The 55,189-nt window shown below is 66.0% G+C and carries 55 protein-coding genes and 1 tRNA gene (1 of these 56 cut by a window edge); 25 read left to right on the top strand and 31 right to left on the bottom strand.

All coding sequences use genetic code 11. From position 1 onward, the window contains the following. Positions 1-387, bottom strand: the 5' portion of a protein-coding gene (gene scpC / locus HMPREF0298_RS07970; protein ID WP_006840643.1) for a succinyl-CoA:acetate CoA-transferase ScpC. It extends 1,122 nt beyond the left edge of the window; the window shows 387 of its 1,509 coding nt (coding positions 1-387); the start codon lies at positions 385-387; the stop codon falls past the left edge of the window. A gap of 182 nt (positions 388-569) precedes the next feature. Between scpC and dusB the strand changes: the two genes are divergently transcribed. Further along, positions 570-1,739 (top strand): tRNA dihydrouridine synthase DusB, encoded by a 1,170-nt coding sequence (gene dusB, locus HMPREF0298_RS07965; RefSeq protein ID WP_040422849.1) that lies wholly within the window; start codon positions 570-572, stop codon positions 1,737-1,739. Between the two features lie 36 nt (positions 1,740-1,775). Next, positions 1,776-2,504, top strand: a complete 729-nt coding sequence (locus HMPREF0298_RS07960; RefSeq protein WP_006840641.1) for a phosphate signaling complex PhoU family protein — start codon at positions 1,776-1,778, stop codon at positions 2,502-2,504. Between the two features lie 77 nt (positions 2,505-2,581). Here the strand turns inward: HMPREF0298_RS07960 and pstB are convergent, their stop codons facing one another. The 5 genes from pstB to mshD all read right to left on the bottom strand — a co-directional run bounded on the left by pstB (position 2,582) and on the right by mshD (position 7,905). After that, positions 2,582-3,355, bottom strand: coding sequence for a phosphate ABC transporter ATP-binding protein PstB (gene pstB, locus HMPREF0298_RS07955; RefSeq protein ID WP_006840640.1), 774 nt, complete (start codon positions 3,353-3,355; stop codon positions 2,582-2,584). A gap of 41 nt (positions 3,356-3,396) precedes the next feature. Further along, positions 3,397-4,407, bottom strand: coding sequence for a phosphate ABC transporter permease PstA (gene pstA / locus HMPREF0298_RS07950; protein WP_040422847.1), 1,011 nt, complete (start codon positions 4,405-4,407; stop codon positions 3,397-3,399). Between the two features lie 15 nt (positions 4,408-4,422). Continuing rightward, on the bottom strand, positions 4,423-5,499 hold the full coding sequence (gene pstC, locus HMPREF0298_RS07945) for a phosphate ABC transporter permease subunit PstC (RefSeq protein ID WP_006840638.1): 1,077 nt from the start codon (positions 5,497-5,499) through the stop codon (positions 4,423-4,425). A gap of 173 nt (positions 5,500-5,672) precedes the next feature. Then, positions 5,673-6,812: a phosphate ABC transporter substrate-binding protein PstS gene (gene pstS / locus HMPREF0298_RS07940; RefSeq protein WP_006840637.1), complete on the bottom strand. Its 1,140-nt coding sequence runs from the start codon at positions 6,810-6,812 to the stop codon at positions 5,673-5,675. A 202-nt stretch (positions 6,813-7,014) separates the two neighbouring features. Next, positions 7,015-7,905 carry a mycothiol synthase gene (mshD, locus tag HMPREF0298_RS07935; protein WP_006840636.1) on the bottom strand — a complete coding sequence of 297 codons (891 nt, stop codon included), beginning with the start codon at positions 7,903-7,905 and terminating at the stop codon, positions 7,015-7,017. Between the two features lie 28 nt (positions 7,906-7,933). On the opposite strand from mshD, the gene HMPREF0298_RS07930 reads away from it, so the two are divergent. Both HMPREF0298_RS07930 and HMPREF0298_RS07925 read left to right on the top strand, forming a co-directional pair. Further along, a complete protein-coding gene (locus HMPREF0298_RS07930; protein ID WP_006840635.1) occupies positions 7,934-8,701 on the top strand; it encodes an LmeA family phospholipid-binding protein in 768 nt (255 codons plus the stop codon). 21 nt (positions 8,702-8,722) lie between these two features. Continuing rightward, positions 8,723-9,370 (top strand): heme-binding beta-barrel domain-containing protein, encoded by a 648-nt coding sequence (locus HMPREF0298_RS07925; protein ID WP_006840634.1) that lies wholly within the window; start codon positions 8,723-8,725, stop codon positions 9,368-9,370. Here the strand turns inward: HMPREF0298_RS07925 and HMPREF0298_RS07920 are convergent. Next, complete coding sequence (locus tag HMPREF0298_RS07920; protein ID WP_040422845.1) at positions 9,367-10,281, bottom strand: aminodeoxychorismate lyase; 915 nt, start codon at positions 10,279-10,281, stop codon at positions 9,367-9,369. The genes HMPREF0298_RS07925 and HMPREF0298_RS07920 overlap by 4 nt on opposite strands. Before the next feature lie 22 nt (positions 10,282-10,303). Between HMPREF0298_RS07920 and ygfZ the strand changes: the two genes are divergently transcribed. Both ygfZ and HMPREF0298_RS07910 read left to right on the top strand, forming a co-directional pair. Beyond that, positions 10,304-11,398, top strand: a complete 1,095-nt coding sequence (gene ygfZ / locus HMPREF0298_RS07915; protein ID WP_040422843.1) for a CAF17-like 4Fe-4S cluster assembly/insertion protein YgfZ — start codon at positions 10,304-10,306, stop codon at positions 11,396-11,398. 147 nt (positions 11,399-11,545) lie between these two features. Then, a complete protein-coding gene (locus HMPREF0298_RS07910; protein ID WP_006840631.1) occupies positions 11,546-11,743 on the top strand; it encodes a DUF3073 domain-containing protein in 198 nt (65 codons plus the stop codon). Between the two features lie 67 nt (positions 11,744-11,810). On the opposite strand, the gene purM is transcribed toward HMPREF0298_RS07910, so the two are convergent. Genes purM through HMPREF0298_RS07895 form a run of 3 tightly spaced genes read right to left on the bottom strand, consistent with a single transcriptional unit; the run spans position 11,811 to position 14,794 of the window. Then, entirely contained in the window at positions 11,811-12,890 is a 1,080-nt protein-coding gene (gene purM, locus HMPREF0298_RS07905) for a phosphoribosylformylglycinamidine cyclo-ligase (RefSeq protein ID WP_006840630.1), read from the bottom strand. Between the two features lie 2 nt (positions 12,891-12,892). Further along, complete coding sequence (gene purF, locus HMPREF0298_RS07900; RefSeq protein WP_006840629.1) at positions 12,893-14,383, bottom strand: amidophosphoribosyltransferase; 1,491 nt, start codon at positions 14,381-14,383, stop codon at positions 12,893-12,895. Positions 14,384-14,401: 18 nt separating this feature from the next. Beyond that, the gene (locus tag HMPREF0298_RS07895; RefSeq protein ID WP_040422916.1) at positions 14,402-14,794 is read right to left on the bottom strand and encodes a sterol carrier family protein; all 393 of its coding nucleotides are present in this window, start codon (positions 14,792-14,794) and stop codon (positions 14,402-14,404) included. 25 nt (positions 14,795-14,819) lie between these two features. Between HMPREF0298_RS07895 and HMPREF0298_RS07890 the strand changes: the two genes are divergently transcribed. After that, positions 14,820-15,824 (top strand): acyl-CoA thioesterase, encoded by a 1,005-nt coding sequence (locus HMPREF0298_RS07890; RefSeq protein ID WP_006840627.1) that lies wholly within the window; start codon positions 14,820-14,822, stop codon positions 15,822-15,824. A gap of 23 nt (positions 15,825-15,847) precedes the next feature. Here HMPREF0298_RS07890 and purL read toward each other — a convergent pair whose 3' ends face one another. Genes purL through purS form a run of 3 tightly spaced genes read right to left on the bottom strand, consistent with a single transcriptional unit; the run spans position 15,848 to position 19,044 of the window. Next, positions 15,848-18,139 (bottom strand): phosphoribosylformylglycinamidine synthase subunit PurL, encoded by a 2,292-nt coding sequence (gene purL, locus HMPREF0298_RS07885; RefSeq protein WP_006840626.1) that lies wholly within the window; start codon positions 18,137-18,139, stop codon positions 15,848-15,850. Positions 18,140-18,145: 6 nt separating this feature from the next. Continuing rightward, the gene (purQ, locus tag HMPREF0298_RS07880; protein WP_006840625.1) at positions 18,146-18,817 is read right to left on the bottom strand and encodes a phosphoribosylformylglycinamidine synthase subunit PurQ; all 672 of its coding nucleotides are present in this window, start codon (positions 18,815-18,817) and stop codon (positions 18,146-18,148) included. Further along, entirely contained in the window at positions 18,814-19,044 is a 231-nt protein-coding gene (gene purS / locus HMPREF0298_RS07875) for a phosphoribosylformylglycinamidine synthase subunit PurS (protein ID WP_040422841.1), read from the bottom strand. Before purS ends, purQ begins: the two co-directional genes overlap by 4 nt. Before the next feature lie 234 nt (positions 19,045-19,278). Here purS and HMPREF0298_RS07870 point away from each other — a divergent pair, with 234 nt between their 5' ends. Then, positions 19,279-22,413, top strand: coding sequence for an ExeM/NucH family extracellular endonuclease (locus HMPREF0298_RS07870; protein ID WP_006840623.1), 3,135 nt, complete (start codon positions 19,279-19,281; stop codon positions 22,411-22,413). Between the two features lie 34 nt (positions 22,414-22,447). Here HMPREF0298_RS07870 and HMPREF0298_RS07865 read toward each other — a convergent pair whose 3' ends face one another. From HMPREF0298_RS07865 to HMPREF0298_RS07855, 3 genes are read right to left on the bottom strand one after another with little or no spacing between them, the layout of a single operon-like run. Beyond that, positions 22,448-23,128, bottom strand: coding sequence for a DUF2334 domain-containing protein (locus HMPREF0298_RS07865; RefSeq protein WP_006840622.1), 681 nt, complete (start codon positions 23,126-23,128; stop codon positions 22,448-22,450). A gap of 27 nt (positions 23,129-23,155) precedes the next feature. Beyond that, positions 23,156-25,270 carry a S9 family peptidase gene (locus HMPREF0298_RS07860; protein WP_006840621.1) on the bottom strand — a complete coding sequence of 705 codons (2,115 nt, stop codon included), beginning with the start codon at positions 25,268-25,270 and terminating at the stop codon, positions 23,156-23,158. Positions 25,271-25,296: 26 nt separating this feature from the next. Then, entirely contained in the window at positions 25,297-26,202 is a 906-nt protein-coding gene (locus HMPREF0298_RS07855) for a phosphoribosylaminoimidazolesuccinocarboxamide synthase (protein WP_006840620.1), read from the bottom strand. An 89-nt stretch (positions 26,203-26,291) separates the two neighbouring features. On the opposite strand from HMPREF0298_RS07855, the gene HMPREF0298_RS07850 reads away from it, so the two are divergent. Further along, positions 26,292-27,011, top strand: coding sequence for a hypothetical protein (locus tag HMPREF0298_RS07850; RefSeq protein WP_006840619.1), 720 nt, complete (start codon positions 26,292-26,294; stop codon positions 27,009-27,011). A 10-nt stretch (positions 27,012-27,021) separates the two neighbouring features. Here HMPREF0298_RS07850 and purB read toward each other — a convergent pair whose 3' ends face one another. Further along, the gene (gene purB / locus HMPREF0298_RS07845; protein WP_006840618.1) at positions 27,022-28,437 is read right to left on the bottom strand and encodes an adenylosuccinate lyase; all 1,416 of its coding nucleotides are present in this window, start codon (positions 28,435-28,437) and stop codon (positions 27,022-27,024) included. Between the two features lie 147 nt (positions 28,438-28,584). Here purB and HMPREF0298_RS07840 point away from each other — a divergent pair, with 147 nt between their 5' ends. Beyond that, positions 28,585-30,042, top strand: coding sequence for an HNH endonuclease signature motif containing protein (locus HMPREF0298_RS07840; protein WP_006840617.1), 1,458 nt, complete (start codon positions 28,585-28,587; stop codon positions 30,040-30,042). A 10-nt stretch (positions 30,043-30,052) separates the two neighbouring features. Here HMPREF0298_RS07840 and purD read toward each other — a convergent pair whose 3' ends face one another. Continuing rightward, entirely contained in the window at positions 30,053-31,300 is a 1,248-nt protein-coding gene (gene purD / locus HMPREF0298_RS07835; RefSeq protein WP_040422838.1) for a phosphoribosylamine--glycine ligase, read from the bottom strand. Positions 31,301-31,331: 31 nt separating this feature from the next. Between purD and HMPREF0298_RS07830 the strand changes: the two genes are divergently transcribed. After that, positions 31,332-31,757 carry an HIT family protein gene (locus HMPREF0298_RS07830; RefSeq protein ID WP_006840615.1) on the top strand — a complete coding sequence of 142 codons (426 nt, stop codon included), beginning with the start codon at positions 31,332-31,334 and terminating at the stop codon, positions 31,755-31,757. Positions 31,758-31,767: 10 nt separating this feature from the next. On the opposite strand, the gene HMPREF0298_RS07825 is transcribed toward HMPREF0298_RS07830, so the two are convergent. Genes HMPREF0298_RS07825 through HMPREF0298_RS07815 form a run of 3 tightly spaced genes read right to left on the bottom strand, consistent with a single transcriptional unit; the run spans position 31,768 to position 34,640 of the window. Beyond that, positions 31,768-32,511 (bottom strand): MerR family transcriptional regulator, encoded by a 744-nt coding sequence (locus HMPREF0298_RS07825; protein WP_006840614.1) that lies wholly within the window; start codon positions 32,509-32,511, stop codon positions 31,768-31,770. A 34-nt stretch (positions 32,512-32,545) separates the two neighbouring features. Then, complete coding sequence (locus tag HMPREF0298_RS07820) at positions 32,546-33,928, bottom strand: ATP-binding protein (protein WP_006840613.1); 1,383 nt, start codon at positions 33,926-33,928, stop codon at positions 32,546-32,548. Between the two features lie 4 nt (positions 33,929-33,932). Continuing rightward, on the bottom strand, positions 33,933-34,640 hold the full coding sequence (locus HMPREF0298_RS07815; RefSeq protein ID WP_006840612.1) for a response regulator transcription factor: 708 nt from the start codon (positions 34,638-34,640) through the stop codon (positions 33,933-33,935). A gap of 114 nt (positions 34,641-34,754) precedes the next feature. On the opposite strand from HMPREF0298_RS07815, the gene HMPREF0298_RS07810 reads away from it, so the two are divergent. Then, on the top strand, positions 34,755-36,116 hold the full coding sequence (locus HMPREF0298_RS07810) for an MFS transporter (protein ID WP_006840611.1): 1,362 nt from the start codon (positions 34,755-34,757) through the stop codon (positions 36,114-36,116). Positions 36,117-36,134: 18 nt separating this feature from the next. Here the strand turns inward: HMPREF0298_RS07810 and HMPREF0298_RS07805 are convergent. Further along, positions 36,135-36,207 (bottom strand) — tRNA-Thr (locus tag HMPREF0298_RS07805). Between the two features lie 114 nt (positions 36,208-36,321). Here HMPREF0298_RS07805 and thrE point away from each other — a divergent pair. The 5 genes from thrE to otsB all read left to right on the top strand — a co-directional run bounded on the left by thrE (position 36,322) and on the right by otsB (position 40,766). Then, the gene (thrE, locus tag HMPREF0298_RS07800; RefSeq protein WP_245527473.1) at positions 36,322-37,803 is read left to right on the top strand and encodes a threonine/serine exporter ThrE; all 1,482 of its coding nucleotides are present in this window, start codon (positions 36,322-36,324) and stop codon (positions 37,801-37,803) included. Positions 37,804-37,864: 61 nt separating this feature from the next. Next, positions 37,865-38,272, top strand: a complete 408-nt coding sequence (locus HMPREF0298_RS07795) for a hypothetical protein (RefSeq protein WP_040422830.1) — start codon at positions 37,865-37,867, stop codon at positions 38,270-38,272. A gap of 9 nt (positions 38,273-38,281) precedes the next feature. Beyond that, complete coding sequence (locus HMPREF0298_RS07790; RefSeq protein ID WP_006840608.1) at positions 38,282-39,568, top strand: alpha,alpha-trehalose-phosphate synthase (UDP-forming); 1,287 nt, start codon at positions 38,282-38,284, stop codon at positions 39,566-39,568. Next, positions 39,565-40,008: a hypothetical protein gene (locus HMPREF0298_RS07785; protein WP_006840607.1), complete on the top strand. Its 444-nt coding sequence runs from the start codon at positions 39,565-39,567 to the stop codon at positions 40,006-40,008. Before HMPREF0298_RS07790 ends, HMPREF0298_RS07785 begins: the two co-directional genes overlap by 4 nt. Continuing rightward, positions 40,005-40,766: a trehalose-phosphatase gene (gene otsB, locus HMPREF0298_RS07780; protein WP_006840606.1), complete on the top strand. Its 762-nt coding sequence runs from the start codon at positions 40,005-40,007 to the stop codon at positions 40,764-40,766. Before HMPREF0298_RS07785 ends, otsB begins: the two co-directional genes overlap by 4 nt. Here otsB and HMPREF0298_RS07775 read toward each other — a convergent pair. Continuing rightward, positions 40,723-41,796: a LacI family DNA-binding transcriptional regulator gene (locus HMPREF0298_RS07775; RefSeq protein WP_040422828.1), complete on the bottom strand. Its 1,074-nt coding sequence runs from the start codon at positions 41,794-41,796 to the stop codon at positions 40,723-40,725. The genes otsB and HMPREF0298_RS07775 overlap by 44 nt on opposite strands. An 88-nt stretch (positions 41,797-41,884) precedes the next feature. Between HMPREF0298_RS07775 and HMPREF0298_RS07770 the strand changes: the two genes are divergently transcribed. Genes HMPREF0298_RS07770 through HMPREF0298_RS07755 form a run of 4 tightly spaced genes read left to right on the top strand, consistent with a single transcriptional unit; the run spans position 41,885 to position 45,195 of the window. After that, on the top strand, positions 41,885-42,841 hold the full coding sequence (locus HMPREF0298_RS07770; protein WP_245527472.1) for a metal ABC transporter solute-binding protein, Zn/Mn family: 957 nt from the start codon (positions 41,885-41,887) through the stop codon (positions 42,839-42,841). Between the two features lie 14 nt (positions 42,842-42,855). Further along, complete coding sequence (locus HMPREF0298_RS07765) at positions 42,856-43,545, top strand: metal ABC transporter ATP-binding protein (RefSeq protein ID WP_006840603.1); 690 nt, start codon at positions 42,856-42,858, stop codon at positions 43,543-43,545. Next, on the top strand, positions 43,545-44,387 hold the full coding sequence (locus tag HMPREF0298_RS07760) for a metal ABC transporter permease (protein ID WP_006840602.1): 843 nt from the start codon (positions 43,545-43,547) through the stop codon (positions 44,385-44,387). Before HMPREF0298_RS07765 ends, HMPREF0298_RS07760 begins: the two co-directional genes overlap by 1 nt. Positions 44,388-44,391: 4 nt before the next feature. Beyond that, positions 44,392-45,195: a CE1 family esterase gene (locus HMPREF0298_RS07755; protein WP_006840601.1), complete on the top strand. Its 804-nt coding sequence runs from the start codon at positions 44,392-44,394 to the stop codon at positions 45,193-45,195. Here HMPREF0298_RS07755 and rlmB read toward each other — a convergent pair. The 5 genes from rlmB to HMPREF0298_RS07730 are packed head-to-tail and all read right to left on the bottom strand — an operon-like array spanning position 45,192 to position 49,432. Further along, a complete protein-coding gene (gene rlmB / locus HMPREF0298_RS07750; protein WP_006840600.1) occupies positions 45,192-46,136 on the bottom strand; it encodes a 23S rRNA (guanosine(2251)-2'-O)-methyltransferase RlmB in 945 nt (314 codons plus the stop codon). The two genes, HMPREF0298_RS07755 and rlmB, sit on opposite strands and share 4 nt — an antisense overlap. A gap of 16 nt (positions 46,137-46,152) precedes the next feature. Then, positions 46,153-47,568, bottom strand: coding sequence for a cysteine--tRNA ligase (gene cysS, locus HMPREF0298_RS07745; RefSeq protein ID WP_245527471.1), 1,416 nt, complete (start codon positions 47,566-47,568; stop codon positions 46,153-46,155). A gap of 10 nt (positions 47,569-47,578) precedes the next feature. Beyond that, positions 47,579-48,076, bottom strand: coding sequence for a 2-C-methyl-D-erythritol 2,4-cyclodiphosphate synthase (ispF, locus tag HMPREF0298_RS07740; protein WP_006840598.1), 498 nt, complete (start codon positions 48,074-48,076; stop codon positions 47,579-47,581). Between the two features lie 3 nt (positions 48,077-48,079). Next, complete coding sequence (gene ispD, locus HMPREF0298_RS07735; RefSeq protein WP_006840597.1) at positions 48,080-48,817, bottom strand: 2-C-methyl-D-erythritol 4-phosphate cytidylyltransferase; 738 nt, start codon at positions 48,815-48,817, stop codon at positions 48,080-48,082. After that, positions 48,818-49,432 (bottom strand): CarD family transcriptional regulator, encoded by a 615-nt coding sequence (locus HMPREF0298_RS07730; RefSeq protein WP_006840596.1) that lies wholly within the window; start codon positions 49,430-49,432, stop codon positions 48,818-48,820. It lies immediately after the preceding gene. Between the two features lie 195 nt (positions 49,433-49,627). Between HMPREF0298_RS07730 and HMPREF0298_RS07725 the strand changes: the two genes are divergently transcribed. The 3 genes from HMPREF0298_RS07725 (at position 49,628) to disA (ending at position 52,757) form a co-directional block, all read left to right on the top strand. Further along, the gene (locus HMPREF0298_RS07725) at positions 49,628-50,194 is read left to right on the top strand and encodes a hypothetical protein (protein ID WP_006840595.1); all 567 of its coding nucleotides are present in this window, start codon (positions 49,628-49,630) and stop codon (positions 50,192-50,194) included. A gap of 110 nt (positions 50,195-50,304) precedes the next feature. Continuing rightward, positions 50,305-51,684 carry a DNA repair protein RadA gene (radA, locus tag HMPREF0298_RS07720; protein ID WP_006840594.1) on the top strand — a complete coding sequence of 460 codons (1,380 nt, stop codon included), beginning with the start codon at positions 50,305-50,307 and terminating at the stop codon, positions 51,682-51,684. An 11-nt stretch (positions 51,685-51,695) separates the two neighbouring features. Next, entirely contained in the window at positions 51,696-52,757 is a 1,062-nt protein-coding gene (gene disA, locus HMPREF0298_RS07715) for a DNA integrity scanning diadenylate cyclase DisA (protein ID WP_006840593.1), read from the top strand. On the opposite strand, the gene HMPREF0298_RS07710 is transcribed toward disA, so the two are convergent. Both HMPREF0298_RS07710 and HMPREF0298_RS07705 read right to left on the bottom strand, forming a co-directional pair. Next, on the bottom strand, positions 52,754-53,461 hold the full coding sequence (locus tag HMPREF0298_RS07710; protein WP_006840592.1) for a hypothetical protein: 708 nt from the start codon (positions 53,459-53,461) through the stop codon (positions 52,754-52,756). The genes disA and HMPREF0298_RS07710 overlap by 4 nt on opposite strands. 11 nt (positions 53,462-53,472) lie before the next feature. Next, positions 53,473-54,093 carry a carbonic anhydrase gene (locus tag HMPREF0298_RS07705; RefSeq protein ID WP_006840591.1) on the bottom strand — a complete coding sequence of 207 codons (621 nt, stop codon included), beginning with the start codon at positions 54,091-54,093 and terminating at the stop codon, positions 53,473-53,475. Between HMPREF0298_RS07705 and HMPREF0298_RS07700 the strand changes: the two genes are divergently transcribed. Continuing rightward, complete coding sequence (locus HMPREF0298_RS07700) at positions 54,092-54,979, top strand: HhH-GPD family protein (protein WP_006840590.1); 888 nt, start codon at positions 54,092-54,094, stop codon at positions 54,977-54,979. The two genes, HMPREF0298_RS07705 and HMPREF0298_RS07700, sit on opposite strands and share 2 nt — an antisense overlap. Positions 54,980-54,992: 13 nt before the next feature. Here HMPREF0298_RS07700 and HMPREF0298_RS11835 read toward each other — a convergent pair whose 3' ends face one another. Further along, positions 54,993-55,163 (bottom strand): DUF4236 domain-containing protein, encoded by a 171-nt coding sequence (locus HMPREF0298_RS11835; RefSeq protein ID WP_006840589.1) that lies wholly within the window; start codon positions 55,161-55,163, stop codon positions 54,993-54,995. Positions 55,164-55,189 lie beyond the last annotated feature (26 nt).

Genomic DNA, 55,189 nt, shown 5'->3' with positions numbered 1-55,189 from the left:
GAGATCGCCGAAGAAGCCCTGCTCCACCATCATCCCCGAGTGGGAGAGGTGGATGTCCTGGAACTTGATTTCGCCCTGGTTGATCTTGTTGCGCATCTGCGGATCGGACTGGTAAGGCATGCGGTAGCGCAGCGCGTTCGCCTCTGCGAGGACGCCGTCGCACTCCGGTGCCGTCGATGCGCCGGTGAACAGGTCGATGGCGTAGCTCTGGCCCTTGTCGTGGGCATCCTTCGCCTTCTGCGCGATCGCGCCCGGCATGGCCTTGGGGTAGCCCGCTCCGGTAAACCCGGACATTCCCACCGTGTCGCCGTGGTTGACAAACTGCACGGCCTCCTCGGCGGACATCACCTTGTCGCGCAGCGCGGCGTTTGCAATACGTTCAGTCATGGATCAATCCCTCGTTCGGTTATCGTTGGACTCATTAATCCTCCACCTTATGGGGAGTGCGGAGACAATGCCAGGAACAATTTTTGGCCTGCAAAATTTCAGTGCAATAGGCAACGTCAAACGCTTTTCAGGGGTGCCAGAATTGGACTGTCGAGCCGCCCGCGTGGACAATGGAGCGTATTATGACTCAGGCACTGTCGGCACCTCTCGCGCTGCGTATCGGGGACTTCACCCTCAACTCCCCCGTCATCCTCGCGCCCATGGCGGGAGTGACAAACATGCCGTTTCGCGTGCTCTGCCGGGAAATCGAGGAGGAACTGACCGGCACCTCGTCTGGGCTGTACGTGTGCGAGATGATCACCGCCCGAGCACTGGTCGCGCGCAACCAGAAGACGCTGCACATGACCACGTTCGCGGATGTCGAAACCCCGCGTTCCCTGCAGCTCTACACCGTGGATCCGAAATTCACCTACGACGCCGTGCGGATGATCGTCGAGGAAGACATCGCCGACCACGTCGACATGAACTTCGGCTGCCCCGTGCCCAAGGTCACCCGCAAAGGCGGGGGTTCGGCGATTCCGTTCAAGCGGCGCCTCTACGCCAACATTGTCTCCGCGGCTGTGCGCGCCGCCGAGGGCTCCGGGATCCCGATTACGGTGAAGTTCCGCATTGGCATTGACGACGCCCACCACACGCACCTGGATGCCGGCCGCATCGCCGCCGAGGAGGGCGCGGCCGCGGTCGCGCTGCACGCCCGGACCGCCGACCAGCGTTACTCTGGCCAGGCCCACTGGTCCGAGATCCGCCGGCTTGTCGAGCACATGGATGGCTCCGGCGTGCCTGTCATCGGCAACGGCGACATCTTCGCCGCCGACGACGCCGAGAAGATGCTGGAGACCACCAACTGCCACGGCGTCGAAGTCGGCCGCGGCTGTCTCGGCCGGCCATGGCTGTTCGCGCAGATCGGCGCCCAGCTGCGTGGCGAGGAAATCCCGCCGGAACCCACCCTCGGCGAGGTCGCGCGCATAATCTACCGCCACGCTGAATTGCTTGCGCTTCACGACGGCGAGGAGCACGCGTGCCGGGACATTCGCAAGCACACCGGCTGGTACCTGCGCGGTTTTCCCGTCGGCGGCGAGTTCCGCAAGGACCTTGCCCGCGTTAACTCACTTGCTGAGCTCTCCGCCCTCCTTGACACCATCGCGGACTCCACCGAGCGCGCCGAGCACGCCGAGGACGCGCGCGGGCGCCAAGGCTCGTCGTCGAAAGTGGCGCTGCCCGACGGTTGGCTCGACGACCCGGAGGACGACACTGTCCCGGAAGGCGCGGAGATGGACAGCAACGGCGGATAGCCCCGCGCGGTGGGTGGTGCTTGTAAGGTGAGCGATATGCGGACCAACTACAGGGAGCACCTGGACGCGTTCTCGCGCGACCTCATTGAGATGTGTCAGAGCGTCCGCGCGCTGATGGATAACGCCACCATCGCGCTGCTGACACAAAGCCTTGATCACGCCGAGGACGCGCTGTCGTTTTCCGACGGCCTCGACGTGATCCGCCAGCGCTGCGAAACCCGCAGCATGCAGCTCCTCGCCCTCGAAAGCCCTGTTGCCTCCGACCTGCGGCAAGTTGTTTCGTCGATCTACATCGTCGAGGACTTTGAGCGCATGGGCGCGCTGGCGACCCACATTGCCAGGCTCGCCAGGTTGCGCCACCCCCACCCCGTTCTACCTGAGCCCATGGTGGTTCTCGTCGAGGAGCTTGTCCGTCTCGCTCACGAACTGGGGTCGCAGACTGAGGACTTGCTCTACGCCCCCGACGCCGATGCTGCGGTGGGGCTGCGCAACGCCGATGACGAGGTGGACACCATGACCAGCTACATCCTCAACGTTGTCACCAACCGACACTGGGAACACTCCACTCGTGAGGCCGTCGACCTCGCGCTTTTGTGCCGCTACTTTGAGCGCTACTCGGATCACTGCGTCAACGTTGCGGCGAGGACGGTTTTCTTGATTACTGGAATGAAGCCGGAGGCCTACTTAGAGCATCGGCGTTCCGGTGACGGCTTCGACATGAACGAACGTTTCGCGGTGATTGAGCAGCGCTTCGACCGCACCTAGAGACGACCGCACCCCGGGTGCCGCCCACCCGTGTACTGGGTGGACGGCAACCGGGGTGTTCGAGGTTGCTTAAGCGTTTAGCCGAAGCGGCCTGCGATGTAGTCTTCGGTTTCCTTGCGCTCGGGGTTTTCGAAGATGGTGGTGGTGTCGTTGAACTCAATGAGCTGGCCTGGCTTACCGGTTGCCTCGAGGGAGTAGAACGCGGTCTTGTCGGACACACGGGCAGCCTGCTGCATGTTGTGGGTCACGATGACGATGGTGTACTGGTTCTTCAGCTCGTGGATCAGATCCTCGACCGCCAAGGTCGAGATCGGGTCGAGAGCGGAGCAGGGCTCGTCCATGAGGAGAACCTCGGGGCGCACCGCGATCGCGCGGGCGATGCAGAGGCGCTGCTGCTGCCCACCCGAGAGGCCGCCGCCCGGCTTGTCGAGGCGGTCCTTGACCTCCTCCCACAGGTTGGCGCCGCGCAGGGACTCCTCCGCGACCTCCTTGAGCTTCTTGCGGTCACGCTCACCGGAGAGCTTCAGGCCGGCAACGACGTTGTCCTCGATGGACATGGTCGGGAACGGGTTGGCCTTCTGGAACACCATGCCGACCGTGTTACGCACCGACACCGGGTCGATGTTCTTGCCGTAGATGTCGTTGCCATCGAGCAGGATCTCACCCTTGACGGATGCGCCAGGAATGACCTCGTGCATGCGGTTGAGGGTGCGCAGCACGGTGGACTTGCCGCAGCCGGACGGGCCGATGAAGGCGGTGACTGCCTGGGCAGGGATGTTCAGGTTGACGTTCTGCACGGCGTGGAAGTCGCCGTAGTAGATGTTGACGTCGTTGAGTACGAGCTTGGACATCAGTTTCCTCCTGGGAATGTTGGATTCGTGGGTGCGACGATTTACTTTTTGACCGAGAACTTCGAGGCGATGAGGCGCGCGATGATGTTGAGGGAGACGACCATAATCACGAGCGTCAGGGCGGCGCCCCAGAGGCGGTCGTTGGCCGCACCCGTCGCGCCGGACTTCCACATGTCGAGCATGAACAGCGGCAGCGAGGACTGCGGCTGGTCGAACATGCCGAACCAGTTGGTCACCGGCGTGGAGCCGACGAGGATCAGCACCGGGGCGGACTCGCCCATGACGCGGGCCACGGCGAGCATGACGCCGGTGACAATGCCGGACAGGGCGGTCGGCAAAACGATGCGCGCGATGGTCTTCCACTTCGGAACACCCAGGGCGTACGAGGCTTCACGTAGATCCATGGGCACGACGCGAAGCATCTCCTCGGTGTTGCGCACCACGATCGGAACCATCAGCAGAATGAGCGAAAGCGACACGGCGAAACCGGAACGCTGCTGGCCGAGGACCGTGATCCACAGTGCGTAGATGAACAGTGCGGCGACGATCGATGGGACACCGGAGAGGATGTCCACCATGAAGGTGGTGAGCTTGCCCAGGCGGTTACCGTTGGAGTACTCCACCAGGTAGATCGCGGTGAAAATACCGATCGGAATGGAGAAGACCGAGGCGACCAAGGTTTGCATGATGGTGCCGGCAATGGCGTGGAGCGCTCCGCCGCCCTCGGCGCTGTTGCGCACGCCCAGCATGTCCTGGGTCCACCAGTCCACGCTGAAGACGGCGCCAGCGCCACGGGAGATAACCGTGAACAGCAGCCACATCAGTGGGATCAGTGCGATGATCATGCAGGCCCACATGAGCAAGCCCATGATCGAGTTCGTGGTCTTGCGGCCCGAGGAGATTTCAGTAAACGGGGTGCCGTCGCCGGACTCGCCGCGAGCAGGGGTGGTGGTAGCGGTAGCGACGGTCGAAGAACCCGTCGTGGTGCTACGGACAGTCGAGGCATCCGCGGACGCGGAGTGGGAGCCGTTGTTTGGTACTGCGGTACTCATTGTGGCCTCTACCTCCTATTTCTTGTTGACGATCGCGCGGGCGATCGAGTTGACGACGAAGGTCAGGATGAACAGCACCAAACCGGCGGCGATGTAGGCGCCAGCACTGGTCGGGTTGTTGAACTCGGCAGACGCGTTAGCAATGTGGGTTGCGAACGTCGAACCGCCATCGAACAGGGAAGCTCGGAAGACCGGCGACGGCGACACGACCATGTAAAGAGCCATGGTCTCACCGAGGGCGCGGCCCAAGCCGAGCATCGAGCCCGCGATGTAACCGGAGATACCGAACGGGATGACCGTCATGCGGATAACTTCCCAGCGAGTTGCACCCAGGGCCAGAGCAGCCTCGATTTGGCCGGGAGGTGTTTGCACGAAGACTTCGCGCGCGGTGGCGGCGATGATCGGGAGGATCATGATCGCGAGCACGATACCACCGGTGAGCATGTTGCGGCCGGTGTAGTACGAGGGGGTGTTCGGGTACACCGCGAAGAGGAAGAACCCTCCAGCCCAGGAGTGGAGCCAGTTGTAGAACTGCCCGAGGAAGGGGCCGAGCACCTGCGCGCCCCAGAGGCCATAGACGATGGACGGCACCGCGGCAAGCATGTCCACGAGCGTGCCCAGCGGACGCACCAGATTCTTCGGCGCGTAGTTGGACAGGAACAGCGCGATACCAAGCGCGATCGGCATCGCGATGATCAGGGCGATAAGGGAGATCGTCACCGTGGCGAAGAACAGGTTCGGGATACCGAACTTCATCGCGTCCAGGTTCGACGTCTGCCACGGGCCGGAGTAGGTGAAGAAGCCCCAGAGCCCACCCTCGTTGCGAGTAAGCGGGGGGATAGCCTGCAGGAGCAGGAAGAGACCGATCGCGGCGATGATGACCGTGATCAGGGTCGCGGAAGCGGTGGAGAGTATTTGGAAAACTCGGTCGCCGGGACGGATCACACCCGCGCCACGTGCGGGTTCACCAGTGGTCGGGGTGCCCTCCAAGGCGGGGTCTTGGCCCTTCTTAATGGGCGTGCCGGTAGAGCTCGGGATCACGGGATCTACCCTTGTCGCGTGGCCGTTACCAGGCAGTTCATTGTCAGCCATGTTCACGAATCCTTTTAATTGAATTGCAGCAGCAAAGTTATAGCGTGTTTCTATGACATCTGTTAGTCATTGAATGCACATGTCTCGTTAACCGAGCCCATACATGGGTCTGCCCCCACCCGGCGGGTGCCGCGAGGGGGCAGACATTTCCCTGCGAAAGGGAAGGCAGCTTATTAGCTGATGGCGTTGACTGCCTCGCGCAGGCGGTCAGCGTGAGCACCGGTAACCGGGATGAAGCCCTCGGAAGCGAGCTCCTCATCCTGGGAATCAAGGGCGACGTTCAGGAAGTCTTTGACCATGTCGCGGGTCTGATCGTCGTAGCCATCGGAGCAAACGATCTCGTAGGTGGTCAGGATCAGCGGGTACGTGTCAGCACCGTCGGAAGCGAAGAGCTTCTCAGCGTCGACAACCATGTTGTGGCCCTCGGTCTTGAACTCCATGGAATCGAGAGCGTTGCCGACGGTCTCGTCGGAGAGCTCCACCGGGCCGTTGCCGAAGTCGATGTTGGCAGCCTGCTCAGCGAAGCCAGCCTCGACGTAGGTGATGGCGCCCGGGATAGCCTTGACCTGTTCAGCAACACCGGTGGAGCCGTTGGCACCAGCGCCCACGGCCTGCGGGAACGCCTTGCCGGAACCCTCCCACTTGCCGTCGGAAGCGGCAGCGAGGAACTTCTGGAAGTTGTCGGAGGTGCCAGACTCGTCGGAGCGGTAGATAACGGAGATGTCCTGGTCCGGGAGCTCAGCGTCCGGGTTGGACTCGGCGATGGCCGGGTCGTTCCAGTTGGTGATGTTGCCCTGGAAGATGTCAACAATGTTGTCGACGGTCAGATTCAGGCCGTCCACGCCGTCAAGGTTGTAAGCAAGGGCAACCGGGCCGATAACCATCGGGAGGTGCCAAGCTTCGTTGCCGCCGCAGCGGTCAGCTGCCGGCTGGACCTCGTCGTCCTTCAGCGGGGAGTCAGAACCTGCGAAAGCAGCCTGGTTGCCGATGAAGTTCTTGACGCCGGCGCCGGAACCGGTGGCGTTGTACGCCAGGTTTGCGCCCGGGACGGCCTCGGAGTAGCGAGCGCCGAAGTAATCCATGGCGTTCTGCTGCGAGGTGGCGCCCTCCGCGACGAGCTGGCCGGTGGTGCCGGTCAGCTCAGCACCGGAAGCAGACTCGGAAGCCGTAGCGGTGTTGGTCTCGGTGGAGGTCTCAGCGACAGTGGTGCCGTTGGAAGCAGAGTCGTTGGAGTCACCGCAAGCGACGAGGGTTGCGGAGGATGCTGCGACGACACCGACGATGGCGGCGGTGCGCTTAAAGTTGCGAATCACGGGGTACCTTTCCGGTGCGAATTCAGATGAAGAGTTCGAGCATCGGATCCTGGTGGAAAGAGAAGCCCAACTGGATTTTCATGGTCCAGACAGACTTCATCCGATTACTCACACTTGGATAAGGTACGTGTCAACGGTTAACCGTTGGTGTCTAGCGCAATGAACAGTAGGTTAACTTTTGCGGATATTCACATCTTCGCAGCTAGGAGGCGTTTTGTTGGTACACAATATGCTTTTGCACTGTCAGGAACCCGAGATTTTCATACCGCGCCACCGCGGCGTGGTTATCACCCTCGACATAGAGCTTGACCTCGGTAGATCCCTCATCCACAAGGTGACGCAACCCGATCCGCAGCAGCGGATCACCCAGCCCCTTTCGGCGGTAACTGGAGTCTAGCCCCACCACATAAACCTCACCTGTTTCGTCCGGGTGCATTTTCGTCCAGTGGAAGCCCGCAAGGGAGTCACCCTCGTAGAGAAACCTCACCCCTTGCGGGTCAAACCACTTCGCCTCCATCCCGCGGTGCAGCCTGTCCAGATCCCAACCGCCCTGCTCTGGGTGCCATTCGAACGCGTGATTGTTGGCGTCCAACCACGCCTGCTCAACCGTTTCTGTACCCCAGCGCTCTACCGCCTCGGAGTAGCCCAGATCACTTAACCCCTCAGGCAGCTCCACCTTCGCGGCCTCGCGCAGCTCATCGCCGTTAATCGCCATCACCAGCAGCTCACGGGTGACGCCAAGCCCACGGCTCTTCGCCAAGGCGCGAGCGGCCGGCAAGTCCCCGTGTGCCCACAGCCCGGCCTTCGGATTGCGCTCAAGGAGGACGTCGACAAGCTGCGTGCCGATGCCGCGGCCCCGGTGTTCAGGGTCAACGGCGAGCTCTGCGGAGTCGTCCGGGGCGAGCGCTGCGATGGCCACGAGGTCACCGTCGGGGCCCGTGCAGGCGAGGTGGGTGTGCTCCAGGCGGGCGTCGTCAAGCCCTGCGAGAAACTGCTCGGAAAACGCCGCGACCTTATCGTGAGCCTCGACCGTGGTCAGGAGGCTGCGGGCAGAGTCGCCGGGCAATGTCACTTCAGCAATCTTGTTCGTCATAACTTCAGGCTACGGTAGAAATAAAGGCATGAGTGTACTCTCGCGCGTCCGCGGGATCAAAGTGGCCGCCACGATCATCGTCGTGGTGCTGGTCGTGGCTGCCGTGGCGCTGCTCGTGGACACGGCGGCTGCTTCGCGAGTCGAGCGAACCCTCGCCCTTCGCGCCAGCGCCGACGAAAGGCTCTCCGCCACCCCCGACGCTTACGTCGCGGGGTTCCCGTTTTCCCAGGTCGCGGTCACCAGTACGATCCCCCGGGTGTCCGTCTCCGCGCTCGACGCGACGGTTGAGGGCCTCGGCACGGTCAACACCACGGCGGAGGCCTTCGATGTCGATATCGATGCTGAGGCCGCGTTCGCCGGAGAGTTCGCGGGCGCGCACGCCACCATGGTGCGGCGCAAAGTGCGCCTCGACGGTGTCGCGTTCGGCGAGCTGCTCGGCATGACCGACCTCGACATCGCCAACCCCTACAACATCTCTCCCTCGGGCGGCACGGCATCCGAAGCCCAACTCACCGGCACCGTCCCCGGCACGGACGCGCCCAGCACCGTGGTGGTCACCCTTCGCCTCGACGGTTCCACCTTCCAGATGCGGCCGAGCCTGCTTCTCGACGCCCCGCCCGGCGCCGAGGACAAGATCCTCGACGCCTACACCCTCGACCGCGACACCCGCGATCTGCCGCTGGGCGGGCCAGCGGACGCGGTCCTGCTCTCGGGGGGTTCGATCGAGTTTTTCCGCCAGCGCCTCAACGTCACCTTGAGCGATTCCGACCTCGCCCCGCTGCCGCCGGTGAGCTAGCCAGAGGGTAGCGTGGGGGCCATGAGCGAGACGCCGACATCGGATAACACTGCCCGCCTCGACGGCAGCGAGGCCGTCAACTTGGCCGCGGAGCAGTCGAAAAACACCGCCCACCGCAACATCCCCGGCTTCGGGTTCGAGGACTTCCCCCTGGCCGATGACACCGCCAACCTGCGCCAAGGCCCGTCGCTTCACGACGGCCTGCTCGCGCTACTGCCACTGGTCGGCGTGTGGTCGGGCCGCGGCCAGGCCAACGACGGCGGCGAACAGTACGCCTTCGGCCAGCAGCTCGTGGTTTCCCACGACGGGGAGAACTACCTGCGCTTTGAGTCGCGCATCTGGCGCCTTACTGACGACGGTGAACCACAGGGCGCCGACCAGCGGGAAGTCGGCTTCTGGCGGATCTCCCCGTCGGACGAAATGGAGGTCACGCTGACTAACTCGCGCGGCCTCGTGGAAATCCTCTACGGCGAGCCGCTCAACGAGCGTGCCTGGCAGGTCACCAGCGCCTCGACCATCGTTACCGCAACGGGGCCCGCCAAGCACGGGCCCGGCAAGCGGCTCTACGGGTTGATGCCGAACAACAACCTCGGCTGGGTCGACGAGCGCGCCCTCGACGGGGAGCTCGTGCCCTACATGTCGGCCGAGCTCACCCGCGTCGCCGGCTAGTCCAGCGCGGCGCACACGAGAGCGCGGAACTCGCGCTCGCCCTCGGGCGTCGCCGCAAGCGGGCGCCCGTCAAGCTCGGTAACCCGAACTGCTTGGCGCACCGCGCTGACCAGCCACACCGACTCGGCCGCGAAGAGGTCCTCGAGGTACAGGTCCTTCGCCTTGCACCTGTACCCCAACGCGTCGGCGTGCTCGAAGATTGCCCGCTGGGTGGTGCCGGCCACGATGTCGGGCCCTGGCGCTGGCGTGCGCAGCTTTTTGTCCTTGCGGACGACGATCACGCTCGAGGTCGTCGCCTCCAGGACCCGGCCGTCGGCGGAGTCGACGTAAATCACCTCGTCGGCGCCGCGCGACTTGGCCCAGCGCAAGGCCGCCATTGACGCGGTGTAGTTCAGCGATTTCGCGCCCACGTTGAGCCACGGAACCTCGTTCTCGCCGTGGGCGATGGTGTAGCCGCGTGGGGAGCTTAGCGCCTTTACCCCGGTTTCGCGTTGGCGGACAATCGTCTCGTCGATCGGGCGCACCGTCAGCCAGGCCGTGGGCACGCCCGTGCTTTCGCGCCCGCGCGTCATGGTCCAGACGCACTTCGCCTCGGAGCGCTCCCCTTCGGCTTCGCCGCGCTCGCGGTAGTAGTCCTCCACCGCCTGGCGCGTCGCCCTGATCCAGTGATCCACGCCCGGATCAGGCAGATCGAGCGCCTCGGCCGAGCGGCGGAACCGGGCTACGTGCTTGTCCAGGTTCATGGGTTCACCGCTGCGGATCAGAAGAGTTTCGAAGATCCCATCGCCCCGGGTCACCCCCGCGTCGTCCCAGAACACGTGTGCCATGTTGGCGTTTTGTCTGCGCACGGAGCCTCCAAACGGTTCCACGAGGTAGATCACCGGCTGCGGAGGAATGAGCGAGGAAGCCATGATGCCCCATTATGCACGTAGGATGGGGCCCGTGGAAACTCCTAGCCAGTACCGTTCAGTCCTCCTTGACACCCCCGGAGCGGCCGAGCTGCCCGAGGCGGAGACCTCGCTTATCGACGCCAGGGGCGTCGCGTGGCACTACGGCGACCCTCTCGGGGAGCAGCGCGCCCTGTCGCGCGGCCCAATCGTGATCGACCGCTCGCACCGCAAGGTCATCGCCGTGAGCGGCCCGGACGCCCCCACCTTCCTCAACAACCTTTTGTCGCAGAAGCTTGTCGACGCCCCCGAGGGGTTCGCGGCCTCCGCACTCGACCTCGACATCCAGGGCCACATCCTGCACCACGCCGACGTCTCCTACGCCAACGGCGTGTACTACCTCGACACGCCCGCCCACCAGCACGAAACGTTGATCGCCTTTTTGACCAAGATGGTGTTCTGGTCGCAGGTAAGCATCAACGACACCGAGCTCGGCGTCCTCACCGTGGTGGGTGACGCACCCGCCGTGGCGGAGGCGGCCGTGACCAGGACGCGCCCGTGGGGCGAGACACAGCGCACCGATGTGCTCGTTGAGCGCGGACGCGTTGGGGAGGTCGTCGACAAGCTGCGCGATCAAGGGGTGAGGCTGGCCGGCTTGATGGCCTTCACCGCGCTGCGCGTACGCGCCGGTGAGCCCGAGCTGCGCGCGGACCTCGACGAGAAGTCCATCCCCCACGAAGCGCCCTCGCTGATCAACCGCGGCCCGTACGTAGGCGCCGTTCACCTGGCAAAGGGCTGCTACCGCGGCCAGGAAACGGTCGCGCGCGTGGAAAACCTCGGCCGCTCACCACGGCTTTTGGTCATGCTCCACCTCGACGGCTCCGCCCCCGTCGACCCGGTGCCGGGCGCGGCAATCACGCTCGCGGGCCGCGGCGTCGGTCGCCTCGGCACGGTCGCCCACGACGCGGACTACGGCCCCATCGCACTGGCTCTGGTCAAACGCTCCGCGCTCAACTCCGCCGACCTGAGCATCAGCGGCGAGGTGGATGTCTCGGCGGCCATCGACCCGGATTCCCTGCCGCTCGACGAGGGTGAGAAAGCGGGGCGCGAGGCAGTCGAAAGGTTGAGGTCCAACCAGTAGATCCGCCTATATCCCCAGGTTAAAGGGCGGTTAAGATTTTTCTCACGCGACAGGCTATAGTGTCCCACAGGACTATATTGATACGAAGATGAGTGGCCACCCGTGATGAGCGGGTCGCCCAATGAACCACCTCAAGGGGGTCACGCCATGGGTCGCGGACGCGCCAAAGCAAAGCAGACCAAGGTCGCTCGCCAGCTCAAGTACCAAACGCCTGAAATGGATCTCGATTCGCTCCAGCGCGAACTCGCAGGCCAGTCCCCGGCCCGCGGCTACGGCGACACCGAAGAAGAGGTAGATGACCGCTTCGCTGATTACTCCGAATGGGACACGGACGGCCGTAGCTAGCCATGTAGCGCTTACCCGCTCGCACCCGCCCCCGAAAACAATTGGGGGCGGGTGCGGGCGCTTCCGGCTAGAACTGTGGGTGGTTGCCGGACAAGACCGCGCGGGCGGTTTCACCCTCGCCGCTGGCACGCACCTCGCCGAGAACCCAGCTGTCAATGTGGCGGGCCGCCAGGATCGCCAGCGCGCGGTCCCGATCCTCCGGGGCAACGACGGCGACCATACCCACACCCATGTTGAACGTCTTCTCCATCTCCTCCCGAGCAACGTCGCCCACGGACTGGATGAAGGTAAAGATCGGTGCCGGCGTCCAGGTCGCGCGGTTCATCTCGGCAACCTTGCCCTCGGGGATAATGCGCTCCATGTTGCCCACGAGCCCGCCGCCGGTGACGTGGCAGAAAGTCCGCACCAAGCACTCCGCGGCCAGCGCCAGGCAGTCCAAGGCGTAGATCCTCGTCGGCTCCAGCATCTCCTCGCCGAGCGTTCGGCCCAACTCCTCGACGTGGCCGTCGAGCGGAAGCCCGGCGCGCTCCAGGAGCACGTGGCGGGCCAGGGAGTAACCGTTGGAGTGCAAACCCGACGACGCCATGGCGATGACGACATCACCCTCGTGAACCCGATCCGGGCCCAACAGCTCGTCGGCCTCGACCACGCCGACAGCAGTGGCGGAGACATCGTAGTCCTCCGGATTCATCACACCCGGGTGCTCTGCAGTCTCCCCGCCGAGCAGGGCGCAGCCCGCCTGAACGCAGCCCTCGGCGATCCCCTCCACGATCTGGGCCACCTTTTCCGGCACGACCTTGCCAATGGCGATGTAGTCCTGCAGGAACAGGGGCTCGGCGCCGCACACAACGAGGTCGTCGACGCACATCGCGACCAGGTCAATCCCGATGGTGTCGTGCTTATCCATCGCCTGGGCGACGGCGAGCTTGGTGCCCACCCCGTCCGAACCTGCGGCCAACAGCGGCTCCCGGTACTTCCCCAGCGCGAACAGCCCGGCGAAGCCGCCCAGCCCGCCGCGCACCTCGGGGCGCGAGGCCCGCTTTGCTAACGGCGCGAACAGCTCGACCGCCTTGTCGCCGGCCTCAATGGACACGCCCGCGGACTCGTAGGAGACTGGGCCGCCCTCGGCGCTGTGGTTGGTCGTCATGGCTAGTGTTCACCTTTCTGCATGCGGCGGACGAGCTCGGCGTTGGGGTTGCCCTCCGGCAACCCCAGCGGGTAACTGCCCGTGAAGCAGGCGGTACAGAGATTGTCCGCAGGCTGCCTCGTGGACGCGATCATGTCGTCGGTGGACACAAACGCCAATGAATCTGCCCCGATCATAGTGCGGATCGAATCGCGCGCTGCCTCGTCGTCGAATCCGCTGCCGTTGTTGGCGATCAGCTCGCCCGGGCTGGCGAAGTCAATGCCATAGAAGCACGGCCACTTCACCGGCGGCGACGCGATGCGCACATGCACCTCGGCTGCGCCCGCCTCGCGCAGCATCTTGATCAGCTTGCGCTGCGTGTTGCCCCGCACGATCGAATCGTCGACCACGATGAGGCGCTTGCCCTCAATGATCTCGCGCACCGGGTTGAGCTTCAGGCGCAGGCCGAGCTGACGCAACGTATCGGAGGGTTGGATAAAGGTACGGCCCACGTAGGCGTTCTTCATCAACCCCTGCTTGAACGGGATACCCGACTCCTCCGCGTATCCGATCGCCGCAGGAGTGCCCGATTCCGGAACCGGCATCACCAGCTCACCCTCGACCGGGTCGACGTGGGAGAGGCGCTTTCCAATCTCAATGCGCGTTGCGTGCACCGAGCGCGACGCAATCACGGAGTCCGGGCGCGCGAGGTAGACGTACTCGAACACGCAGTGCGCCTTCGGCGTCTCGGCGAAGCGCTCGATGTGCACGCCGGTCTCGTCGATAGCAATCAGCTCGCCGGGTTCGACGTCGCGCACGTACGTTGCGCCGACGATGTCCAGGGCGCACGTCTCGGAGGCAATGACCCAGCCTCGTTCGAGCCGGCCCAACGACAACGGGCGCACGCCGTGCGGGTCGCGGGCGGCGTAGAGCGTGTGCCCGTCTGTAAACATGAAGCAGAAGGCACCCTCGATGGTGGGCAGGAGGGTGCGGGCGGCGTCGAGAAGCGAGCTGTCGTCGCGGATCGCGTCGGTGAGCAGCGCGGAAACGACCGCGGTGTCCGAGGATGAGCCCTGGCCCTCCACACCCTGCGGCGGAATCAGCTTGCGTTCAATCGCCCTGGCCTGCAGGTCCTGGTAGTTGGTCAGGTTGCCGTTGTGCGCCAGCGCCACATCCGTGCCGTTCGGCGAGGTCCGAAACATCGGCTGGACGTTTTCCCAGCTATCGCCACCGGTTGTGGAGTAGCGGGTATGGCCGACCGCGACGTCGCCCTGCAGGGCGTCCAAGATGGATTCATCAAACACCTGGGAGACAAGTCCCGTGTCCTTGAACACCACGATCTTCTCGTGGTCGCCCACTGCGATGCCCGCGCCCTCCTGGCCGCGGTGCTGCAGGGCGAAGAGCCCGAAATAGGCGAGTTTGGACACGTCCTCCCCGGGAGCCCACACGCCGAAAACGCCACATTCGTCGTGGGGAATGTCCTCGTGAGTTTCCTGAGTACTCAAGGTTTGCACGTGCCCTACCTTAACGGATTACCCCACCTGTAGAGCAATCACGGGAAGCGCGCTCGCGATCTCCCCCGCGCGGGAACCCGAAGCCTCAATGCGGCCATCCGCGAGCGCCTCGGCGAAGGACTCAAGCCCGGTCGCTACCTTCAGCCACGTCTCCGGGTTCATCTCCACCACGTTCGGCGGTGTGCCGCGGGTGTGCCGCGGGCCGGAGACGCACTGCACCGCCACGAACGGCGGGACCCGAAGTTCGACCGCGTGGCCAGGTAGTTCGTCGGCAAGCGTGCGGGCCGTCGTGCGGCAGGCGTCGGCAAGCAGCGGGCGCTTTGGCGTTGCTGTGACCTCGCCGCGCAGCCACTCGGCCACCGCCTCGACCGCCAGCCGCGTGGTGTGGGGATCGCTCTTACGCGCACTCATACGCGACATACTAATGTGTTCAATCATGGAATCCCCCGTTGCTACGACGAAATCCCCCTTTGTCACCCTGCGCTTTATGGCCGCGCCTGACGACGTCATCCTTGCCGGCGCCCAGGGCGTATCCGGCGGGCGAGTCCTCGAATGGATCGACAAGGCCGCCTACGCCTGCGCCGTTCAATGGTCGGGAACCTACTGCGTTACCGCATACGTCGGGCACATCCACTTCACACGCCCCATCCCCTCCGGGCACCTTGTCGAGGTGCGCTCGCGCATCGCCATGACGGGGCGCACCTCCATGCACATTGTCAACGAGGTGCTCTCCGCCGACCCGCGTGAGGGCGTGTTTACCCGCGCCTGCGACTGCCTAGTCATCTTCGTGGCCAAAGACCCGAAGACGAACGAAACCATGCAAGTTCCCACCTTCGTGCCCTCGACGGACGAGGAAGAGCGAGTGCTCGACGCCGCCCTGTCCCGTATCGAGCTGCGCAATGCGATCGAAGCGGAGATGAAGGGGCAGACCTACACCGATGACTCGACCGCGCCACGCCTGATCCACCGCTTCTTGGCCAAACCGACAGACATCAACTGGGGAGGCAAGGTTCACGGCGGCAGCGCCATGGAGTGGATCGATGAAGCGGGCGTGGCGTGCACGATGGAGTGGTCCGGCGAGCGCACCGTGGCCGTGTACGCGGGGGGCATCCGCTTCAAAAAGCCGATTTCCATCGGCGACTTGGTGGAGGTTGATGCCCGGATCACGCGCACCGAAGCCCGCTCGATGCAGCTAGTCATCCAGGTACGCTCCGGCAACCCGCGCGGCGGCCGCGAAGCCCTCACCCCCGCAATCCACGCGACCTTCACCTACGTCGGCGTCGACATTGACGGACAGCCTCTGGCTGCACGCCAGTACACCCCGGTTACCGACGAGGACAAGCGGCTCTGGGAGCACACGCAAAAGCTCAAAGACCTGCGCCAGGAGTACGCCCCGATGCCGCTGGTGCGCCCGTCGGACGCCCAGCAGCGGCTGGACTAGGCGGGGTCGAGCTCGACCCGGATTTAAACCGGGGAGTTCGGCGCAAGGGCGTGGTCGAACAGCCCCGGCAGGGTTGCACTCCACGCCTCGGCGAGCTGCGCGATCGACACTGTTTCGCCGGCCACGGTGATCTCCCCGGTTTCGTTCGTCGAGCCGAGGACGGCCACCGGAATTCCCGCCGCGGTGGCGCTGTGCACCGCGATGTCGACTCGGTCGGCGGTGACGGCGACGAGGACACGCGACGCGGACTCGGAAAACAGCGCGGTGAACGCGTCTTCGTGCACCCCGGTCACGTCCAGCTCGGCACCCTTGCCGGAGCCGAGCAGCATCTCAAACACCGCCTGAGCCAGCCCGCCCTCCGAGAGGTCGTGCGCTGCGGAAATCCCCTCGCTGTCCGCGAAGAACTGGGCGAGGCGCTGCTCGTTGGCAAGGTCGACCTGCGGCGGCAGACCGCTCAGCCCCCGGCCGGAGACCTCCTGCCACACGGAACCGCCGAACTCGTCGTGGGTGTGCCCCAGCAACAGAAGCTTGAAGTCCGACTGCGCGGTGCTGTCCGGGGGCTGTGGCAGGGCGTGCCCGATGGTCTGCTCGACGTTGTCGATAACGCCCAGCACACCCACAACGGGCGTCGGCAGGATCGGGGTGTCGCCCGTTTGGTTGTAGAATGACACGTTGCCGCCGGAGACCGGAATCCCCAGTTCGACGGCGCCGTCAGCGAGCCCGTGAACAGCCTCACGGAACTGCCACATCACGTCCGGGTTCTCCGGGGATCCGAAGTTCAGGCAGTTCGTGATGGCCACGGGGCGCGCCCCGGTCACCGCGACGTTGCGGTACGCCTCCGCGAGCGCGAGGCGCGCGCCCATGTTCGGGTCGAGGAAGGTGTAGCGTCCCGAGGCGTCCGCGGACACGGCCACGCCGCGGTTGCTCTCCTCGTTGATGCGCAACACGCCGGAGTTGGCGTGCTGTGCCTGCACGGTGTTGCCGCGCACGTAGCGGTCGTACTGCTGGGTGATGAAGTCGCGCGAGCACAGGGCAGGCGAGGCCACCATGCGCAGCCACGCGTCGACGAGCGCAACGGATTTGTCTACCTCGGCGGGCTGTTGCACGTCGTCCTGCCACGCGGGGCGGGCCCACGGGCGGTCGTAGACGGGGGCCTCGTCGGCGATCGTCGACGGCGGAGCGTCCACCACGACCTCACCCTGGTGCGACACGATCAGGCGGTCCGCCTCACCGGTGACCTCGCCGATCACGGCGGCGTTGACGTCCCACTTCGCACAGATAGCCATGAAGCGCTCGACATTGTCGGGCTCGACCACCGCGCACATGCGCTCCTGCGATTCGGAGGCAAGGATCTCCGCCGCGGTCATGTTTTCGGCACGCAGCGGTACGGCATCGAGATCTACGCGCATCCCGCCGTCACCCGAAGCGGCCAGCTCGGAAGTGGCGCACGCCAGGCCGGCGCCGCCGAGGTCCTGAATGCCCACGACCACACCAGAGTGGTAGAGCTCGAGGCAGCATTCAATGAGGACCTTCTCCGCGAACGGGTCGCCGACCTGGACGGCCGGCAACTTGCGCTCCGCGCCGTCTTCAAAGGACTCCGACGCGAGCACGGACACGCCGCCAATGCCGTCAAGGCCGGTGCGCGAGCCGAAGAGAATCACCTTGTTGCCGGCTCCCGAGGCAAACGCGAGCTTGAGGTCCTCGACCTTGAGCGTTCCCACGCACAGGGCGTTGACCAGCGGGTTGGACGCGTAGGTTTCATCGAAAACCGTTTCGCCGCCGATGTTGGGAAGCCCCAAGCTGTTGCCGTAGCCGCCGATACCCGCAACCACGCCCGGCAAGACGCGCTTGGTGTCTTGCGCATCGGCGGGGCCGAAGCGCAGCTGATCCATCACGGCAATCGGGCGCGCGCCCATCGCCATGATGTCGCGGACGATGCCGCCCACGCCCGTCGCCGCTCCCTGGTAGGGCTCGATGAAGGAGGGGTGGTTGTGCGATTCGACGCGGAAGGTCACCGCGTCCCCACCCCCGATGTCCACCACGCCAGCGTTTTCACCGATCCCGGCGAGGAGCTTGGAGCCCATTTCCTCTGTCATGGTCTCGCCGAAGTAGCGCAGGTGCACCTTCGAGGACTTGTACGAGCAGTGCTCTGACCACATAACGGAGTACACCGTCAGCTCCGCATCGGTGGGGCGACGCCCGAGGATTTCGACGATGCGCTGGTACTCGTCGTCTTTCAGCCCCAGTTCGCGGAACGGCTGGGCGTGGTCAGGCGTCGCCTTCGCGTTGTCGACGGTGTCGTTGTGCACGGTCATCCTTACTTACGCTCCGATCGAAGAGATGGCGGACAAAAACAGGCCCAGGCCGTCGGTGGACGGGCCGGTGAGCGTCTCGATGGCATGTTCCGGGTGGGGCATGAGCCCGACAATGCGCCCGGTGTCGTTGGTCACGCCCGCGATGGAGTTGATCGAACCGTTGAAGTTGTCGGTGTAGCGGAAGACAACCCGGCCCTCCCCTTCCAAGCGCTCAATGGTTTCGGGGTCAGCCTGGAAGCGCCCCTCGCCGTGCTTGGCGGGGACCAAAATTTTGGAGCCCGATTCAAAAGCTGAGGTCCACGCCGTGGTGTTGCTCTCCACCGTCAGGTACGTATCGATGCAGTGAAACAGCAGGTTCTGGTTGCGGGTCAGTGCGCCCGGCAGCAAGCCTGCCTCGGTGAGGATTTGGAAGCCGTTGCAAATCCCGAGCACGGGCATGCCCTTTTTCGCCGCCTCAATGACGGCGCCCATCATCGGAGCCTGCGCGGCAATTGCGCCGGAGCGCAGGTAATCGCCGTAGGAGAAGCCACCGGGGACAACGACTGCATCCACGCCGGTGAGGTCGCTGTCGGCGTGCCACAGCTCGATAGGTTCCGCCCCCGCGAGGCGTACGGCGCGCAGCGCGTCGACGTCGTCAAGCGTGCCCGGAAAAGTGATGACCCCGATAGAAGCCGTCATCGGACTACCTCGAAGTCCTCGATAACGGTGTTGGCGAGCAGGGTCTGCGCGACGCGCTCGAGTTCGGCGTCAGAGACGGAATCGTCGACCTCGATTTCGAAGCGCTTGCCCTGGCGAACATCGGCGACGCCACTCACCCCAATCCGGCCGAGTGCGCGCAGGACGGCTTGGCCCTGGGGATCAAGAATCTCTGCCTTCGGCATGACATTTACAACGACACGTGCCATGGGGGGTCCTTCGCTCTAGGGGAGGTCATTCGACCCGCTCAGTATAACGAACGCGCGGACACGCCTGAATTCCCCGTTTTGCGCGGCCACCCAAATGGTTGCGCCGCGCTTTATTACACCCAGGTAAACGCCCGGAGAACTCTTATTTTTCACCCAGCGAACCCATAAGTACCCGGCTACTTTTACCGAGGAATTGTTATTCGCCTCCCCCGACTCACAAGCCAAGGACAACCGATGTCATTTAAACGCGTTCTCAGCACTGCTGTCTCCATTGCCATCGCCGCAGGCACCGTCTCTGTCATCGCCCCGGGCGCGAGTGCCGCGCCCGACGGCTCCGGAATTGTCATCAACGAGGTCTACGGAGGGGGTGGCAACAAAAGCTCTGTTTTCAACAACGATTTCGTCGAGCTATACAACCCGACAAACTCTCCTTTCGACGTCACGGGGTGGACCATCGAGCAGCGCTCTGCCAGCAACCGCCTCGGCGGTACCGCCACGCTCAGCGGCATTATCCCGGCCGGTGGCTACTTCCTGGTCCAAGGCGCGGCGGGCAGCAACCAACCCGGCGTCCTGCCAACCCCGGACAACACCTCTACGTTGGGATTTTCCGGCTCCACCGCAGTCGCGGTGCTTTTCGACGCCTCCCGCACCACGGTCGACCTCGTTGGCTGGGGCGATGCCACCGCGTTCGAGGGCAACCCGGCGGGCGCGACCACAAACGCCACCTCCATTCAGCGCGTGAGCGCCGGGGTAGATACGGATAACAACGCCGCCGATTTCACGGTGGGCGCTCCGACACCGATGAACTCCAGCGCGACTGGCCCCGTGGATCCTGAGGATCCGCTCGATCCTGTCGACCCCGTCGAGCCCGGCACGGTAACCCCGATCGCCCAGATCCAGGGCACCGGCGACGTCTCCCCGCTTGACAAGCAAAACGTGGTTACCGAAGGCGTCGTCACGGCGGTGTACGACGAGGGCGGCAAGAACGGCTTCTACCTGCAGACCGCAGCTTCCGGCACCGAGGAGAAAAAGCCGGGTGACGCCTCCGACGGCATCTTCGTCTACATGGGCTCGCGCTCCGACTACCCCGCAATGGGCGCATCCGTGCGCGTTGCGGGTGCGGTCAGCGAGTTCTACGGGGTTACGCAAATCACCGCATCTTCGGTGACCGTGCTTGATGCTCCGCTGGTTGCTCCGGCGGCGATCGAAATCCCCACCCTGCCGGCCGGCAACGAGGCCCGCGAGCCCTACGAGGGCATGCTCGTGCGCCCCGTTGGGGACTACACGGTAACCAACAATTACTCCCTGAACCAGTACGGCGAGGTGGGCCTCGCCCCCGGCGCCACCGCACACCGCACCCCCACCGACGTGGTGCTGCCCGGCACGGAGGCTAACGAGCTCCAGGCGATGCAGGACGCCGAGGTTGTCTACCTCGACGACGGCCGCACCCGCGACTACCTGCGCAATGACCAGTACACCCCGCTGCCTTACCTGGTGACCTCGGACCAGGGCATTAATTCCCTGCGCACCGGCGACCAGGTCGATTTCCAGACCGATGTCGTGGTGGATTTCTCGCACAACTTCTGGCGCTTCCAGCCGCTGGAGCCGATCACCGGCAAGAACGCGGCCGGCGAGCTGCCGATTGCGTGGCAGGACTCGCGCGCGGCGACGCTCGCCGTGCCTGATTCGGTGGGCGGCGAATACTCCATCGCGTCGTTTAACGTGCTTAACTACTTCACCTCCCTCGGCGAGGATGTCGCAGGGTGCAACTCGTACAAGGACATGTACGGCAACCCGGTAACCGCTCGCGACTGCGATGTGCGCGGTGCGTACTCGCAGCAGGCGTTCGAGGACCAGCAGGCGAAGATCGTCAACGCGATCAACCGCCTGGATGTCAGCGTTCTCGGCCTCGAGGAAATCGAGAACACCTACGCCGTCACCGGCGATGTCGCACGCCGCGATGAGGCTCTGGGCAAGCTTGTCGACGCCCTCAACGCCGCCGGCGGCAACTGGGCCTACGCCGAGTCCCCGGCCGAGCTGGGCACCGACGAGGACGTGATCCGCGTGGCGTTCATCTACAACGAGTCCGAGGTGGAGCCGGTTGGGGCTTCGCGCATCTTCGACGACCCCGCGTTCACCGGCACCGCACGCCAGCCCCTGGCCCAGGAGTTCAAGCCGGTTGGCGCGGACGACTCCAAGAGCTTCGTGGCGATTGTCAACCACTTCAAATCCAAGGGGTCCGTCGCGAACGGCGATGCGGACACCGGCGACGGCCAGGGTAACAACGCTCAGGTGCGCGTCGCGCAGTCCACGGCCCTGATCGACGCGCTCAAGGAACAGGACGACTGGGCCAACAAGCCGACCTTCATCGTGGGCGACCTGAACTCCTACTCCAGGGAGGACGCCGTGCGCTACCTCGAGCAGGAGGGCTTTAGCAACATCGCTTCTCGACGCGAGTTCGATAACGCCTCCTACCAGTTCGCCGGCCAACTGGGCTCCCTCGACCACGTCATGGGCAACGCGGCGGCGACGGCGCTCGTCCAGGACGCCGCTGTGTGGAACATCAACGCCGACGAGTCGATCGCCTTCGAGTACTCCCGCCGCAACTACAACGTCCAGGACTTCTTCGAGGCCAACAACCCCTTCCGCTCCTCCGACCACGACCCGGTCAAGGTCGGCTTCAACATCGAGGCAACCGCCGTTGAACCCACCAAGACACTGGTGCGCGTCGAACTCACCGACAACGGAGACCTCGTCGCGGTCTACACCGACGGTTCCGTCGAGACCCGCGAGGTGCTCGGCAACGTTCAGGGACAGGATGGTTCCGACGGCCGTGGCGTAGAGAAGTTCGAGATCAATTTCGCCGGTGAACTGGTGGTCACCTACACCGACGGCACCACTGAGAACCTCGGTGAGATCACGGGCGAAAAGGGTGAGCCGGGGCAGGACGGTCGCGGCATCGAAACACTCGAGATCAACGACGCCGGTGAACTGGTGGTGACCTACACCGACGGCACCACTGAGAACCTCGGCAAGGTCACCGGCGACGAGGGTGAGCCGGGTCAGGACGGTTCCGACGGCCGCGGTGTAGAGAAGTTCGAGATCAATTCGGACGGCGAGCTGGTGGTCACCTACACCGACGGCACCACTGAGAACCTCGGTAAGGTCACCGGCGACCAGGGTGAGCCGGGGCAGCCGGGGCAGCCCGGTGAGCCGGCGGGCCCGTCTTCCGGTAGCTCTAGCGGAATTCTTGGCGGGATCATCGGTGCGCTTGTGGGCGCAACCGGCGTCGTCGCACTGATCGTGGCGGTGGTGAACTTCCTCTACCCGGGTGGTGCCTCAGCTATCCTCGCCCGTATGGGCCTGTAAAACCCCGCGGACTCCGCCGTTGCAGAGTCCGGGGTTACGCCAGGAAGGCGCGGTAGTCGGCAGGCTCCGCGCCTTCTTCGATGGCCGCGGTAGCGGCGTTGATAAAGTCGCGGCGCACCTTCTTGTTGTCGAGCTCGCGCCCGGATACGGAGAGGCGGATGATGTTTCCCTTCGCCGCGCCGCGTTCGGCGGCCCGGATGATGTTGCGGCGCCACCATTTGGCCGCACCGAAGCCCTCGCCGACAGACAGGTTGCGGCACTGGTAGAACATGCCGGTATCGGTTTGGTGCAGGCCGCTTGTCGACGCCACCAGCAAGAATCCGAGGTCCGACAAAACCTCAAGGGTGCCCTCGGACAGGCGCCACCGCGGGGGCGCGAAGATGTTGAAGGATAACCCGAGCGATTCCATCTGCCGCGTCGCGCCGGTCAACCGCAGGCGCGCCTCGTGCGCGCCGAGCGTCGCGAACTCCGCGCGGCGCCCTTGAGCCGGCTGGTCAAAACCGTTGAGGATCAGGGCCCTGTCCGCATCGCGCTGCGCGTGCAACCACTTCAGCGTCTTTTTGTCCTTGGCCAGGTGCCACTTCTTGTCGATGTGCGGCGCGACCAGCAGAGAGACGGGGATCTCGGCAGCGTCGAGGTCGTCGGTGAGGCGAACGACGTTGTCGAGGGTGTCATCAAAAATCGACGACACGGAGACGAGGACGTGGCCGGGCATAGGCGCAATTATCGCACAGTCGGGTCGTTAGCGCTCCACGGCGCCGGACTTGTCCAGGACCCACGCGTACTCGAACGCGGTCTGCTTCCACTGCGCGTAGCGCCCCGACACTCCGCCGTGTCCGGCCGACATCTCCGTCTTCAGCAGAAACTCACCGCCGGTGGCGGTCTCGCGCAGCTTAGCAATCCACTTCGCGGGTTCCACGTAGAGCACGCGGGTGTCGTTGAGGCTGGTCACCGCCAGGATGTCGGGGTAGTTCTTGGCTTCGATGTTCTCGTAGGGTGCGTAGGAGGCGATGTAGTCGTAGGCCTCCGGGTCGTGGTACGGGTCGCCCCATTCCTCCCACTCCGTCACGGTCAGTGGCAGTTCCGGCATGAGGATGGAGGTGAGCTGGTCGACAAACGGCACGACGGCAAGGACGCCGGCGAATTTCTCGGGTGCCATGTTCGCCACCGCGCCCATCAGCAGCCCGCCGGCGGAGGCGCCTTCGGCGACGAGCTGACCGTAGGTGGTCATTCCGCGTTCGACGAGGGCGTCGGCGCAGGCAATGAAGTCGGTGAACGTGTTGCGCTTGGACATCATTTTGCCGTTGTCGTACCACAGCCTTCCCATTTCTCCGCCGCCGCGCACGTGCGCGCAGGCCCACACCATTCCGCGGTCCAGCAGGCTGAGGCGCGCGACGGAGAATGAGGGGTCGATCGAGTGTTCGTATGAGCCATAGCCGTACAAGAGCGTGGGCAGCGGCTTATCGACGCCCACATCGACGCGCCGCACCACCGACACCGGAACCTCGGTCCCGTCGTCGGCTGTTGCCCACAGCCGTTCCGCGACGTATTGCGCCGGGTCGTAACCACCCTCGACTTCTTGCTGTTTGAGCAGGGTGAACTCCCCGTTGGCAACGGTGTAGTCCAGCACCTGGGCAGGCTGGGTGAAAGACGTGTAGCTTAACCGCACGACTGGGGCGTCCCATTCCGGGTTTCCGCCGAGGCCCACGGTGTAGAGTTCCTCGTCGAACTCAATCTCGGTGAACTGCCCGATGCTGCCGCCGGCCAAGTCGGCCACGGCGAGGCGGCCGATGCCTCCTGCGCGGTAGCTCAGGAAGATGAAGTCGCGGTAGGAGTCGGTGCCTTCGATGCGGCGGGCGTCGTCGTGGGCAGCGACGTCGTCAAGCTCACGCAGCGGGGCGAGGCTATCGATCGGGCAGGTGCCCACCGCGAAGTTGGGGCCCGTCGCATTGTGGGTGACCACCCACTTCTCCTCGCCGCCGGGCGCGATGAAGTCCACGTCGTACTCCACGCCGTCTTGGCGCGGCCACAGCATGCGGAACTCGCCGGTGGGGTTGTCGAAGTCGAGGACGTGGAACTCGCTGGTGCTCTTCGAGCTCGAGACGATGTAGAGGAAGCGCTCGGCGCGGTCCGCACCGACGCCGACGTTGAAGCGCTCGTCGGGCTCCTCGTAGACCAGCACGTCGGCGGACTCGGGGGTGCCGAGCGTGTGGCGCCACACCTGGTGGGGGCGCCAGGCGTCGTCGACACGCACGTAGAAGATGTGCTCCTCGCCCGCCCACACTGCGCCGTAGAAGATGTCGGTTAGGGTGTCGTCGTAAAGCGAGCCCGTCTCCAAGTCTTTGACGCGCAGCTCGAAGCGCTCGTCGCCCGAGGTGTCAAAGGAGTAGGCCAACAGGCGGCCCGAGGGGGACACGCGGGAGGCACCGAGGGAGAAGAACTCGTGGTCAGCTGCGAGCTCGTTGATGTCGAGCAACACCTGCTCGCCGGGCAGCGGGGAGCCGTCCTCCGGCACGCGAGGCGGCGTCCACGGCTGCTCGCGCTCGGCGGCGACGCGGCAGGAAATGCCGTAGTCCTTGCCCTCGACCGTGCGGCCGTAGTACCACCAGCCGCCCTGGCGCGACGGGACGGACATGTCGGTCTCTTTGACCCTGCCCTTAATCTCGCCGTAAATGGCATCCGTCAGCGGCTGCAGGTGGCCGGTCAGGGACTCGGTGTACGCGTTCTCGGCCTCAAGGTAGTTCAGCGTTTCCGGGCTGGCCTTATCGCGCATCCACTCGTAGTTGTCCACCACATCGCGCCCGTGGAACGAGCGGGTGATCAGGTGTTTTGGGGCGTGCGGGGCTGATTTACTCATACCCGCCGAGTGTAGCGACCGAATTCTTAGGCGTTGGCGCCCGGCCAGTGGCTGAACTTCTCCCCGCTCAAGCGCTCGTAGGCCTCGATGTAGCGGTCTCGGGTCGCCTCGACGACGGAGCCCGGCAGCTCCGGCGGCTGCATCCCGCTGGACGGATCCCAACCCGACTTCGGCCCAGTGAGCCAGTTGCGCACGTACTGCTTGTCAAAGCTGGGCTGCACGCGGCCCTCCTCGTAAGAGTCCGCGGGCCAGTAACGCGAGGAGTCGGGGGTGAGCACCTCGTCGGCAAGCACGAGCTCGCCGTTGTCGTCGAGGCCGAACTCGAGCTTCGTGTCGGCGAGGATGATGCCGCGGGACTGAGCGTAGGCCGCGGCGGTGGTGTAGACCGCCAAGGTGGCGTCGCGGAGCTTTTCGGCGAGCTCCGCACCCAGCTTGTTGGACACGTGGGAAAACGACACGTTTTCATCGTGATCGCCCTGCTCCGCCTTCGTCGCGGGGGTAAAGATCGGTTCGGGCAGCTTCGACGCCTCCACCAGGCCCTGCGGCAGCGGCACGGCGCACACTCGCCCCGTAGCGTCGTACTCCTTCTTGCCGGAGCCAGTGAGGTAGCCACGCGCCACGCACTCAAACGGGATCATCTCCAGCTTCCTCACGACGTGCGCCCGGCCTAGGACCTCCTCCGGGATGCGCTCGTCCTCCACCGGGCCAGCCAGGTGGTTGGGCATGCCCAGCTCGCGGCCCAGCAGGTCGAAGAAGAACGTGCTCGTCGCCGTGAGGATTCGGCCCTTGTCCGGAATTTCCGGCTCGAGGGAGTAGTCGAATGCCGAAATACGGTCGGTGGCCATCATCAGCAAAGTGTCGCTGTCCACCTGGTAAATCTCGCGGACCTTGCCACCAGAAAGGTGAGCGTAATCGGATAACTCAGGGCGCATGGTGTGCAAGTGTAGTCCCGCAGCGCGCGAGGGCGAATCGCGCGAGGGCGCGCGCGGAAAACCACGGCCCGTGGCCTAATCTGGATGCCATGAAACCACGCACCGCAGTACTCGTCGTAGCGTTGCTGGCCCAGGCAGCAGCGCTGGGCGCCTGCGCGCCCGGCGAGGCCGACCCCAGCGCAGCGGAAGCTCGCAGCGCAGGGCAAACTCGCAGCGCGGAGACGCTCAGCGAGCTGCCGGGCATGCCGGACGACTTCACCCCCACCGAAAGTGGCGAAGTACTCCGCTTCGGAGAGACCGCCCACGTTGTCACCACCAGCCTCGACACCGGCCAGCCCGTGTACTTTGACGTCACCGTGGACAGGCCCACCAAACTCACTCCCGCCGAGGTTGAAGACAACATCGGCCAGGACCCGGGCGAGATCGGGTTGCCCGAACCGGAAGAGGGCGAAACAGCCCCGCAGCCGGAGCGCTACGACAGCTTCACCTGCTTCATCGTCACTTTCACGCCCGTCGCGGTCGGCGACGGCGCCTATTCAGTCTCCCTGCCGTGGTTCAAAATCCTCGACCCAGGCGGGCTCAACGCCAACTTCGTCGAACACAGCGACAATGCCTACTGCGGCATCAGCCCCGACGAGGAGATCCCGGCGTTTACCGGCGATATGGAGGTAGGACGCGAGTACAAACGCGCCCTCGTCACCTGGACCGGCGCCACCGACCCCGGGATCGTCGGCACCGCCATCGAACTCAACACCGTGTTGAGCCCGAAGAACAGCGCTCAGCCCTTGCAGTCAATCACCTGGAAGTAACGCTGGGCTTTTACAGGATCTCGCCCGGGGTGTAGCCGGCGGCGTTGGGGTGGGCGTCGAATAGCTTTTGAATGCGGGCGAGCACGCCGTCGACTTGGGACTCGGCGGCACCAATGAAGGCGTGGCGGTCCGCGAGTGCGGCGTCGAGCCCGGCGCGGTCCAGCGGGAGGCGCTCGTCTTGCGCGAGGCGCTCGATGAGGTTTTGCTCGGCGCCGGTTTCGCGCATGTCCAGCGCCATCGCCACCGCGTGCTCCTTGATCACCTCGTGCGCCGTTTCGCGGCCAACCCCGGCGCGCACCGCCGCCATGAGGATGCGGGTCGTGGCCAGAAACGGCAGGTAGCGGTCCAGCTCGCGGTTGATCATCGCGGGAAACGCCCCGAACTCGTCGAGGACGGTGAGGAAGGTCTCCAGCTGACCGTCGATGGCGAAAAACGCGTCCGGCAGCGCGACGCGGCGCACGACCGAGCAGAACACGTCGCCCTCGTTCCACTGCTGGCCGGCGAGATCCGCGACCATGGTGAGGTAGCCGCGCAGGATCACCTGGAAACCGCCGACGCGCTCGCAAGAGCGCGCGTTCATCTTGTGGGGCATCGCGGAGGACCCGACCTGGCCCTCCTTGAAGCCCTCCGTCACCGTCTCGTTGCCGGCCATCAGCCGGATCGTTGTGGCCAGGCTCGACGGGCCCGCGCCGAGCTGGACGAGGGCGGAGACCACGTCGAAGTCAAGCGAGCGCGGGTACACCTGGCCGACGGAATCGAAGGTACGGGCAAAACCGAGGTGGTTCGCGATGTGGTTTTCCAGCTCTGCGAGCTTGCCCTCGTCGCCCCCCATCAGGTCGAGCATGTCCTGGGCGGTTCCCATCGGGCCCTTGATGCCGCGCAGCGGGTAGTTGGCCAGCAGCTGCTCAATGCGCTCGGTGGCGATGAGGATCTCGTCCGCAGCCGTGGCGAAACGCTTGCCCAGGGTGGTCGCCTGCGCCGCGACGTTGTGGGAGCGGCCCGCCATGACGAGGGACTTGTACTGTTCGGCGCGGTTACCAATTGCCTTGAGCAGCGCCACCGACTTATCGCGCACGAGCTCGAGGCCGCGGTACATCTGCAGCTGCTCGACGTTTTCCGTCAGGTCTCGGCTGGTCATTCCCTTGTGGATGTGCTCGTGGCCGGCGAGCGCGTTGAATTCTTCGATCCTGGCTTTCACGTCGTGGCGCGTGACCCGTTCGCGCGCGGCGATGCTGTCCAGGTCAACGTTGTCGATGACGCTGTCGTAGGCGGCAATGGCCTCGTCGGGAATGTCGACGCCGAGGCCCTGCTGGGCCTCCATCACGGCGATCCAGAGCTGTCGCTCCAGCACGATCTTGTGCTCGGCGCTCCACAGCTCCGCCATTTCGGGCGAGGCGTAGCGGTTGGACAGGACGTTGGGGTTCATCGGCTTAACTGACACGGATCCAATTATTCCACGTTGCGCTTACGGAGCCCGCTCGACCTGACAGTTCGAATACCTGTTCCCACAATCGGGGGTGGGTGTCCGAGGCGTTTTTACAATGAAGGCAGATCAAGAAAGGGGGTTACCGGAATGAGAACGCTAGCATCGCTTGTCGACGCCATCGCCGACGCAATGGACGAGGTCAGCTCGCTTTTCGACGACCCCTCGACGCTCACCTTCGATTCAACCCGCGCCGAGATCGAACGGCTCGAAAAAGCCTTCAACCACAAGGGCACGATCGACGCCTCGTTCGCCTACTTGTGCGAGCCCGACGGGGCGGGACGCAGCGTGGGCGCCACTTACGCCAACGACTACCTCGAAAAAGCCCTCGATCTCTCCCGCGCCGAGGCCCTCCGCAGGCTGCAGCGCGGACGCGACCTGTTCGCGCCTCCCGCCGCCCATTCAGAGCCCGACCCGGCCCTCGACTTCGACACTCCCCCGCGCCGGGAGAAATCCGGCGATTCCGGCGCGCAGCAGAAGAAAGCCCGCGACGACGCGCGCGGCATCGGGCCCGAGAAACAGGCGGTCATCGACAACGAGCTGCGCGCCCTGTCGAAGGAGGCCGCCCACCAGCGCGCCTCCATCCTCGCCCGCGCGCTCGGGGAGGCCGCTGGGCGCAGCGTCAGCGACCTTCGCAAGTTCGTCCGCACCCTCGTCGACCGCGCGAACTTGGCCAACAAACCCGCCACGGACCCGAACGCGGGCTTCTCCTCGCGCTGCATCAGGGCGTCGCGCAGAAAGTCCGACGGGACTTACGACGTCACTGCCACGATGACGGCCGGCGACTGGGCCCTGTTCAAGGCGCTCCTCGATTCAGACTCCGCCCCGGGATCCAACATCAGCGCCGATTCCAAGCAGGATTACCGCACTCCCGCCCAGCGCCGCTACGACCAGTTCTGGCGCATCATCACCCAATTCGAAAGCGACCGGCAGGTCAAAAACCGCGGCGCGGCCTCCGTCGTGCTCGCCATCACCCTCGACGATCTCGCCGACGCCGATTGGCACACCACGTTCATGACCAACACGGGCGTCGAGGTCGACTGCTTCGATCTGGTACGCCTCGGCATGGGTGGCACCAAGGACTTCATCCTCCACATCGACCGGGTCACCGGCGAGCCCATCGCCCTGGGCTCCACCCGCCTGGCAAGCGTAGAGCAACGGATTGCCATGCTCGCCGTCCAGGGAGTCTGCGCGTGGACCGGCTGCGACGTCCCCATGTCAGAAACCGAGATGCACCACATCCTGGCCTATATCCACGGCGGGAAAACCGATCTTTTAAACCTCGCCGGGCTCTGTCGCCGGCACCACTCGTGGAACAACGACTACAGAGACGGCAGAAACGGGAAGTCCCACGTGGCAAAGTGCCCGGATACTCAACGCATCGCGGTCGTATCACCAGACGGCACGGTGTCCTATAACGACACCGTGTCCTACCACCAATCTCCGGGGGCGAAGCTGCGGAAACGGGAGCACAAGATTGAGTCCCGTCAAGCTCCGGACCCACCGATGTTCCACCCGCCGCACAGGCGCAAACGCAGACCTGCCTAGAGGAAACCAGCTAGAGGGAGATCGCTCCCTCAATTGCCGCGCGCGCAATATCCCTGCGGAAAAACCCACCCTGCAACTCGACACCCTCGAGCTGCGCGTAGGCCGCCTCGACCGCTTCCGCAAGAGTGGCCCCGACACCCAAGGCGTTGAGCACACGCCCGCCGCCGGAGACGTACACTCCATCACGCGAAGCGGTTCCCGCATGCAGGATCCGCGAAGGATCATCGAGGTTGTCGCCGCTCAGAGCGTCGCCCTTGCGCGGCGACTCCGGATACCCCTCGGCCGCCAGCACGACCGTGGCAGCGTAGCCCTCGGCCCAGCGCAGCGGGCCAAGCTGCGCCAACGTTCCGGTCGCCACGGCGTTGAGGGCGTCGGCAAGCGGGGTTTCGAGCAGCGCCAGCACGGCCTGCGTTTCCGGGTCGCCGAAGCGGGCGTTGAACTCCACCACAGCCGGGCCCTCGGGCCCCCAGGCGAGGCCGGCGTAGAGCAAACCCTGGTAGGCAATGCCGCGCGCCACCATCTCGCGCGCCACCGGCTCGACCACCTCAGCGACAATGCGCGACACCCCGTCGGCAGGCAGCCACGGAAGCGGCGTGTAGGCGCCCATCCCGCCGGTATTCGGGCCCAGGTCCCCGTCGTAGGCGCGCTTGTGGTCCTGCGCGGGCAGCAGGGGCACGACAGTTTCCCCGTCGACCAGGCAGAACAGCGACACCTCCGGGCCTTCCAGGAAGGACTCCAGCAGCACCGGGTTGCCGGCCTTGATCACGGCACGCGCGTGCGCGGCGGCCGCCTCGCGGTCATCGGTGACCACAACGCCCTTGCCGCCGGCGAGCCCGTCGTCCTTGACCACGTAGTGCGGGCCATAGCCGTCGAGCGCGGCATCTATCTCGTCGAGGGCGGTGACCTGCGTCGCCGAGGCCGTGAACACACCCGCCGAGGCCATCACGTCTTTCGCGAAAGCCTTCGAGCCCTCCAACTGGGCCGCTGCCTGCGAAGGGCCGAACACGTTGAAACCGGCGCCGCGCAGCGCGTCCGAGACCCCCGCGACGAGCGGGATCTCCGGGCCGATGACCACAAGCTCGGCGTCAACTTCGCGGGCGAGCCGGGTCACGGCCTCGGGCGAAGCCGCATCGACGGGGTGTACCTGCGCCAGCGTCGCCATCCCGGCGTTGCCCGGCGCGACGTGGAGTTCGTGGCCGGAAAGGCCATGGAGCAGGGCGTGTTCGCGGCCGCCCGAGCCGATAACGAGGATGCGCATGAGCTCTAATCTACAGGTAGCCTGGGGGAGCATGAGCACCGTGTTTACCAAGATCATCAACGGGGAAATCCCCGGCCGCTTCGTCTACCGCGACGAGACAGTGGCCGCGTTTTTGACCATCGAGCCCGTCTCCTACGGCCACACCCTGATCGTGCCCGTCGCCGAGGTAGACAAGTGGACTGACCTCGACCCGGAAACCTGGGCCCACGTCAACGAGGTGGCCCTCAAGATCGGTTCCGCGATTGTCGACACCTTCGGCGCCGCGCGCGCCGGCTACCTCATCGCCGGATTCGAGGTCCCCCACGCCCACGTCCACGTCTTCCCGGCGAACGACATGAGCGGCTACAGCCTGGCCAACGTCATCCCCGCGGATCAGACCGACCCCGCGAAGATGGACGAGGCCGCCGCGAAGCTGCGCGAACGCCTCGGCGTCGGTGAGGACGGCCGCGCACTCTAGCGCGCCTAGATTAGTCCCACTCGGGGTTGTCCACGTCAACCCCCTCCGCCGCGGCCTGCGCCTCGACGAGTCGCAGCAGATAATCCTGCTCCCCGCGGTAGGCGGCGTGGAAGCGCTCGTCGGCGTCGTACATCCGCGCAAGGATGAGCTGGCGCGCCGCGGTTGCCTCGTACCATTCGCTTATCGACGCCCTGTGGCGGCGCACCAGATCCCGTGCCGCGTCCGAACGCGGTTCGACCCCCGCCTCACGGGCGGCCGCGAGGTCCGCGGCGAATACGTCCTGCTCCTCCTTCATCCTCTCGAAATCGGCGGCGCCCTTCCTCTTCAGACGAGCCTGGGATTCGGCCCACTGCGGGGTGCCTCCCCAGCGCTGCTCGGCTTCGTCTTGATAGGCGGGCATGTGGTCGCCGAAGTAGATGCTCAAGTTATCCATCGTGGTCTCCTTCAGTAGTTGGTCGACTGCATCCACTTGGCGTTTCAGTTCCCTGGCGCGCCTCGCGAGCTCGCGGCGGTGGCGGCGCAGCGCATCGCGGAGGGCGTTGTCGCTGGGGGCGTCGAGAAGCGAGGCTATGTCGCTCAACGGCATCCCCGCAGACTGGTAAAGCACAATCGCGGCTCCGCGCCGCAGGTCGGCATCGGAGTAGACGCGGTAGGTACCCCGGCGCGCCGGCACGAGGAGCCCGAGGCTGTCCCAGTGCCGCAGCGCTTTCGGTGTGACGCCCAGCCAGGTGGCTGCTTCGCTAATGGAATGCATGGTCACGACTCAACTGGTTGCCGCAGGGGCAAGGTCAAACCATCGGCAGCGACAGCGTGAACGTCGAACCCTCGCCCGGCGCGGTGCGCACCGAGATCGCTCCGCCGTGCGCCTCCACGATGGATTTTGTGATGGCCAAGCCCAGGCCGGAACCGCCGCCGCCGGCCCTGTTGCGGGAGGTGTCCGCGCGGTAAAAGCGCTCGAAGATGTGGTCCGCGTCCTCTTGCCGCATGCCGACACCGTTGTCGGCGACGTCGATAAAGACCTTGTCCAGGTTCTCGCGCAAGGTGATCGTCACCTCCGCATCGGGCCCGCCATGTTTGAACGCGTTGCTGACTAAGTTGAGCATCACCTGGTGCAGGCGGTCGGGGTCACCCTTGACCATGGGCACGTTCATCGCTTCGTTTTCCACCGTCAGCACGCGGTCGGGAAACGCCGCCCGCGCAGTGCTTTTGACAGAGGACACGACGTCGAACATGTCGACATCTCTGGTGACCAGGCGCGCGCCCTCGGCGCGGGTCAGGGCAAGCAGATCCTCCACGAGCAGCTTCATGCGGCCGGATTCCTCGTCGATCTTCGACAACACCATGTCCGGGTCGTCAACCATGCCTGTGCGGTACAACTCCGTGTAACCGCGAACACTGGTCAGCGGTGTACGCAGCTCGTGAGAGGCATCGCCGACAAACCGACGCATCTGCTCCTCCTTGGTGCGCGACTCCTCCACGGATTCCTGCAGCTGCCCCACCATGGTGTTGACGGCGTAAGACAGTTTGCCCACCTCCGTCTCGCGCGACCAGGCAGGCACCCGCCTTTCCATGTCGCCGTCCGCGATCGCCAGCGCCGTTTGCTCCACCACGCGCAGCGGTGTCAACGCGCGCCGGATGAAGAAGTTGCCCGCGAACCCGATGCAGATCACGGTAAACGTGCCGATCCCGGCCGTGACGATAGCCAGGGACGCGAGCATTCGGTGTTCAGCCTCCAAAGACTTGGCGACGAACTCGATGGAGCCGTCGGCGTTGGCGTGCGCCATCGCCCGCCACTCAATGTCCTCACCGGAACCCGGCAGGGAGCTCACCGTCTGGGCGTGGAAGCCCTCGAGCTCGCTGAAGTTCGGTTGGCTCGCCGAGTACGAGCCGTAGTAGTGGTACCCGGGCAGCTGCGGGTAGCGCACCGCCTGGCGGAACTCGCTCGGCGCGCCCATCGACGGCCACGGGGTAGCCTGCCCAACCCACGTGTCCAAGCCTTCGCGCAACTGCTCGTCCGCCCGCTGGTACAGAAGACCGCGCATCAGGGTGTAGACCGCCACCGAGCTCAAAGCCATGCCGAGGATCGTGATGAGCAGAACGATCGCCAGCAGGCGCTTCTGCAGCGGGATTTGGCTCGTCGGTGTCTGGGTCGACAGGCGGGGGCGGATCATGAACCTACTGGCGCGGGGTGCGCAGCACGTAACCGACGCCGCGGACGGTGTGGATCAGCGGAACGTCACCGGTGTCCACCTTGCGCCGCAGGTAGGAGATGTACGACTCGACGACGTTTCCGTCACCGCCGAAGTCGTAGTGCCACACGTTGTCGAGGATCTTCGCCTTCGAGAGCACGACCTCCGCGTTGAGCATGAGGTAGCGCAGCAGGTTGAATTCCGTCGGGGAGAGGTCGATGATCTCACCGCTCTTGGTCACCTCGTGGGTGTCGTCGTTGAGCGTCAAGTCCGCGTAGCGCAGGGTCGAGTCGGAATCCGCATCGGCGGTGACATTTCCGCGGCGCAGAATCACGCGCAGGCGGGTGATGACCTCTTCAAGGCTAAACGGCTTGGTCACGTAATCGTCGGCGCCGATGGTCAGGCCGTGGATCCGGTCTTCGACCGCGTCCTTCGCGGTGAGGAAGAGCACGGGGCCGTCGAGCCCGTCGGCACGCAGCTTGGACAGCAGCTCGAAGCCGTCCATCCCGGGCATCATGACGTCCAGGATGTAAGCGTCGGGGCGGAACTCGCGGGCGACCTTGAGAGCTTCCGAGCCGGAATTTACGCTTTCCACCTCGAAACCCTGGAAGCGCAGGGAGACGGTGAGCAGTTCGACAATGTTCGGCTCGTCGTCGACGACGAGAACTTTGACGCCCTCATTCATGTCAGGCATGGGTATTTTCCTCCAACGGTAGATTCTTGAAGGCAATCTAACCCGCCATTCTGAACCTTTCCTGTACGACCTCTGGGGGGAGATTCCTTTTTCCCCACCCGTATACTCCGTGCAATGCGTTGGTTGCTTCTCGGCGTCCTCTCCACCGGCCTTCTGCTCATCGGGCTGGACAACTCGATCCTGTACACGGCACTGCCCACCATCAGCGCCGAGCTGGGTGCGGACGAGGCACAGGGCCTGTGGATCATCAACGCCTACCCGCTCGTAGTGGCTGGTCTGATGCTGGGCACCGGCACCCTCGGTGACAAGGTGGGCCACGCGCGCATGTTCGCCACGGGCATGGCCATCTTCGGTGCAGCCTCCCTGAGCTGCGCCTACGCTCCCACGCCAGAGCTGCTCATCGCCGCGCGCGGCGCACTCGGCCTCGGCGCGGCTGTGATGATGCCGGCCACGCTCGCGCTCGTGCAGCAGACGTTTCCAAACGAGCGCGAGCGCAACACGGCGATCGGCATCTGGGCCTCCGTAGCTACCGCGGGTGCCGCGGCCGGCCCGCTCGTCGGCGGGTTCTTGCTGGAGCATTTCTGGTGGGGCTCGATCTTCCTCGTCAACGTGCCCATCGTCGCGGCCGCCCTGCTCGCTCTCGCCGCGCTGCGCCCCACCAATCACCCCTACCCTCTGGTGCGCTGGGACGCGGCCTCGACACTGCTGAGCATCCTCACCCTCACCGGGTTCACGCTGGTCATCAAAGGACACCTGTGGGCCGTCGTGCCGGCGGGGCTCGGCGCGTGGTTGTTTGCGCGTCGACAAGCGCGGCTCGAGCAACCGTTGCTCACGCTCGACATCTTCCGCAACCGCATCTTCAGCGGCGGTGTCGTCGCCGCTGCGCTCGCGCTGACCGGGCTCGCCGCCGTAGAGCTGCTGACCACCCAGCGTTTCCACATCGTCGCCGGGTTCAGCCCGCTCGAGGCGGGCGCGATCATCTCGGCGATCGTCGCGGCGTCGCTGCCGTCGTCGATCATCGGCGGGATGGTGCTCCACCGCGTCGGGTTCTTCCCGCTCATCGTGGGCGGGCTGACCACGGCGGCCACCGGCACCCTCGTGGCTGCGCTGGCCGTGCACACCCTCCCGGTCTTCATCACGGCGATGCTGTTCGTGGGCGCCGGCATCGGGGCCGTCGGCAGCGTCGCCTCCACCGCAATCGTCGGCTCGGCACCACCCCACCGCGAAGGCATGGCGGCGAGCGTGGAGGAAATCTCCTACGAGCTCGGGGCGCTCACCGGAGTGGCCCTGCTCGGAACGCTGATGAGCACCATCCTCGCGCGTTTCGACGACTCCACAACGCACCCGCACGCGGTTTACGACATGGCCTACTCAACCGTGCTCACCATCGCCGCGGCGATCCTACTGGCCAGCGCGTTCGCCTGCGCCTGGCTGTTTCGCGGCAACCCGAAACGCCCTGCCCACCAGCGCAGTTAGCGCGGCGGGCATACCTTGAGCTGGAGACGAGACTTGAACTCGCAACCTACGCATTACAAGTGCGTTGCGCTACCGATTGCGCCACTCCAGCAGTGCGAATAATTCTACACGGCGCGCAGCGGCGGCAATCCCGCGGGTGCGGCATTTTCCACCGCAGGCTACGGTGACGGATGTGGCAGACGCGTTAAGAAGGCTCCGAGAGAGCTTGGGCAGCAATCGCAGGGGTGTCGCGACGATCGATGACGTGCGCACCTCCCCTCCCCCGTCAGTGCTCGCGCCCGTCGATCTGACGGACCCGGCGCAGGTCGCCGCGGTAATGACCATTGCGGCACGCATCGGGTCCATCTTGATCGCCAACGGCACGACCAGCTCGGACGCGCGCGCCTCCATCCACACGGTGACCTCGTCGTACGGCCTGCATTACTGCCATATCGACATCACGGTCAACACCATGACCATCCACACCATCATCGGCGTCAACCGCCGCACCCCTGTGAGCGTGTTCCGCGTGGTCAACGACATGTCGGAGAACTACCACAAACTCCAGGAGGTCGACCGCCTGATCCGCTCGATCCGATCCGGCGCCACTCCGCCGGAGGTTGCGGAGAAAATCCTCGACGACATCGAGCGCCGATACATCCCCTACCGCAACCTGCGCTTCCTGCTCGGCTGGGCTGTGATGGGCGCAGCCGTTTCCATACTGCTCGGCGGGAATTTCTTCATGGCCGGCCTCGGCGGGCTGACCGCGTTTCTGATCATGGGCATCAACAAGGTGCTCTCGCGCAACGACCTGCCGTACTTTTTCCACTGCGTCCTCGGCGGCACCCTGGCGACGCTGCCTGCACTGTTGTTTCACAACTTCTCGGCCCAACTCGGGTTTACGATCGTGCCCAGCCAGGTCATCGCCACCGGCATCGTCGTGCTGCTCGCGGGACTCACGCTCGTGCAGTCGCTTCTCGACGGCATCACCGGCTCCCCCGTCACCGCCTCAGCGCGGTTCTTTCAGACGCTGCTGTTCACGGGCGGCATCGTCGCCGGCGTGGCCACGGGAATCGCGCTCGGTGAGCTGCTCGGCGTCCAGCTACCGCCGCTGGAAACGATGCTGGGGGCACCCAGCTTCAGCTCAGCCATTGCGCGTGTCCTCGGCGGCACCATCGCCGCAGCAGCGTTCGCGGTGACCTGCTTCGCCGAGAAGCCGGCCGTCTTAGTCTCCGCCGCCACCGCTTTTGCGGGTTCCGCGATGTACTACGTCTTCCTGCTGCCGTTCGGCACCGGCCGGCTCATGGCCACCGCGGCGTGCGCAATCGTCGTCGGGCTCGCCGGCGGCCTGATCGCCCGCTTTTTCATGATCAACCCGGTGATCACCGCCGTGGCCGGGGTGACGCCCTTCCTCCCCGGTTCCGGGGTGTACCGCGGCATGTACGCGATCATGAACGAGCAGCTTGTTGTCGGCATGACCAACCTGATCGTGGCGGTGGGAACGTGCATGGCGCTGGCCGGCGGCGTCGTCTTCGGCGAGTGGATGGCGCGCCGCATCCGCCGCCCGCGCCTGTTCAACCCCTACAGCGCGTTCAGGCGCGCCGGGCGGCTGACCTTCGAGCAGATCCGCCGCGCGGAGACCGTCGCCCGGCGAGCGACCCGGCCGAAACGCGGCGCGGACACGAAGCTCACACACCCTCTCACATGACAGCAGCCGTGGCGTAGAATAGTGTTTTGACGTCCCACCCCGGATGAAGGAGACACCCGAAGTGCCACCCAAGATCACCGATTCCCGCCCCTCCCCCGAGGCCATCCACGCGGTTGAGGAGCAGACGGCGGCCGGTGCCCGCCGGATCGTGGGCACATACGCAGAAGACTTCTTCGACGGCGTGACCCTGATGTCCATGCTCGGCGTGGAGCCGCAGGGCTTTGTGTACAAGAAGTACGCCGAGGCACGCGAAGCCGAGGGCGAGACGAACGAGGCCCCGGCAGCGGCGGCGAAGAAGACCACGAAAAAGGCCGCTAAGAAGACTGCCAAGAAGGCCGCGAAGAAGACCGCGAAGAAAGCCACCAAGAAGGCAACCAAAAAGGCCGCCAAGAAGACAGTGAAGAAGGCCACGAAGAAGGCGACCAAGAAGGCCGCGAAAAAGTCCGCCTCCGCCGGCGACGAGGCCTAAGCGCGGGCCATGGCGGGGGACAACAAGTTCGTCGTTGTCGCCAACCGGCTGCCGGTCGACCGCACCGAGTCGGGCTGGCAGGCGTCGCCTGGTGGCCTGGTCGCGGCCCTCGCCCCCGTGCTGCGCGCCCACTCCGGGTGCTGGGTCGGTTGGCCCGGCGAGCCGGACGCGCGCGTCGAGCCCTTCGAGTTCGAGGGCATCTCGCTGCACCCTGTGTCGCTGAGCCGCTGGGATTTCGAGAACTTCTACGAGGGGTTTTCCAACTCCACCCTGTGGCCTCTCTACCACGACCTGATTGTCGCCCCGCAGTACGTGGCTCAGTGGTGGGAGGCGTACCTGGCGGTCAACGAAACCTTCGCCGCCGCGGTCGCATCCGTCGCCGCGAAGGGCGCGACGGTGTGGGTGCAGGATTACCAGCTGCAGCTCGTTCCGGGAATGCTCAAGCAGCGCCGTCCCGACCTCAAGGTCGGGTTTTTCTTGCACATCCCCTTCCCGCCGCCTGACCTGTTCCGGCAGCTGCCGTGGCGCGAGGAGATCACCCGCGGGCTCGAAGGATGCGACCTAGTGGGGTTCCAGCGCGGGGCGGACGAGGCGAACTTCCGCGCCCTCGTCGGCGCTGCCGGCCCGCGCACGGGGGCGTTTCCGATCTCGATTGACCCGACGGCGATCCGCCCCGGCGCGCGCGAGGACGTCGTCACGCTGCGCAAAGAGCTGGGCAACCCCCGCACCCTCATGCTCGGTGTCGACCGCATGGACTACACCAAGGGGATCCTGCAGCGCCTCCTCGCCGTAGAAAAGCTGCTGGAGAAGGGCCTGCTTGACGACGTCGCCGTGGTGCAACTCGCCACCCCTTCGCGCGAGCGCATCGAGCACTACCGGAAGACGCGCCGCGAAGTGGAGGAAGCCGTGGGCAGGGTCAACGGCCGTTTTGGCCAGGTCGGGCGGCCCGTGGTCCACTACATTCACCGCCCCGTGGCGAAAAAGGACCTGGGCACCTACTACGCTGCGGCCGACGTCATGCTGGTCACCCCGTTCAAGGACGGGATGAACCTGGTGGCCAAGGAGTACGTCTCCTGCCACCCACACGGCGACGGGGCGCTGGTGCTGTCGGAGTTCGCGGGAGCCGCCGTGGAGCTTCACCGGGCGCACTTGTGCAACCCCTTCGACCTGGAGTCGATCGAGCAGGCGATCCTCTTCGCCCTCGACGGCGACGCCGACGCGATGCGGGCGATGCACGCGCGCGTGACCGAGCACGACGTCGCGAGGTGGGCGCGGAATTTCCTGGAGGAGCTGTGAGAAGGGCCGTGATCGTCTCCGCCTGCTGCGCGCTCGCTTTGGGTGGCTGCGCCGGCGGCGCCGATAACATCGAGCTCACCGGCGAAACCTGGCAGGTCGTGGCGCTGCACACCGAGCCCGGTACCCCGGGTGAGCTGCCCGCCGACGCAGCGGGCAAAGCGTCGCTGCGCATCGCGGGCAATTCCATGACCGCCTCGACGGGCTGCGCTCCCCTGCGCGCCACAGTGGAGCAGACCCACCGGCGGCTCACGCTTGTCGACGTCGAAGTTGCCGACGCCTCCGGCTGCATCGGCGGCTCCCGCTACGTGCACGATGAGCTCACCGCCCTGCTGACACCTGGCGCTGCCTTCGACGTGCGCAAACTCAACGACAAGGAAGCCACTCTCACCGTCGTTTCTGATGCCGTCGACCGGCCCTCAGTCAGGGTGATGGCGCTGTGACGGCCGGGCAACCGCAGCTTGGCGGCGAGATCGAGCGCATCGCGCGCGCCGAAACCCTGCTCGTGTGCCTGGACTTTGACGGTACGATCTGCGAGCTCGGCCCGGACGCGTACGCGGTGACCGCGAACCCCGACGCGTTGCGCGCCGCGCGCACCCTCATGGCCCTGCCGGGAACTCAGGTCGCCGTGTTGTCGGGCCGCCACCTCGACGGGCTGCGCCGCGTCGTCGGGCTGGGCCACCCGGTGGTTCTCGTCGGCTCCCACGGCGCGGAAACCTCCGCGGGCGCCCCCGAGCTCACGCCCGCCGACCGCGCCTACCTCGACGACATTGCACGTCAGCTCGAGGCGATCGCGATCCCCCCGGCGTTCGTGGAATCGAAGCCTTACCAGCGAGTCATCCACGTCGCCGCCCTCGCAGACGACAACCCGGATCTGGCCGAGGACATCCTCACCCGCGCCCGCGCCCTGGCAACGCCCGGGCGCCCGGTGCTCAGCGGCCACAACATCGTGGAGTTCTCCGCCATCGAGGTGTCCAAAGGGTCCTGGCTGCGGGGGCACAAGGAGCACTTTGCCGCCACCGTCTTCGCCGGCGACGACACCACCGACGAGACGGCGCTGCGCGTCCTCGGCCCCGCCGACGTTGGCATCAAAGTGGGCCCGAAGCCGACCGTGGCGAAACACCGGGTCTCGGGCGTGGGAGAGATGGCGCAGGTGCTTAATCGCCTCGCCGAGGCGCGGCAACGGTTCGTCCGGGGATAAAGCGCGTGGGCAGGATCTGGCGCGGGGTGTTTCCGGGGCGCGGGGTGGGGGCGCCGATGAGCGAGCGCAGCATCGATCCGGCCGCCTCGCCCTTGGCGACGTTCGGCTGGTCGACGGTGGTCAGCCCCAGGTTGAGGGCGGATTCGATGCCGTCGAAGCCGGTCACGGAGAGCTCGTGCGGGATCCGCGCACCGCAGTAGTCGAACACGCCGAGTGCCATCGAGTCCGTCGTGCACAGCACGGCGGTGAGATCGGGGTGGGTGGCGATGAGCTCGCGGGCCCCGTCGGCGGCACTGTCGCGGTCGTTGAAGTGGCGCGCCACGATCGGCACGTCTGTGATGCCGGCCGCGTCGAACACCTCAAGGGCACCGGAGACGCGGTCGCGTTGCACGTGGAGATCGGCCTGCGCCAGCTCGTCGCGGCGCACGTGGCCGTTGCGCGGGAAGCTGAACAGGCGCTTGGCCAGGATCCCGATGCGGGTGTGGCCAGCATCGACAAGCGCCTGCGCAGCCGGGGCGATCGCGGCGGCGTCATCGATGCCGACGTAGGCCACGCCCTTCCCGGCGGGCTGGTCGCACACCACCAGGGGTAGCCCACGCACGCGGACCTCCGCCAGGTGAGGGTCGCCGGCAGGCACCGAGTACACCACGAAACCATCGACAATCGCACTCGTGATCAGCGCGGGGTTGTTCTCCCCGGGGCCGGCGGGAATCAACGTCAGCGAGAAATCGGTCTGGCGCGCCAGGCCCGCGAGGAAGTCCACGCTGGCCCGGTCCTCGAAGGCGTAGTGCAGGTGTTCCGTGAGCACCACCCCGACCGCACCGGCCCGGCGCGTGCGCAGCGACCGCGCCGTCGGGTTCGGGCCGGCGTAGCCCCGCTTCGCGGCGGCGGCGAGGATGCGCGCGCGCAGCTCGTCGGAAAGCTGGTCCGGGCGGTTGTAGGCGTTGGACACCGTGGTGCGCGACACCCCCACCTCGGCGGCGATGGATGCCAGAGTGCTGTTCGTGGCGGGGCTGGGCCGGGGTGACATGGCTACTATTGTAGGCTCACCGCGGGCCGGCGCCGCCCTAACCTGCACAGAATTGAAATCGCTTTTCATTAGTGCTTGAATGTCTCACATGACCGGAACCAAGTCCCTGCGCGCTGGCGCAGCCGTTTTCGCCACGTCCCTCTTCCTCGCGTCCTGCTCCACCAGCGGGACCGACGCCGCCACCACCGGCACCTCCGCCACCCCGGCCGAGGCCGCAGCGGACACCGTCGTCGCCACGACGACCGTCTGGGCGGACGTCGCCGGCTCCGTGCTCGGCAAAGACGTGCCCGCGGTGATCTCCAACCCCGCCACCGACCCGCACGACTTCGAGCCGGCCGCCGCCGACCTGGCCAAGGTCACCCAGGCAAAGGTCGTCGTCGCCAACGGCGGCACCTACGACAACGCCATCTACACCGCCGCCGACCCCGCCAACGTGATCAGCGCCCTACCGCTGTCGGGCGAGGAGCGCGCGCATGAGGAGGACTCACACGAGGGCCACGACCACGAGGGGGAGGCCCACGCCGACGAACACGCTCACGACGAGAACGAGCACATCTGGTACGACACCACGGTCGTGCGCGAGGTCGCCGACAAACTGGCCGAGGCCGCCGAGGCCGCCGAGGACAACGGCGTGGAGGCGGACACCGCGGAGCTGAACCAGCGCCTTGACGACGTCGATGCCAAGCTTGATGCGCTACCCGCCGCACGCATTGCCCAGACCCACCCGATTGCCGATTCGATCGTGGAGAACTCCGCGCTCGAAGACGTCACCCCGGAGGACTACCGCCATGCCACGCTCAACCACAGCGAGCCGTCAAGCGCGGCTGTCGCGGAGCTGATCACGCAGCTGGAAAGCGGCAAGGTGGTCCTGCTGATCAATAACCCCCAGACCCCGTCCGCACTGACCGACCGCATCCTCGCCGCCGCCGAGCAGAATGACGTCCCCGTCGTCGACATCGCGGAGACCCCTCAGGCGGGCGTCGGCTTCTTCGACTACCTTGACGAGATCGCGAACACGTTGACCGATAAGCTCGCCAATCTTTAGGTAACATTCCCGAAGTGATTGCGCGGCTATCCGGACTTTCCGCCGAGCCCCTCTGGTCAGAAATCGATCTAGAGATCAACCAGGGCGAGTTCATCGCGGTGCTCGGCCCTAACGGGTCGGGCAAATCAACCCTGCTCAATACCATGCTCGGCATCCGCCGCCCGACGAGCGGAACCGTCGAGCTGCCCGAGCGCGTCGGTTTTATCCCGCAGCAGCGGATGTTCCCGCCACACATGCCAGTCCGCGCGCGCGATGTAGTTTCCCTCACGCTGCGCCACGGGGTGGTGACAAAGCGCGCCGCGAGCCGCGCCGAAGTCGACGCCGCGCTCGCCAACGTCGGCGCGTCCCACCTCGCCAACGCCCGCGTGGGCATCCTTTCAGGCGGCCAGCAGCAATTGGTGCGCCAGGCCCAGGCCTTCGCCAATAACCCCGAGCTCGTGCTTGCCGACGAGCCCCTGCTCTCGCTCGACGCCTCCCGCCAACGCGAAACGGTGCGTCGGCTAGCGGCGTCGCCCGCGGCGATCGTGATGGTGACCCACTCGATCGACCCCGTGCTCGAGGTCGTCGACAAGGTGCTCTACCTCGGCCCCAACGGCCATGTCGTCGGCCCGGCGCATGAGGTGCTACGCACGGACGTGCTCAGCGAGCTCTACGGCACGCGTGTTGATGTCGTTACCGTGCGCGGGAGAACGGTGATCGTTTAATGCAGCAGTTCATCGCGCAGACGGCGCACCTGTTGTCGTTTGATTTTGTCATCGCCTCGCTGATCGCGTGCGCGCTCTTGGGGTTCCTCTCCGGCGTGCTCGCGCCCCTGGTGGTGATCCGCCAAATGGCGTTCGCCGTGCACGCCACCTCCGAGCTGGCGCTGATGGGCGCGGCAATCGCACTGGTCGCCAGCGTGAACTTGTCGCTCGGCGCGGTGGCGGGATCGGTCACGGCTGCGATCGTGTTTGTCATGCTGGGCCTTCGCGGCGGCAACGATTCCGCAGTGGGCGCGGTGATGAGCTTCGGCATGGGAGTTTCCGTGCTGTGCATCTACCTCTACCCCGGCAACTCCACGGTGGCGCTGGGCCTTCTCACCGGCCAGGTTGCCGGGGTGAGCAACATGAACCTGGTCGTGCTCGCCGTCTCGACGGTGGTCATCGTGGTGGCCATCACCGTGTTGTGGCGCCCGCTGATGTTCGCCTCCGTGGACCCGTCAATGGCCGCCGCGACGGGCGTGCGGGTGCGTTTCTTCGCCGTCGCGTTCGGTACGCTGCTGGGCATTGCCTCCGCCCAGGCGGTGCAGGTCGTCGGCGCGCTGCTGGTCATGTCTTTGCTGATCACCCCGGGAGCGTCCGCGGTCGCGATCACGGACAACCCCGTCGCGGCGATCGCATGGTTGGTGGTGTTCGCCCAGGCCGCGGCCGTCGGCGGGCTGATCCTTTCCCTGGCACCCGGCATCCCGATCAGCGTGACCGTGGCATTTATTTCCTTCGGCATCTACGTCCTGTGCCGAGTAGTTGAGCGCGTCCGCGCATCCCGGCTGCAGAAGATGGACGCCTGAACCCGTGTCCATCACCCGTCGCACACTGGACCACCAGGACCGTCAGCGCCGCTACATCGAAGTCACCGGGGAAAATCCCGTGCCGCACCCGGAGACGCTCGTGCTGTTTTTGCATGGGTCACTGCAGTCGGGCAGCGTGGCGCGCAACTTCACCGCGAACACCTTCGATGCTCTCGCCACGGACACAACCACCGTGCTCTACCCCGACGGCGTCGGGCGCCACTTCAACGACCTGAGGCGCGGATTGACCGAATCGGCGCGCACCCTCGGCGTCGACGACGTCGGTTTCCTCAAGACACTGATTTCCATTTATGACCCGGCGCGGGTGATCGGCTGCGGCTTTTCCAACGGCGGCCAGATGCTGCTGCGCATGCTGTGCGAGGCCCCGGCGACGCTCGCGGGCGTGGCCCTGTTCGGCTCCGCCGCGCCCACCGACGACAACATGATCTGCTCCACCGAGCGCTGGGTGCCCACCCCGATCCTTTGCGTCCAGGGCACCGCGGACCCGATCGTCCCCTACAACGGCGGGCTGGCGGGCATCTCTGAGTTCAACCGTGGGAAAGCGCGCTCCGCACTAGACTCCGCCCGCTTTCTCGCCCAGCTCAACCACGCGGGCGAGCACGTGACCACCCGGCCCGCCGAGGGGGTGCGTGTCGACAGCTTTGCCGGTGAGGCACCGGTCGAGCTGTGGTCGATCGAGGGCATGGGCCACCTCGTGCCCGCCCGGAAGCGCCTTGACCCCCGCCTCGGCCCCGGCACCGACAAGGTCGTCGGCGCGCAGCTGGTCCGGGAGTTCTTCGCGCTCTAGTTCGCCGCGGCGCGGCGCTGGCGGGCGAACTCGCTGAGCACGACTCCCGCGGCGACGGACGCGTTGAGGGATTCCACCCAGCTCTCAGTGGGGATGGACATCAGCACATCGCAGTTCTCGCGCACCAGCCTAGAGATACCCTTGCCCTCGGAGCCGACGACGATGACCACCGGGTCCGCCCCGCCGTCGAAGGTGTCAAGCGTGTGCTCGCCTCCCGCGTCGAGCCCGACAACAATGTAGCCGTTGTCCTTGAACTCTTTGATGGTGCGCGTGATGTTGACGGCCTTGGCCACCGGCAGCCGCGCCGCCGTGCCCGCCGAGGTGCGCCACGCCACGCCCGTGACCTGCGCGGAACGACGCTCGGGAATGATCACGCCGTGGCCGCCGAAGGCCGCGGTGGAGCGGATCACGGCGCCGAGGTTGCGCGGGTCGGTGATGTTGTCGAGAACGACGAACATCCCGGTCTGCCCGCGGTCTTTCACGCCCGCCATCAGGTCGAACACGTCGGCGTACTTATAGGGCTGGATCTTCAGCCCGATGCCCTGGTGCAGGCCGTTGCCGGTCATGGTGTCGAGGTCGCGGCGCGGCACCTCGTGCACCGGCAGCCCCTTGGAGTTGGCGAGCGTGACGGCTTCGGAGAGACGGTCATCGTGCGCGGTGCCCAGCGCGACGAAAAGCGCCTCGGCCGGCACCTTCGCGTGCAGGCACTCCACCACCGGGTTGCGCCCGACAACCAGGTCCGCCTTTTCCTTCTCGTGCCTGCCGGAGTCGCGGCGCTGGCGCTCGAGCTTGCGCTTGTGCGCGGAGTGGTAGACGCGGTCCTCCGCCTTCGGGGTGGCCTTCTTGCCTTCCAGGCCGCGGCGGCGCTGGCCTCCGGAGCCCTTCGTGGCGCCCTTCTTCGACGTCTTGATCACGTCGGGTCGCTGGTACGGTTTCGCCATAAGTTTTTGCGTTCCTTTAGTTTTTCAGGGCCCACTGCGGGCCGTCGGCGGTGTCTGTGATGTCAATTCCTGCTGCGGCGAGCCTGTCGCGCACCGCGTCGGCGCTCGCCCAGTCCTTCTCTGCGCGCGCGGCGGCGCGCCGCTCGAGCTCCGCGGCGACCAGCACGTCGAGGGCCTTGTTCGCCGCCTCGCTTGACGACGCTCCCCCGACGCCCTCACCGGCGGCGCGCGCCCACTCGCCGGGATCCACGCCCAGCACAGCGGCCATCGCGCGGACACCGCCCGCGATCTCGGAGGCCCGTGCGCCGTCGCCCGCGGCCAGGGCCTTGTTTCCCTCGCGCACGTGGTTGTGGATTTCCGCGAGGGCTTTCGGGACGCTGAAGTCGTCGTTAAGGGCCTGCTCAAACTGCGGGGTCCACGTCGTCTTTTCCGGGGTGCCGGCGCGGGCGACGAAGTCCTCGATGCGGCGGTAGCCGGCGGCGGCCTCGCTCAGGGCCTCCGGGGAGTACTCCAGCACGCTGCGGTAATGGGCGGAACCTAAGTAGTAGCGCAGCTCCACCGGGCGCACGGTGGAAAGCATGTTGTCGATCGAGAGCACGTTGCCTAAAGACTTCGACATCTTTTCCCCGGCCATGGTCACCCAGTGGTTGTGCATCCAGTAGGTGGCGAACCCGTCGCCGGCGGCGTGAGACTGCGCCTGCTCGTTTTCGTGGTGCGGGAACTGCAGGTCGAGGCCCCCGGCGTGGATGTCGAAGGAGCCGCCGAGGTACCAGGTGGCCATGGCCGAGCACTCGATGTGCCAGCCCGGGCGGCCCTCGCCCCACGGCGTCGGCCAGCTTGGCTCCCCCGGCTTCGCGGCCTTCCACAGCGCGAAGTCGTGAGGGCCGCGCTTGCCCCGGTTGTCGGGCTCGCCCGGCTCCATCTCCTCGACCCGGTTGCCCGAGATCGAGCCGTAGTCGCTGCCTTCAGCGCGCACCCACGCGGCGACGTCGAAGTAGACGGAACCGGCGGCCTCGTAGGCAAAGCCGTTGTCGATCAGCCGGCGCATGTAGTCGACCATCTGGGTCACATGCCCCGTCGCCCGCGGTTCCACCGACGGCGGGAGCACTCCGAGCAGGTTGTAGGCGCGGGTGAACTCGCGCTCGTAGGTGGACACCCACTCCCACCAGGGGCGGCCGTTTTCGGCCGCCTTGGCCAGGATTTTGTCGTCGATGTCGGTGACGTTGCGCACGAACGCCACGTCGTAGCCCTTGGCCAGAAACCAGCGGCGCACGATGTCGAAGGCAACGCCGGAACGCAGGTGACCGATGTGCGGCGACGATTGAGGCGTCGCGCCGCAGAGGTAGATCGAGACGTGGCCCTCGCGGACCGGCTCGAAAACACGCGAGCGGCGCGCGGACGTATCAAAAATGCGTTGGATTCCGGAAGTCACGCAGGCCAGTCTAGCCGTTGGCCGGACCGGGACCGCCCGCAAGCTCAACCAGCGCCGTTGCCACCGCGGCGCGGCCCTGCCCGGATCCGGTAAAGCCCATGTGATCGGTCGTCGTCGCCGAGACGCTCACCGGCGCGCCGAGCGCATCGCTCAGCGCCTGCTCCGCCTCCTGGCGCACCGCACCCATGCGCGGCGTCTGCGCGATAAGCTGCGCGGAGACGTTGTGGATCACGATGCCGTGGGCGTCGACAAGCTCGCGCAACTCTTTTAGAAGCTGCAGGCCGCGCACCCCGTCGTACTCGGGCCTGCCGACGCCGATGAAGGAGCCGAGATCGCCTAAGCCGGCCGCGGAGAGCACCGCGTCGACGACTGCGTGGCTGACGACGTCTCCGTCGGAGTGCCCCTCGCAGCCGTCAACGCCGTCGTGGTAGATCCCGGCGATCCAGCACTGCTTGCCCGCCTGAATCTGGTGCGCATCAAAGGCGGTGCCCACGCGCAGGTTACCCATGTCCTAGTCCTTTCCTACAGTTCCTACTGTGCCCGGGACCTCGAAGATCGTCGGCTCGGCCTCGTCGGTAATGCTCGACGCCAGGCGCATGTCGATCGGGGTGGTGATCTTGAACGCCATCGGGTCGCCCGGAACCGTGAGCACATCCACGCCGAACCACTCCACCAGGCTCGCGTCGTCGGTTGCGCTAAATCCCGCATCGTCCTGTGCGCGGTACGCCTCGTTCGCCGCGCGCAGAACCTTCAGATCGAAGCCCTGCGGGGTTTGCACGGCGCGTAACGACGCCCGATCCGGCGTCGCCGCCACCCGCCGCCCGTCGACGACCTTGATCGTGTCAGCCACCGGCACCACGGGCACCACCGCCTGGTTGCCGTCGAGCACGGCACGGGCGACGCGGGCGATCATGCCGGGCGGGGTCAGCGCGCGGGCGGCATCGTGGATGAGCACCACGGCATCATCGTCGGCGATGGTGTGCAACCCCTGCCAAATGGAGTCCGCGCGCTCGGCGCCGCCGTGGACGAAGCGCACCGGCGCACCCGGCAGCGCGGCCCTGGCCAGCCCCTCCATCTCGGGGCTGACCACGACGACGATCTCGTCGACGATCTGCGAGGTCTCCATCGCGGTCACCGAGCGCTGCACAAGGCTGCGCCCGCGCAGGGGCACAAACGCCTTCGGCACGGCCGCGCCCAGCCGGGTGCCCTGCCCCGCCGCCGCGATCAGGGCGATGACCCTGCGCTTCATCTACGCCTCGTCGGGGCCGAGATCCGTATCGTCCGCGTCATCCGCGTCATCGAAGCTCAGGTCATCGAGGTCGACGTCGTCGTCGAAGTCCTCGCGCGGATCGATCGAGATCCCGGCCGCGACCTGGCGCTGGATGATCTCGTTGATTCCGGACTCCATCTCCTCTGCCTTGGCCTCGTCAACAGGCGTCGCCAAGGCGAGCTCACCGACGAGAATCTGACGCGCCTTGCCCAGCATGCGCTTCTCACCGGCGGACAGGCCCTTGCCCTGGTCGCGGCGCCACAGGTCGCGCACAACCTCGGCGACCTTGTTGATGTCGCCGGAGGCGAGGCGCTCCTGGTTCGCCTTGTAGCGCCGCGACCAGTTGCCGGCCTCCTCGACATCAGTTTCGCGGAGCACGGAGAATACTTTGCGCAGCCCGGCCTCGTTGACCACGTCGCGCACGCCGACGAGCTCGCTGTTTTTCACGGGGACGCGGACCTCCAGGTCGGACTGGAGGATCTTCAAAACGAGGAAGTCGAGAGTCTCCCCGCCCATCTCGCGCTCCTCAATGTCGGCGATGCGTGCCGCGCCATGATGCGGGTAGACAACAACTTCTCCGACTTTGAATTCCATGTTTCTCCTTGCCGGGACCGGGGGTTACAACCCCACCACCCTACCACCTGTTTTCCAACCGCACCGCGGCGGCTGGGGCGCGGCTGGGGCTACCCCCGCCGCAGTATGACGTTGCCCCCACCACAGACGTAAAACTGGGAAAATCCGGGGCCCACGCAGTAGTGTTAGCTGAAAGAAACCCCCTGTTGATTATTTATGGAGGACATCACAGTGAAGTCCCTGAAGCCGGTGGCCGCAGCCTCCGCCGTCGCAGCGTCCGCTCTTTTGCTCGCCTCGTGCTCTGCCGGGCAGATTACGCAGACCTCCTCCCAGGTCGCGGCCGTCGACGGCGCGAGCGTTTCCAGCGAGGACGGCGCCGTCGCAGTCCAGGACGTAACGGTCCTGCTCAATGAGGACGGACGCGTCGCCTTGAAGTTCACCGCGATCAACCAGGATTCATCCATGAACACGCACCGCCTCGTCTCCGCTGAGGTCGATGGCCAAAACGTCGAGTTCAACCCGGCCCCGCGCGAGATCCCGACTCAGTGCTCGGTGGTGGGCGACTCCGCCGAGGGCCTCGACGCCCTGCCGCAGGCTGACACCGATTGCATCCAGTACGTCGAGACCTCCCTCGACAACGACGCGTTCGCCTACGGCGGCACCGTCGGTGTCACGTTCACCTTCGACGCCGGAACCGTCTCCGTCGACGCTCCGGTCTCCGCACCGCTGCTGCCCTCCGGCGAGTCCAACCGCGGGCTTGGCGAAGAGCACTCGGGCCACTAGAGCTTCGCTTTTCGACGCCTCCCCCTCACACCGCATCCCGCCTACGGCGAGGTGCGGTTTTTCGTGATCTGGCAGCGGTGTATGTCTTAGGCGTGTCTTAGAGTGTCGGCATGGCGAAGAAACAGCGCGTGATCCACACCTGCTCCGAATGCGGCTACTCCTCACCCAAGTGGCTGGGTCGCTGCCCCGAGTGCGGGTCGTGGGGGACGCTGCAGGAAGAAACGCCGCTCGCGGCGGCTGCCTCGAGCGCGACGAGCCCCGCACACCTGCAGGCCCTGACCCCGGCCGCCCCGGCGCAGCCGATCACCGCGATCGACCCTGCGCTCACCGCCGCCGTGCCCTCCGGCATCGGCGAGCTCGACCGCGTCCTCGGCGCCGGTGTCATCCCGGGCTCCGTCGTTTTGATGGCGGGTGAACCCGGCGTGGGCAAGTCCACCCTGTTGCTCGAGGTCGCCTCCCGGTGGGCGGCGCTCGGCGGGCGCAAGGCCCTGTACGTCACGGCCGAGGAATCCGCCGGCCAGGTCCGCTCGCGCGCCGAGCGCACCGCTGCCCTGCAGCCCAGCCTGTTCCTCGCCGCGGAGTCCAACCTCGACGTCGTCTTCGGCCACGTCGAGCAGATCAAGCCGTCGCTGCTCATCGTCGATTCAGTCCAAACCATGCACGCCCCCGGGGTCGAGGGCGTGGCAGGCGGTATCGCCCAGTCGCGCGCGGTCACCGCCGCCCTGACCACGCTGGCGAAGACCACGGACGTGCCGATCCTGCTCGTCGGCCACGTCACCAAGGACGGCAACGTCGCTGGTCCGCGCGTGCTCGAGCACCTCGTCGACGTAGTTCTGAACTTCGAGGGAGACCGGCAGTCGAGCCTGCGCATGCTGCGCGGGATCAAGAACCGTTTCGGCGCGACCGACGAGGTCGGCTGCTTCGAGCAGACCGCCGAAGGCATCCGCGAGGTCTCCGACCCCTCCGGGCTGTTCCTCTCCCACCGCGGAAAAACCCCGGACGGCTCCGCGGTCACCGTCGCAATGGACGGCGTGCGCCCGATCCTGGCGGAGGTCCAGGCCCTGACCGTCGACCCAGTGAACAAGAGCCCGCGACGCGTGGTCACCGGCCTCGACTTCAACCGCGTACCCATGGTGCTCGCCGTGCTGCAGGCGCGCTGCAACGAGCGCACCAACGACAAGGACGCCTACGTCGCCACCGTCGGCGGGGTGAAAATCACCGAGACAGCCACCGACCTCGCCGTCGCCCTGGCCACCTGGTCGAGCCTGCACGAAAGACCGCTGCCGCACAAGACCGTCGTGGTCGGGGAAGTCGGGCTCGCCGGCGAGCTGCGCCGGGTACCCAATCTCACTCGGCGCCTCCAGGAGGCGGCCCGCCTGGGTTACAAGTACGCCATCGCGCCTGCCGGAGAAAAGATCAACATCCCAGGGATGCGGGTGAGCCAAGTCTCCACGCTCAACGAAGCCATCGCCCTCGTTGCGGGAGGATAGAATGATCAACCATGACCGACCCATCCTCTGAACCGAAAACCCTGCGCAGCACGCTCGAGCTGCTCGCTCCAGGAACAGCGCTGCGCGACGGGCTCGAGCGCATCCAGCGCGGCCACACCGGCGGGCTGATCGTGCTCGGCGACGGGCCGGAGGTCACCCACATCTGCGACGGCGGGATCGAGTTCGACGTCGACTTCCAGCCCACGCTGTTGCGCGAGCTGAGCAAGATGGACGGGGCGGTGATCCTCTCCAGCGACGTATCGCGCATCGTGCGGGCCAACGTCCAGCTCGTCCCCTCGCCCTCCTACCCCACCGTGGAAACGGGGACCCGCCACCGCGCCGCCGAGCGCACCGCTCTGCAGACCGGCGTGCCCACGGTGTCGGTGTCCGCGTCCATGAACACGCTGACGCTCTACGCCAACGGCAAGCGCCACCTGCTCGACGAGCCAGCGGTACTGACCGCCCGCGCCAACCAAGCGCTGTCCACCGTGGAGCGCTACCGCAGCAGGCTCGACCTGGCCGGCCAGCGCCTCTTCGTCGCCGAGATGAACGACTACGCCACGGTCGCCGACGTACTCAACGTGCTGCAGCGCCAGATCATGCTGGCCCGCGCGGCAAACGACATGGATGAGGGCATCGTTGAATTAGGCGTCGATTCGCGCCAGCTCGCCCTGCAGCTCACCGAGCTGCGCGGCTCCATCGAGGAAGACGTTGAGATGCTCGTTCGCGACTACATCGCCTCCCCGACGGTTCCCTCGGACGAGCAGGTAGCCGCGGCGCTCGCCACGTTGGGTGAGCTGCCGGATTCCGAGCTGCTCAATACCGCGTCGCTGGCGCGCCCGCTGGGGCTGCCCGCCACCGAGGAAAACCTGATGCATGACGTGGTGCCGCGCGGCTACCGCGCCCTTTCACGCGTGCCACGGGTGCAGCGTTTCCTCATGGACCACGTGGTCTCCGAGTTCGGCTCGCTGCCCGACCTCCTCGGCGCGGACCCCGAGCGACTCGCGGACGCGGAGCATGTCTCCCCGCTGTGGGCGCGCCACATCTACGAGGGCCTGCGGCGGCTGACCTAGCGGATGGTGAAGTCCGCCGGGTTGGACGCGGAATCGCCGACCACGGCGTGCAGGTAGTAGGCGCCCCCGGCCACTGGCTCGCGATTCGTGCACTGGCCGGGCTTCGACCCTGTGGCGGACCAGCGGGCCTCGAACAAGCGCGGCTCGCCCGGCGCGAAAGTTTCCTCGCCGGTGACGACGGGCGGGTAGCAGTCAACGTCCGACCAGACGCGCTGGTTATCGTTCATGGTGTAGACCTCGAAGCGCAGCTGGTTGTCGTCGAGGTTGATCACGCAGTCGGCCTTGGTCGGATTGCTGATCTTCATGTAGAATACCGGCTGGTCGCCCGCGGCGTAGCTGGGTTCACTGGTCTGCGCCTCAATGTCGAGGTCGGCCAGCTCGCAGGTTTCCTTGCCGTCGGTGTTGACCGTCGGCGTTGCCTCAGTGGACGATTCGGCGGTGGTCGTCGCCGTCGCCGTGGTGGTTTCTTCGTCGCTGGGGGCCGGGACCGTGGGCTCTGTGGTGATCTGTTCCGTCGGCGGTGCGGCCGTGGTGGATTCCGCCGTCTCGCCAGCGCCGGAGCCCGAGCGGGCCCACGCCGTCAGCCCCCACACGAGCAGGGCGACGAGCACCAGGAGGATCACCAGCGCGGCCACGCGGCGGCGCGTGTAGATTTCGGGTGGAAGCGGCCTGCTGTCTAGGGTCTGGTGGTGCTGGTTGTTCACAATTGTGAACTTTAGCGCGCGAAATGTGTAGCGACGGTCTCGACGCGGCCATCCGCCAGGCTGTATCTCGCCGCGACAACCCCGATCGACCCGTCGTCCGTGCCGTCCTGGAGCGCAGGGATGCGATCGACGAGGTGACGCGCGGTGATCCTGGCGTGCTCGCGTTCAATCTCGTTGCGGCTGGTCTTTCCGTGGCCCTTCGACCAGATCACCGACGGCGCAATCTTTTCGACGAACACGCGCTGCAGCCCGAGCGGGATTTCGGCGTTTTCCACGGCGGTCAGTGCCGCACCGATCGCGCCGCAGGCCTCGTGGCTGAGCACGATCACCAGCTTGACACCGAGGCTGGTCACCGCGAAGTCGACGGAACCCGACACCGCGGCGTCCACGCAGCCACCGGCGGTGCGGATGACAAACATGTCGCCGAGGCCAGCGTCGAAAAGCATCTCAACGGGCACGCGCGAGTCGGAGCAGGCGAGCACGGCGGCGACAGGGGCCTGGCCGTCGCGCAGCTCGAGGCGGCGCTCGGCGGTGCTGTTGGGGTGCTCGACGTTGTCGGTGGCAAACCGGTCGTTGCCGGCGAGCAGGTGTTCCCACACGTCGGCGGGAGTGGCTGTGGTGGGCTCGTTCATGCCCACTATTGTGGCACTCATTGTGGACATGCAGACGAAAGTTATCGACTTTTTTCGGGCCAACGCCCGCGACCTGCCGTGGCGCCGCGCCGGAACGAGCGCGTGGGGAGTGCTTCTCAGCGAGGTGATGAGCCACCAAACCCCGGTCGCGCGCGTCGCCCCGATCTGGCAGGAGTGGATCAGGCGCTGGCCCACCCCTGCCGACTTCGCTGCCGCCAGCGGCGACGAGGTGCTGCGCGCCTGGGGTTCGCTGGGGTACCCGCGCCGCGCGCTGAGGCTTCTCGATTGCGCGCGCATAATCGTCGCGGATCACGGCGGAGAGGTGCCGCGCGATGTCGATACGCTTCTGAGCCTGCCGGGAATCGGCGCGTACACCGCCCGGGCGGTGGCCTGCTTCGCCTATGGCGCCAACGTCGCGGTGGTGGACACGAACGTGCGCCGCGTCTACGCGCGCGCCGTCGAAGGCAGGTTTCTCGCACAACCCCGCGCGGGCGAAATCGCCGATGTTGCGGCGCTACTGCCGGCGCAGGACGGGCCGGTGTTCTCCGCCGGGCTGATGGAGCTCGGCGCACTTGTGTGCACCGCGACGAACCCGGAGTGCGGATCTTGTCCCTTGGAAAGGCAGTGCGCGTGGGTCGCCGCCGGCAAGCCCGCGCCGAGCGAGGCGGAGCTCAAGCGCAAGATAGTGCAAAAGTTCGCCGGCACAGACCGCCAGGTGCGCGGCAAAATCATGAAGGTGCTGCGCGAGGCGCCCGGGCCCGTTGCGCAGGAGCGTATCGACGTCGTGTGGCCGGACGCGGCCCAGCTCTCCCGCGCGCTGTTTTCGCTGCTTGACGACGGCCTGGCGACCCAGAACGCCGACGGCACATTCCGGCTGCCCAGTTAAAGGCGCGCCGGCTCTATTTCCACTTGCCGCGGAAGTTCAGCCCGCCGGGAAGATTCACCCACAGCCCGCCGCGGGAGTTGACGGTGATCGGGCCGACCTTCTTGGACACTGACCCGCCGGACTTGGACAGGTTCAGCCAGGAGTTGCGGCCGAGCTTTTTCTTCTTTCGGTAGTAGAGTCCCATGGCGCAATCTTATCGGCACCCGCGGG

The organism is Corynebacterium lipophiloflavum DSM 44291, from assembly GCF_000159635.1.
GTDB lineage: Bacteria > Actinomycetota > Actinomycetes > Mycobacteriales > Mycobacteriaceae > Corynebacterium > Corynebacterium lipophiloflavum.
This window is presented reverse-complemented; position numbering and strand designations above follow the sequence as displayed.

Bases quoted from the DNA above. Each gene is read 5' to 3' on its own strand.
- dusB (WP_040422849.1), top strand. From the start codon at position 570: ATGACTCAGGCACTGTCGGCACCTCTCGCGCTGCGTATCGGGGACTTC.
- HMPREF0298_RS07960 (WP_006840641.1), top strand. From the start codon at position 1,776: ATGCGGACCAACTACAGGGAGCACCTGGACGCGTTCTCGCGCGACCTC.
- pstB (WP_006840640.1), bottom strand. From the start codon at position 3,355: ATGTCCAAGCTCGTACTCAACGACGTCAACATCTACTACGGCGACTTC.
- pstA (WP_040422847.1), bottom strand. From the start codon at position 4,407: ATGAGTACCGCAGTACCAAACAACGGCTCCCACTCCGCGTCCGCGGAT.
- pstC (WP_006840638.1), bottom strand. From the start codon at position 5,499: ATGGCTGACAATGAACTGCCTGGTAACGGCCACGCGACAAGGGTAGAT.
- mshD (WP_006840636.1), bottom strand. From the start codon at position 7,905: ATGACGAACAAGATTGCTGAAGTGACATTGCCCGGCGACTCTGCCCGC.
- HMPREF0298_RS07930 (WP_006840635.1), top strand. From the start codon at position 7,934: ATGAGTGTACTCTCGCGCGTCCGCGGGATCAAAGTGGCCGCCACGATC.
- HMPREF0298_RS07925 (WP_006840634.1), top strand. From the start codon at position 8,723: ATGAGCGAGACGCCGACATCGGATAACACTGCCCGCCTCGACGGCAGC.
- HMPREF0298_RS07920 (WP_040422845.1), bottom strand. From the start codon at position 10,281: ATGGCTTCCTCGCTCATTCCTCCGCAGCCGGTGATCTACCTCGTGGAA.
- ygfZ (WP_040422843.1), top strand. From the start codon at position 10,304: ATGGGGCCCGTGGAAACTCCTAGCCAGTACCGTTCAGTCCTCCTTGAC.
- HMPREF0298_RS07910 (WP_006840631.1), top strand. From the start codon at position 11,546: ATGGGTCGCGGACGCGCCAAAGCAAAGCAGACCAAGGTCGCTCGCCAG.
- purM (WP_006840630.1), bottom strand. From the start codon at position 12,890: ATGACGACCAACCACAGCGCCGAGGGCGGCCCAGTCTCCTACGAGTCC.
- HMPREF0298_RS07895 (WP_040422916.1), bottom strand. From the start codon at position 14,794: ATGAGTGCGCGTAAGAGCGATCCCCACACCACGCGGCTGGCGGTCGAG.
- HMPREF0298_RS07890 (WP_006840627.1), top strand. From the start codon at position 14,820: ATGGAATCCCCCGTTGCTACGACGAAATCCCCCTTTGTCACCCTGCGC.
- purL (WP_006840626.1), bottom strand. From the start codon at position 18,139: ATGACCGTGCACAACGACACCGTCGACAACGCGAAGGCGACGCCTGAC.
- purQ (WP_006840625.1), bottom strand. From the start codon at position 18,817: ATGACGGCTTCTATCGGGGTCATCACTTTTCCGGGCACGCTTGACGAC.
- purS (WP_040422841.1), bottom strand. From the start codon at position 19,044: ATGGCACGTGTCGTTGTAAATGTCATGCCGAAGGCAGAGATTCTTGAT.
- HMPREF0298_RS07870 (WP_006840623.1), top strand. From the start codon at position 19,279: ATGTCATTTAAACGCGTTCTCAGCACTGCTGTCTCCATTGCCATCGCC.
- HMPREF0298_RS07865 (WP_006840622.1), bottom strand. From the start codon at position 23,128: ATGCCCGGCCACGTCCTCGTCTCCGTGTCGTCGATTTTTGATGACACC.
- HMPREF0298_RS07860 (WP_006840621.1), bottom strand. From the start codon at position 25,270: ATGAGTAAATCAGCCCCGCACGCCCCAAAACACCTGATCACCCGCTCG.
- HMPREF0298_RS07855 (WP_006840620.1), bottom strand. From the start codon at position 26,202: ATGCGCCCTGAGTTATCCGATTACGCTCACCTTTCTGGTGGCAAGGTC.
- HMPREF0298_RS07850 (WP_006840619.1), top strand. From the start codon at position 26,292: ATGAAACCACGCACCGCAGTACTCGTCGTAGCGTTGCTGGCCCAGGCA.
- purB (WP_006840618.1), bottom strand. From the start codon at position 28,437: ATGAACCCCAACGTCCTGTCCAACCGCTACGCCTCGCCCGAAATGGCG.
- HMPREF0298_RS07840 (WP_006840617.1), top strand. From the start codon at position 28,585: ATGAGAACGCTAGCATCGCTTGTCGACGCCATCGCCGACGCAATGGAC.
- purD (WP_040422838.1), bottom strand. From the start codon at position 31,300: ATGCGCATCCTCGTTATCGGCTCGGGCGGCCGCGAACACGCCCTGCTC.
- HMPREF0298_RS07830 (WP_006840615.1), top strand. From the start codon at position 31,332: ATGAGCACCGTGTTTACCAAGATCATCAACGGGGAAATCCCCGGCCGC.
- HMPREF0298_RS07825 (WP_006840614.1), bottom strand. From the start codon at position 32,511: ATGCATTCCATTAGCGAAGCAGCCACCTGGCTGGGCGTCACACCGAAA.
- HMPREF0298_RS07820 (WP_006840613.1), bottom strand. From the start codon at position 33,928: ATGATCCGCCCCCGCCTGTCGACCCAGACACCGACGAGCCAAATCCCG.
- HMPREF0298_RS07815 (WP_006840612.1), bottom strand. From the start codon at position 34,640: ATGCCTGACATGAATGAGGGCGTCAAAGTTCTCGTCGTCGACGACGAG.
- HMPREF0298_RS07810 (WP_006840611.1), top strand. From the start codon at position 34,755: ATGCGTTGGTTGCTTCTCGGCGTCCTCTCCACCGGCCTTCTGCTCATC.
- HMPREF0298_RS07790 (WP_006840608.1), top strand. From the start codon at position 38,282: ATGGCGGGGGACAACAAGTTCGTCGTTGTCGCCAACCGGCTGCCGGTC.
- HMPREF0298_RS07775 (WP_040422828.1), bottom strand. From the start codon at position 41,796: ATGTCACCCCGGCCCAGCCCCGCCACGAACAGCACTCTGGCATCCATC.
- HMPREF0298_RS07770 (WP_245527472.1), top strand. From the start codon at position 41,885: ATGACCGGAACCAAGTCCCTGCGCGCTGGCGCAGCCGTTTTCGCCACG.
- HMPREF0298_RS07760 (WP_006840602.1), top strand. From the start codon at position 43,545: ATGCAGCAGTTCATCGCGCAGACGGCGCACCTGTTGTCGTTTGATTTT.
- rlmB (WP_006840600.1), bottom strand. From the start codon at position 46,136: ATGGCGAAACCGTACCAGCGACCCGACGTGATCAAGACGTCGAAGAAG.
- ispF (WP_006840598.1), bottom strand. From the start codon at position 48,076: ATGGGTAACCTGCGCGTGGGCACCGCCTTTGATGCGCACCAGATTCAG.
- ispD (WP_006840597.1), bottom strand. From the start codon at position 48,817: ATGAAGCGCAGGGTCATCGCCCTGATCGCGGCGGCGGGGCAGGGCACC.
- HMPREF0298_RS07730 (WP_006840596.1), bottom strand. From the start codon at position 49,432: ATGGAATTCAAAGTCGGAGAAGTTGTTGTCTACCCGCATCATGGCGCG.
- HMPREF0298_RS07725 (WP_006840595.1), top strand. From the start codon at position 49,628: ATGGAGGACATCACAGTGAAGTCCCTGAAGCCGGTGGCCGCAGCCTCC.
- radA (WP_006840594.1), top strand. From the start codon at position 50,305: ATGGCGAAGAAACAGCGCGTGATCCACACCTGCTCCGAATGCGGCTAC.
- disA (WP_006840593.1), top strand. From the start codon at position 51,696: ATGACCGACCCATCCTCTGAACCGAAAACCCTGCGCAGCACGCTCGAG.
- HMPREF0298_RS07700 (WP_006840590.1), top strand. From the start codon at position 54,092: ATGCCCACTATTGTGGCACTCATTGTGGACATGCAGACGAAAGTTATC.
- HMPREF0298_RS07705 (WP_006840591.1), bottom strand. From the start codon at position 54,093: ATGAACGAGCCCACCACAGCCACTCCCGCCGACGTGTGGGAACACCTG.
- HMPREF0298_RS11835 (WP_006840589.1), bottom strand. From the start codon at position 55,163: ATGGGACTCTACTACCGAAAGAAGAAAAAGCTCGGCCGCAACTCCTGG.